Source organism: uncultured Gelidibacter sp. (assembly GCF_947500795.1).
In the GTDB taxonomy this organism is placed as follows: domain Bacteria; phylum Bacteroidota; class Bacteroidia; order Flavobacteriales; family Flavobacteriaceae; genus Gelidibacter.
In genome coordinates, this window is sequence record NZ_CANMTE010000006.1 from 57,672 (window position 1) to 115,342 (window position 57,671).

Genomic DNA, 57,671 nt, shown 5'->3' on the forward strand with positions numbered 1-57,671 from the left:
AAGATAATGACACAGCTATCTTCTTCGGATTGTCTGGAACTGGAAAAACAACTTTATCTGCAGATCCTAGCAGACGTTTAATTGGAGATGATGAGCACGGTTGGACAAAGGAAAACGCGGTATTCAACTTTGAAGGTGGATGCTATGCAAAAGTAATCAACCTTTGTGAGGAGAATGAACCAGACATCTTTAAAGCGATTAAAAAAGGAGCAATTTTGGAGAATGTCATCATGGATGCCGATGGTAACGTCGATTTTGAAGACATCTCTATCACGCAAAATACACGTGTAAGTTATCCTTTAGATCATATTGACAATACTGTAATGCCATCGATTGGCGAGAATCCTAAAAATATCTTCTTTTTAACGGCAGATGCTTTTGGTGTATTGCCTCCAATCTCTAAATTGACACCAAGTCAAGCAGCATATCATTTCATTTCTGGTTATACTGCTAAAGTTGCTGGTACTGAAGCCGGAGTTGTTGAACCAACTCCAAATTTCTCAGCTTGTTTTGGTGCACCTTTCATGCCATTACATCCTGCAAAATATGCAGAAATGTTGAGTAATAAAATACAGGAGACTGGTGTTAATGTGTGGTTAGTAAACACTGGTTGGACAGGCGGTCCTTACGGTGTAGGTACTAGAATGAAATTGAAGTACACAAGAGCAATGATCAATGCGGTCTTAAATGGTGATTTAAAAGATTACACTTATGAAGATTACCATATCCATTCTGTATTTGGAGTAGCACAACCAAGATCATGTCCTGGAGTTCCTAGTGAAGTGTTGAGCCCAAGAACAACATGGAATGATGATCAGGCTTACTATACGACAGCTTTTAAATTGGCAAACTCTTTCCGAGAAAACTTCAAGAAATTTGAAAGCATTGCGAGTGAGGAAATCAGAAGAGGTGGCCCACAGCGTTACGCGTTTTAAACCACAAATTATATAAATAGAAAAAGGCGATTCAAATATTTGAATCGCCTTTTTTAGTTGTTAGTAAAAAAAATTATTTTCCTTTGTTTACCTTTTCGATGTACTTCTCCAAAGCCATAGTCATAGACGGTGTTTCAGGTGTCGGAGCCAAAATGTCAACGCGTAATCCATGTTCTTCAACAGCTTTTGCTGTAGTATTTCCAAATACAGCAATACGGGTGTCGTTTTGCTTAAAATCTGGGAAATTATGGAACAAAGATTCAATCCCTGAAGGACTGAAGAATACTAAAATATCATAGTACACATCTGCTAAATCAGATAAGTCGCTGATAACCGTTTTGTAAAAAACACCTTCTTTCCACTTAATGTTTAATGCATTAAGGGTGGCCGGAACCTCATCTTTTAATTTATCGGTAGTTGGTAATAAGAAGTTTTCATCTTTATATTTTTTAATTAAAGGAGAAAGATCTTCAAAGTTTCGCTTACCAACATAAATTTTACGTTTTCTATAAACCACATATTTTTGAAGGTAAAACGCTACGGCTTCACTCTGACAAAAATATTTAAGGGTGTCAGGAACTTTAAAACGCATTTCGTCCGCCACTCTAAAAAAGTGATCGACAGAATTTCTGCTCGTTAAAATAATGGCAGTGTATTGCGTTAAATCTATTTTTTGTTGTCTTACGTCTTTTGCAGGAACACCTTCTACGTGAATAAATGGGCGGAAGTCAATCTTTACTTTTTGCTTTTCTTGGAGATCAAAGTAAGGCGAATTTTCGATTTTAGGTTCAGGTTGTGACACTAAAATTGTTTTCACTTTCATAGGCTTGGGATGGTTTTAAGCTTTATATTCTACAATTATTTTATACAAAATCAGATAAGGCCCAATTTCAAGTGCGCAAAGATACAAAATAAAATAGAATATGTTGTTAATCACTGTCTTTTGATGAATTTTAAAGGAGGTGATAAACCCGACTATATTTATAAGCAGTAGAATTAAAATTACGGCCATAATAATTAGTTCTGATGGCTGTAATGTGTATAATAACAGAGCGTTAATGGGCAGTAGAATAATGCCAGTTAAATTTTTATAACTGATTTTCTGAAACAGATAGGTATCAATTAATCGGTCAATCTCGAAGACACTTCCTATAAGTCGTTCGGCTAAAATTTTTATAAGCGCGAGGGTACCAATACCAAAAATAAACTTCAAAAACACAGCTAACTCAAAGGTTTTCGTAGTTCCTAAAGTTAAGAATGAAAGGTATCCAAAAATTGAAATTGAAATAATGAGATTCAAAAATAGAAGCGCATCAAAGACATCAATGAATTTTTGATCCTTTGTGTAAATTTTGAGGTATTTTGAATTTCCGAAGACGCCAAGAAAATCTATAAACCGATTTGTGTAAGATACCTTGGCAATGGTGATGAAAATCAATCCCAAAACCATAAAAATGGTAAACCATTCGTAAGATATGACGTCTCTTAGCATGGCGCTAAATTATAAAGAATATTTTATCTGTTCATTTCAATAAAATTAATCTTTTAAAAAAACTTACTTTTGCTAAAATTTTCTACCAAATGAAAGACGCTATTGTCATCATTCCAACCTACAATGAAATTGAAAACATTGAAGCTATTATTTTAGCGGTTTTTTCGCAGGATAAAGCTTTTGATGTACTGGTGGTAGATGACAGTTCACCAGACTTGACGGCTGAAAAAGTCGAGCTGCTTCAAGCGGAGTTTCCTGATCGATTATTTTTGCTGAAAAGAAAGAATAAAACAGGCTTAGGGACTGCCTATATTGAGGGATTTAAATGGTGTCTCGCAAAAGATTATGCCTATATATTTGAGATGGACGCTGATTTCTCCCATAACCCGGACGATTTAGTAAAACTCTATACGGCGTGTGCCAATGAAGGTGCTGACGTCGCCATTGGTTCTCGGTACATTACAGGCGTTAATGTGGTCAATTGGCCAATGAACAGAATATTGCTGTCTTATTTTGCGTCTAAATATGTGCGTTTTATAACACGAATGAGAATTCAAGACACTACCGCAGGTTTTGTTTGTTATAAAAAGAAGGTGTTAGAGACTATTAATTTGGATGCCATTAAGTTTGTGGGTTACGCGTTTCAGATTGAAATGAAATTCAAAGCACATTTAAAAGGCTTTAATATTGTAGAAGTCCCTGTGATATTTACGGATCGGGCAAAAGGAAAATCAAAAATGAGCAGTGGCATTATTTCTGAAGCTATTTTTGGAGTTATAAACATGAAATTTAAAAGCCTATTTGGCAAGTAATATGAGACGAGCATGCTAAAAAAATCACCACCCAAGGGAATGATTAATTGCGAACAGCATGTGTCCGTTAAAAAACAATAGAAATAAACACATGAAAGCAAGAACGGTACTAATAAAAAATGCTAAAATTGTTAATGAAGGACATATTTTTGAAGGAGATATATTAATTGAAGGCGAGTTTATTAAAGAAATAGACACCAGAATTAGTGCAAAATCACCGGATGTTGTCGTTATTGATGTTGAAGGTAATTATGTGTTTCCAGGAGTTATTGATGATCAAGTGCACTTTAGAGAGCCTGGATTAACTCATAAGGCAACCATTGAATCTGAATCTAGAGCAGCAGTTGCTGGGGGAATTACTTCTTTTATTGAAATGCCAAATACGGTGCCTCAGACTACAACTATTGAAAAACTTGAGGAAAAATTTGAAATTGCTGCAAATTCATCTTATGCCAATTACTCCTTTATGTTTGGCGGTACGAATACCAATTTAGAAGAAGTTTTAAAAGTGGATTCTAAAAATGTAGCTGGTCTTAAGTTGTTTTTAGGATCGTCTACAGGCGATATGTTGGTGGATAATACTGAGGTATTGGAAAAGATTTTCAAAAGTACGGACATGTTGATTTCTGTACATTGTGAAGATGAAGCCACCATCAAAAGAAACCTTGAAGAACATATTGAAAAATATGGTAATGATATTCCTATGGAATGCCATCCTGATATCAGAAGTGCGGAAGCTTGTTATATTTCCTCGTCTAAAGCCATTGAGTTAGCTAAGAAAACGGGAGCGCGTTTGCATATTTTTCATGTGTCGACAGCGAAGGAAACCAAATTATTCACGAATAAAATTCCTTTAAAAGATAAGAAAATTACTGCTGAAGTCTGTATTCACCACCTTTGGTTTAGTGATGAAGATTATAAGAAAAAAGGCAGTTTAATTAAGTGGAACCCTGCAGTAAAAACCGCAAATGACCGTGATGAACTGTGGAAAGCGCTTTTAGATGGTCGTATTGATGTGGTTGCAACTGACCACGCACCACATACTTTAGAGGAAAAGAAGAATATTTATACTGAAGCACCATCTGGCGGACCGTTAGTACAACATGCATTGGTTGCTATGATTGAAGCGTATCACAACGGTAAAATCAGTTTAGAAAAAATTGCTGAGAAAATGTGTCATAATCCTGCCATTTTATTTCAGGTTGAAAAACGCGGCTATGTGAAACCAGGATATTACGCTGACTTGGCTATTGTAGATATTAACAGTCCTTGGACCGTAAAAAAAGACAATATTCTCTATAAATGTGGCTGGTCTCCATTTGAGAACACGTTGTTTAAATCGAGAATTACCCACACTTTTGTAAACGGAGCATTAGTATATAAGAATTTCAAGTTTTTAGATGTTAAAGCCGGAAAACGACTAACTTTTAACCGATGAAATATTTTAGTTACATAATAATTCTGATGTTGTTATTGGGGTGTAATGGTATTGATAAACCAAAAAAGCCTAAAAATTTAATCGGGAAGGAGAAAATGTCAGAGATCATGTATGATTTGTACATTTTAAATGCGGCCAAAGGTGTCAATAGGAAAATGTTGGAGGCGAACGCAATCATGCCGTTAGAATATCTCTATAAGAAATACGATATTGACAGTTTACAATTTGCCGAAAGCAACACTTATTATGCGTATGACACGGAAGGTTATTTAGCAATCATAGAAACTGTAAAAAAGAAACTAGAAAAAAATAAGGACTTCTACGAAAAACTGAATGTAAAGGAGCAAAATGTAAAGGATTCCATCAATGCCGCCAAAAAGAAGAAGAATGATTCCCTTATAGGGTTAGATGCTCCTTTACCGCAGCAATAAGACTACTTTTCTAAATCTCGTAGAAATAAGTCGGCGGTCTCCTTTATGGAAGTAGCCATTGGCTTGAATTGAAAATCCAACGCATTTTTTAATTTTGAAGCATCATATTTTTTGATGCTTTTTGCGCTATTGGTCACTTGTTTTGAAAGTCTACGGCGTTTGCCCGTAAACAGATGTTGTAACCAATCCAATCGCCAACCTATTGCCAGAATAAAAGCTGTAGCTTGTTTTGATGGCGGCTTTACTTTAAGCGCTATGGCTGTTTGCTGTAGAAAATCCTTAAACGATAGGTTCTCGGAAATAACAATAAAGCGCTCATTTTTTATATCGCTTTGCATCAATAAAATCATGGCTTTTACGACATCATCCACATCTACATAAGCAGTAATTCCGTTGGTGTAATAAGGCATGCCTTTATAAACTTTTTTAATCAGACTGCTACTGCCACCACTGTTCCAGAATCCTGGCCCGATAATAATTCCCGGATTAACAATCACTACATCAACGCCCTCTTGAGAACCACGCCAAACTTCCGTTTCGGCACCATATTTAGTAATGGCATAAATACTGTTGTCATCCTCTTGACTCCAATACGTCTCTTCGGTAATGAGTTGCTCCGGATTTTGATGATGGCCAATGGTAGCTATAGAACTGACATAGCACAGTTTTTTGATGCGGTTTGAAATACAAAGATTCACCACATTTGCAGTGCCTTCAATATTGATTTTGCGGAGTTCTAAATATTTATTTGGTTCAAAACTCACAAAAGCGGCACAGTGATAAACATAATCTACACCGTTAAAAGCCTCCTGCAAAGCGGGTATGTCAGTAATGTCAGCTTCTATCCATTCTATTTTGTTGTAAAGGGACTCAACGTCTTCAGTGTAGTATGAAAAGACATTTTTTACCAAATCTAATTTCTGCTCCCTTCTGTAAATTGCTTTTACTTTAGTATTGGTTTCCAATATTTTATAAAGCAAGTGGGAACCCACCAATCCTGTACCTCCTGTAACTAATATCATGAGACTAAAATAAAGAATTATTAGATATTAATTCCTAATTCTCTAGTGATGTTTATCTTTGCCGAATTAGAAAAAATTAATAAAAAAACTCATGACAAACGCATTTGTAGAAGATTTAAGATGGAGAGGGATGGTCCACGATATCATGCCTGGAACGGAAGAGCAACTCAATAATGGAATGACAAGTGCATATATAGGCTTTGATCCAACTTCTGATTCTTTACATATTGGGAGCTTGGTTCCTATTATTCTTTTGGTGCATTTGGAAAAAGCGGGCCATAAACCTTATGCATTGGTTGGTGGTGCAACGGGAATGATTGGTGATCCTTCTGGTAAAAGCGATGAGCGTAACTTGCTTGATGAGGTCGCATTGGCGAAAAATGTAGCGGGAATAAAGTCGGTTTTATCACGATTTTTAGATTTCAATTCCAGCGAAAAAAACGCACCAGTTTTAGTGAATAATTATGATTGGATGAAAAATTTCTCATTCATAGATTTCGCTAGAGATGTTGGTAAACGTATTACGGTCAACTATATGATGTCTAAGGATTCCGTTAAAAAACGTTTCTCAGGAGAAGAGGGAAGTGTGGGAATGTCCTTTACGGAATTTACATACCAACTGATTCAAGGATACGATTTTTACCATTTACACAAGCACCATAATGTTGCTTTGCAAATGGGAGGAAGTGACCAATGGGGAAATATCACGACCGGAACTGAGTTGGTTAGACGTATGAATGTTGGTGAAGAAGCAAAAGCTTACGCCATGACCTGTCCGTTAATTACAAAAGCAGATGGCTCTAAATTTGGTAAGAGTGAAGGTGGGAATATTTGGTTGGATGCTGATAAAACCTCAGTTTATAAATTCTACCAATTTTGGTTGAATACAAGCGATGAAGATGCTGAGAAATACATTAAGATTTTCACTTTTTTAGATAGAGAAACTATTGAGAGCTTAATTGCTGAACATAAAGAAGCGCCACATTTACGTATTTTACAAAAACGATTGGCTGAGGAAGTGACCACCTTTGTGCACTCAAAAGAAGATTTTGAAAATGCTGAAAGAGCTTCGAACATTTTATTTAGCAGCAGTTTTAAGCAAGATATTAAAACTTTGAATGAATCCATGTTCTTAGAAGTTTTTGAAGGTGTCCCTTCGGCGGAAATTTCAAAAGCGGAATTTGATGCAGGTGTGGATATGATTGCGGCATTGGCAGCCAAAACGAACTTCCTGAATTCTAATGGTGAAGCGCGTCGTGCATTAAAAGAAAATTCAATTTCCGTGAATAAAGAAAAGGTAGGCGAAGATTATATATTGTCTTCTGATGATTTAATTAATGATACCTATATCATTCTTAACAAAGGGAAGAAAAATACCTACATTATAAAAGTGACTGCTTAAGATCAAGTTCACAGAAGGGATTTTATCCTAAAAATCTCGGTTATATAAAAAACGCCTGATGAAGAAAACTTCAATCAGGCGTTTAAAAAACCAACTAATCAACTTAAAAACTTCTCTTTTTCTTATAGAATACTTTCTTTGGTTTCCTAACCAAGAGTCAGCCTTTTAACTATTGGGTCAGTCGGTTAACGTACTTTTTCATTACAGACTTTAACACAGAATTATAATACCATGAGGTTACAACCTCTGATGTCTGAGTTATCGAAACGTCCTATGATTTCGAAGCGATTATCAGGTAGTAATTTTCCTAAATCTTGAGTGGCGATAAATGCACAAGAATTGATATTTGCCAAATCAATTACATTAATACCGCCAGTTTTATTTTTTGGAAGAATGGTGAGTGCATCTTCAGGATCCCTTGTTATGATCTGCATCCATTTAGGGCACTCAAAAACACCATGGCCTTTAGAGTAAGCTTGACTGAGAAGTTCTGTCATTCCATATTCGCTATGGATTGCTTTTACACCAAAACCTTCTTGCAAAATGGCATGAAGTTCTTCCCTGACTAATTCTTTTCGTCTGCCTTTCATACCACCAGTTTCCATAATGATGGTGTTTTTTAGCTGAAATTGATGCGTTTCTACTAAATCTAAAAGCGCGAATGAGACGCTAATAAGCAACACCTTTTTGCCTTGAGCATCTAACGAGGTTACTATATCTTTTAGTTCGTCAAGATTATGAAGATAAAAACCGCTCTCCGGATGTTGAGAGTGTTTAATCAAATCTTCAACCATATAAATCAATGAAGAGCCTTCGCGCTCCAAATAGGAAGGCAACAAAGCTAAAACCACATACTCTTCAATAGCGCCATAAAAATGGGAGAACGCACGCCTAAAGCTTTCTTCATATATAGAAACATCTGTTACTTGATGTTTGCTTGTCAGCGCTCCTGTAGTTCCTGAACTGGTAAAAATTTGTTTAACCGGCTCAGTACTGCTTAAAACATCATGCGATTTAAAAAATTGAATCGGTAAAAACGGGATGTCCTCAATTCGTTTTACATCACTCGGATGAATGTATAGCAAGTCGCAGAATGAACGGTACACGGGATTGTTTTTAAACTGAAAATTGAAAACCTCCAAACTTGCCAATTCAAATTCGGCTTGTGTTTGAATATTAAAAATAGTGCTCATCCTAATCATACCGCAAAAATATAGAAAATAAAAAAAGCGCTATTCAATTAAGAGAGCACTTTTCGATTATTTTTATAATGTAGTTATGTTATCACTGATTTCTTTGAAAGAGCAAGCCGTTTGTGGAGTCAAACTATCGTACTACCAGTTTTCGAGTGGCCGTATTATTGCCTTCTTTTATTCTTAAAATATAAATGCCTGGTGTCAATTTTGAAATGTTTAATTCTTTTCCAAAAAGATAATTGGAGAGGATTTTTTTGCCCAAAACATCATAGATTTCTACTTGTTTCGTTTGATTTTTATTTGAGGTGATAGTGATTTTCCCATTACTTACAGGGTTTGGATATATTGCTAAATCCACAATATCATTTGAAGCGCCCATTTTTGAAGGTGTACTTTGGGCAACACTACTTAAGCCAAAGCCAAGGCCAATCATCAATAAAAGAAAATAAAAGTAGTTTTTCATCAAATAAAAGCTTTTAATAAAAGTAATAAATTATTACAAAACCCGTACCATAAATTTGTTAAACAATTATTTTTTGCCTAAAAATTAATCAATTGTTTCCTTTGGGTTAACATAACGTTACCAATGTTTAAGTTTTTTCAAGTATCTGTTAATAATATTATCTTTACCTTATAATTGAATAACACACATGAAAAATAAGGACATAAAAATACTGTTGGTTGACGATGAGCCAGATATTTTAGAAATAATAGGTTATAACCTTTCCGCGGAAGGTTATCAAATCATCACTGCAGAAAATGGTGTCCAAGCCGTTAAAAGGGCGAAAAAGGAACGGCCGCAGCTTATCATTTTGGATGTTATGATGCCTGAAATGGACGGTATTGAAGCATGCGAGCAAATTCGTAAAATTCCAGAATTAAGCAATACCATCATCACCTTTTTGACCGCGAGAAGTGAGGATTACTCACAAATGGCAGGATTTGATGTTGGTGCTGACGATTATATTACCAAACCTATTAAGCCGAAAGTGTTAACGAGTAAGGTAAAGGCGTTACTTAGGCGTATAAAGGAGGAGGAAACTTCAGAAGCGATTTTGAAAATCGGGAAATTGATTATCAACCGTGAGGAGTATAAAATCTCTAATAAAGGTGAAGAGATAATTCTGCCAAGAAAGGAATTCGAATTGCTATCTTTGTTAGCAACCAAGCCTAATAAAGTATTTAAACGCGAAGAGATCTTAGAAAAAGTATGGGGCAACGAGGTTGTTGTTGGTGGAAGAACCATTGATGTGCATATCCGAAAGTTGCGCGAAAAAATTGGCGATGACTGCTTTAAGACTGTAAAAGGTGTCGGCTACAAGTTTGTTGACTAATGAAAGAACCCGTAAAGAAGTCCTATAAATTTGCCACAAAAACAGCGCTCTATATAACCATAGTGGTAACCTTACTTATGGCTGTTGCGCTTTTGGTCTCGCAAGCGTTTAACCTGTGGATTTTATTGGGTTTTTCTGCATTAGTGTATATCACCTCATTCTTCATTATCCAATATCGTGTAGAACGTTTTATTTACCGACGGGTCAAGAAAATCTATGACGATTTGACTCTGTTGGAGTCTGCTTCATTACGTAAACAGCCCATCACTACAGATATGGCGACGCTTACGCAAGAAATTGATAAGTTCGCTAAAGATAAAAAGCTCGAAATTGAGACCCTTAAAGTTAGGGAAGAGTACCGTAAAGAATTTTTAGGAAATGTATCCCACGAGTTAAAAACACCATTATTTACTGTGCAAGGTTACATCCTGACGTTGTTGGATGGCGCCATGAATAATGAAAAACTGAGAGAAAAATATCTCGAGAGAGCTAATAAGGGCGTAGAACGATTGATATATATTGTTCAGGATTTGGACATGATTACCAAGTTGGAGGTAGGTGATTTAAGTTTGAATGTCGAAACCTTTGATATAGTTGAATTGGTAGCCAGCGTTTTTGAATTATTGGAAATGAAGTCTGCCAAGAAAAAAATCACGCTTACTTTTGATATGACCTATCCTAACCCTATCATGGTAAAAGCGGACAAAGAACGTATCCGTCAGGTGTTGACCAACCTTGTGGTTAATTCCATTAAGTACGGGAGGATAAAAGGGACTACTGAAATTAGTATCGAGAATTTAATCAAAAATAAAGTGATTGTCAGAGTTACTGATAATGGCGAAGGCATCTCAAAAGCTAATATTCCACGACTTTTTGAACGGTTTTATAGAGTCGATAAAAGTGGTTCGCGTAAAGAAGGCGGTTCAGGTTTAGGATTGGCCATTGTGAAGCACATTATTGAAGCGCACGATGAAAAAATCTATATTGAAAGTGAACTTAGTGTAGGGAGCGAATTCTCATTCACGCTCGAAAAGGCGAAATAAGGTCTTATAGTTTATCTCTTCGTCCATCAGTTCAAACCCATTAAAATCATGTATACTTTTTAGTTTCTCTAGACTAAACTCCTGCTGGTTACAACTCGGAGCCCAATTGTTTTCAGTCATTGTCTTGGCTAAATATTCTTGTTCAAATTGACCTGGAGTCGGAATGAAAAAAGCTTTTTTCCCCAACTTCGCTAAATCCATAAGCGTCGTGTATCCGGATCGTGCTATAATCAAATTACTAGTGTTAAGAGATTTTTCGAGCATTTCTGTGGTCATGAAATTATAAACCGTCATATTATTAGAAGTATGGCAGGATTGTTCAGTTCCCATGACACCTCTGACGAAAAGGACTTTACCGTTATAATCCTTGAATGTTGTGAGCAATTTTTTCTCCAAAATTTCCCGCTGAGGTTCAGGGCCAGATAAAAGAACCATAATTTCATACTCAGTAGGAGCGGCCGATTTTTGAAATCTGCTTAACGGACCGATATAGGTGATATTTAACTCTGCATTTTCGATATGTCCCATGGTTCCGCTCAAATTGGGCTCGCCCGCATAGTCAGGAACCCAACACACATCAAACTTTTTGATGATTCTTTGGTGAATTGCTGTACTCAACCTAGTCGTATTTCCACTCAGCACTTTTAATTGATGCGTTATAAAAACAGACGGAATATCCTTGTGAAACACTCCAAACCTATTATCGGAGATAATTCCGTCAATGGCATGCGTTTTTACAATACGTTCAATTGCGAGTTGTTCCAATCGGATAGTTTTAATAATCCTGGGAGTGTGCATCAAAAGTTTCAACTTTAAAAAGTCGCCATTTTTGGAATACCTGATATTATAAGAGGGCAATTCAACCGATTCCAATTCGGGGAACTCTTTCTTTAAAAGTGATAATGCAGCGCCATCGCTGGCAATAATCGGCGTGAAATTATGTGTGAGAAGTGCGTTAATTATGGGAATACATCGCGCTGCATGACCCAATCCCCAATTGAGAGGCGCAATTAATATCCTTTTTTTTATCTTCAATTTAGGCGCGAATCTGTATTTTACAAATCTGTAGGTTTGTTAATTTGACACGTTTTACAAAGGAACTATTACAACCTATCACCTAAATTGAAATACCCTTGAAAACTTCTCATAACATTCAAAGATAAGAATATAATGGCTTCCATATATTTCCTTAATTTTGCCAAATCTTAAAGGAATGTACGTTTGGACGTAATCAAACTTCAATTTTAAATAAGAAATCAAACAATAAGACAGTGGGAAGTAAAAATAAACTCAAAAGATTTAGAGAAAATGAGACGTTTTCGAACGTTTATCAGCCAACACGAGATGAACTAGTTGATGGTGAATTTCAATTAAAAGGGAAGTGGAATAAGGAAGTGTTCAAAAACGAACACCCTTTAGTCCTTGAATTAGGCTGTGGAAAAGGTGAGTACACTGTGGAATTAGCGAAGCGATATCCTAACAAAAACTTTATTGGTATTGATATTAAAGGCGCTCGTTTTTGGAGAGGTGCTAAAACGGCGATTGAAGACGGCATTCCTAACGCTGCTTTTTTAAGAACGCAAATAGAGCTTATTGATCATGCATTTGGTGAAAATGAAGTGGATGAAATTTGGATCACATTCCCAGATCCGCAGATAAAATACAAACGTACCAAACATCGTATGACCAATGCTACATTTTTGGCACGTTACAAATCCATCCTTAAACCGGAAGGTGTGGTCCACTTAAAAACGGACAGCGAATTCATGCACGGCTATACGTTGGGCTTATTGCACGGAGCGGGACATGAGGTGCTTTACGCAAACCATAATGTGTACAAGCAAGAAGGTAGCCCTGCTGAGGTTACTGAGATACAGACCTACTATGAAGGTCAGTATTTAGAAAAGAATAAAGCAATTACCTATATTAGATTTAAAATTAAATAACCTTGAATATTACGGTCATATTTTTTCTCGGGATGATTATCGCCCTTGTAGGTGTTATTCCACCCGGATTGTTGAATATGACAGCTGCAAAAATAAGTCTTAAAGAAGGCCACGTAAGAGGGATTATGTTCTCCATTGGCGTTTGTGTCATTGTGTTTTTGCAAACCTATATTGCCGCTATGTTTGCGCGGTATTTAACCAATCACCCAGATGTAGTTAAGGTGTTACAACGGGTTGCATTGGTTATATTTGTGCTGATTACGGTGTATTATCTGCTGATTGCGAAGGCAACTTCCAAGACCGAAATTGACCCACAATCTAAAAGTAAACACAGCCGGTTTTTCCACGGCGTATTTCTATCTGCCATCAATGTATTTCCTATTCCTTACCAAGCCTATATGACCATTACTTTGGCGTCGTTTGGTTGGTTGGAATTCAATAAAAGCATGATCATATCTTATGTTTCCGGAGCGGTATGTGGAACGTTTGTGATGTTGTACATGTATATTTTCTTTTTTGATAAAATCAAAAACAAGAATCTGACTTCGCAGAAAAACATGAATTACATTATAGGATCCATAACGGGCATCATCGCCGTTGTGACATTAGTCAATATTTTAAGGGAATTATGAAACCGGAAACGCTCAATTTTTTTGATAAAGTGTACGCGGTGGCAAAACTGATTCCTTATGGCCGGGTCACAAATTATGGTGCCATTGCCAATTATTTAGGAGCGGCAAGAAGTGCCAGAATGGTGGGTTATGCATTAAATGGTTCGGTAGTAAAAAATGTTCCTGCCCATCGGGTGGTCAATAGAAAGGGCTTGCTTACAGGAAAGCATCATTTTGAAGGCACCAATTTAATGCAACAGTTATTGGAAAGTGAAGGGATCATTGTTAAGGACAATCAAGTTCAGGATTTCGACAAAGTGTTTTGGGATCCAAGTGAGTCTCTTGAAGATTTTCAGCACTAAGTTCAGATGAAAATCACGGGAAGTTATCTATTTGTATTCCATAGAATTCCTCAATCTTACCATAGAAATCTTCGTGCTTCCGGCTTCCTTCTTCCATCTATATTAATTATATTTGCACTTTAGAATGATTCTTAATTAATTCATTGAATGAATATTAAATCGACTTCATAAAATCGTATTTGGTATTTAATTTTTAGCATCTCAAAACACATGAAATTACATAAACAAGATATCTATAAAGCGCTCGAAAGCATATCTGCTCCTGGTGAAGGACAAAATATGGTTGAAAGTGGTGCCGTGAAAAATGTGGTAACGTTTGCAGACGAAGTTATCGTTGATATTACCATAAACAATCCTAGTCTACAGGCTAAAAAGAAAACTGAAGTTGAAATCATGAAAGCCATTCATGATAAGGTGTATGAAAAGGCAAAAATTACGGTCAATGTAAAAGTTGAGGCGCCTGCAAAATCTTTGGCAAACAGCATTAAAGGGAAAGCGATTCCTGGAATTCAAAATATTGTCGCAGTAGCATCTGGTAAAGGTGGTGTTGGTAAATCTACAGTAACAGCAAACTTGGCGGTTACCTTAGCTCAAATGGGTTTTAAAGTAGGAATTCTTGATGCTGATATTTACGGACCTTCTGTGCCGATCATGTTTGATGTAGAACAAGAGCGTCCATTGGCGGTTAACATCGACGGAAAATCTAAAATGAAACCTGTAGAAAACTATGGCGTTAAGATTTTATCCATCGGATTTTTTACACAACCAAACCAAGCCGTAGTATGGCGTGGACCAATGGCGGCAAAAGCTCTAAATCAGATGATTTTCGATGCACATTGGGGCGAGTTAGATTTTATGCTTATCGATTTACCTCCAGGAACCGGAGATATTCATTTGAGCATTATGCAATCCTTACCTATAACGGGTGCCGTTATTGTGAGTACGCCACAAAACGTTGCTTTGGCTGATGCTAGAAAAGGTGTAGCGATGTTCCAACAGGAAAGCATTAACGTACCAGTGTTAGGAATCATTGAAAATATGGCCTATTTTACACCTGAAGAATTACCGGAAAACAAGTATTATATTTTCGGAAAAGAGGGTGCTAAAAACTTAGCTGAAGATTTAAAAGTACCATTTTTAGGGCAACTACCTTTAGTACAAAGCATTCGTGAGGCTGGTGATGTTGGGCGTCCTGCAGCAATGCAAACCGCAACACCATTACAAGCGGCTTTTGAGAAAATTACTCAAAATGTAGTGCAGGAAGTTGTGAGACGTAATGACGACTTACCGCCTACAGAAGCGATAAAAATAACTACAATGGCTGGTTGTTCAGCTGTAAAGAAATAAGCGAAAACACGTTATAATAGTTTCGTTAATACCTTAAAATGATAAAGATGACATCTGAAGAATTGAGATTAAATGTTGAAAAAGCACTTGATGAAATACGTCCATTTCTTCAAAGTGATGGAGGCGATATTGCGTTGTTATCCATTGAAGATGATAAATTAGTACGTGTGCAATTGGAAGGTGCTTGTGTAGGATGTTCCGTCAATCAAATGACGTTAAAGTCTGGTGTTGAAATGACCATCAAAAAATACGCACCGCAAATTGAACACGTCATTAATGTTGAAGCTTAATTTCTGTCATTAACAAAGAAAAATTAGAGTAGGATATGCAATTCCGCAGGGTTTTAAATATGATGAATATCATAAAATTTAAGCCCTATAAATTGGATTTTTGCGTATAAAAATGAAGTTGAATTAAATGAGTCACCCGTTTTTTTGGGTCTATATATGATTAAAACAGATATACTTATTATTGGTGCCGGACCAACAGGATTATTTGCTGTTTTTGAAGCCGGATTATTAAAATTAAAATGCCATCTGATTGACGCCTTACCACAAATAGGTGGTCAGTGTTCCGAAATTTATCCTAAAAAACCGATTTACGATATTCCTGGTTTTCCTGAAGTATTGGCGGGAGATTTGACGGATAATCTCATGGAACAATGTAAGCAGTTTGAACCTGGATTTACATTAGGAGAACGCGCAGAAACTATCGAAAAACAAGAGGACGGTAGCTTTATTGTTACCACCAATAAGGGTACAAAACATCAGGCGCCTGTGGTTGCAATTGCGGGTGGATTAGGAAGTTTTGAGCCTCGTAAACCTCTCATAGATAATATCGCTTATTTTGAAGATAAAGGCGTTGAATATTTTATCAAGGATCCTGAAATGTATCGCAATAAACGTGTGGTTATTTCTGGAGGTGGCGATTCTGCTTTAGACTGGAGTATTTACCTATCCAATATCGCTTCAAAAGTGACTTTAATCCATAGACGTAATGAGTTTAGAGGTGCATTAGATTCTGTGGACAAGGTTCAAGAATTGAAGAACCAAGGTAAAATAGATCTTATTACGCCTGCTGAGGTTATTAATGTTGTAGGAGATCATAAGGTGGACGCAGTGGTTGTTGCGCAGTCTAAAAACATCGAAAGAGAGTTTGAAGTGGAGTGTGATCATTTTATTCCATTATTCGGATTGTCTCCTAAACTGGGGCCTATTGCCAATTGGGGACTTGAAATTGAAAAGAACGCGATTGTGGTGAACAACGCTTTAGATTATCAAACGAATATTCCTGGGATTTTTGCCATTGGTGACGTAAACACCTATCCAGGGAAATTGAAATTGATTTTGTGTGGGTTCCATGAGGCAACTTTAATGTGTCAGGCAGCCTATCAGATTATCAATCCAGGTAAGAAATATGTCCTAAAATATACTACAGTTAGTGGTGTTAATGGCTTTGATGGGACTCGCAAAGAAGCACCAAAGCAAGTGGTTAAAGCAATCGATTAATAATGGAACAAGATATTACCATAAAAATTACCGATAGAGAAGGTGTGTTACATACTGTGTTAGCGCCAACTGATATGGCTATGAACCTTATGGAGGTGGTTAGGAGTTATGAATTGGCTCCTGAAGGCACAATTGGTGTGTGCGGCGGAATGGCCATGTGCGCATCTTGTCAATGTTATGTAGTGAGCGATACGGAACTTCCTGAAATGCAAGACGACGAAGAAGCAATGCTCTCTGAAGCGTTTTATGTGAAGGACAATTCGAGATTGGGGTGTCAGATTCAAATAACTCCTGAAATGGAAGGTTTGGAAGTGGAATTAGCGCCTGAATCATAAGAATTCATTGAGAATTTAAAACCTTTCTGTTTTCATATTTAAATAAAAAAAATGCTTCTCTGATGAGAAGCATTTTTAGTTTTATAAAAAGTGAGTTTAATTAAATCACTTGATTTCTGAATGAACTGTCTGTTATTTAAAAGCGTTCAGACCAGTGATATCCAAGCCTGTAATCAATAGGTGGATGTCGTGAGTACCTTCATAAGTGATCACGCTTTCCAGGTTCATAGAGTGGCGCATAATGCTATATTCGCCAGTAATTCCCATTCCGCCTAACATTTGACGTGCTTCACGGGCAATGTTGATGGCCATATCCACATTATTACGTTTCGCCATAGATATTTGTGCAGAAGTTGCTGTTCCGTTTTCTCTCATTACACCTAATCTCCATGCTAATAATTGTGCTTTGGTGATTTCAGTAATCATTTCAGCCAATTTCTTTTGTTGCAATTGGAACTGCCCAATTGGCTTTCCAAATTGCATACGTTCCTTACTGTATCTTAAAGCAGTATCATAGCAGTCCATTGCAGCGCCAATTGCTCCCCAAGCAATACCATAACGCGCAGAATCTAAGCAGCCAAGTGGTGCGCCTAAACCGGATTTGTTTGGTAATAAATTTTCTTTAGGAACTTTTACATTATCAAAAATAAGCTCTCCTGTTGCAGAAGCTCTTAATGACCATTTGTTGTGTGTTTCTGGGGTTGTAAAACCTTCCATACCACGTTCTACAATTAATCCGTGGATACGCCCAGTTTCATCTTTCGCCCAAACTACAGCTACTTGACAGAAAGGCGCATTAGAAATCCACATTTTTGCACCATTTAAAAGATAATGGTCGCCCATATCTTTAAAATTGGTGGTCATTCCTGCAGGGTTACTTCCATGGTCAGGCTCGGTAAGTCCAAAACTTCCCATCCATTCACCGCTTGCAAGTTTTGGTAAATATTTTTGACGTTGTGCTTCGTTACCGTATTTCCAAATAGGATACATCACTAATGACGACTGCACTGAAGCGGTGCTTCTAACGCCAGAATCGCCACGCTCAATTTCTTGCATGATCAATCCGTAAGAAATTTGGTCAAGTCCTGCACCACCATATTCAGCAGGAATATAAGGTCCGAAGGCGCCAATTTCAGCAAGTCCGTTTATGATTTGTTTTGGGAATTCTGCTTTTTGGGCATACTCCTCAATTATTGGTGATACTTCACGTTTTACCCATTCTCTTGCGGCATCACGTACTAAACGGTGTTCGTCATTTAGCAACTCATCAATATTGTAATAATCTGGTGCTTGGAACAAATCTGGCTTCATGCTTTTGAATTTAATTTTAGTCAAACACAAAAGTAACGAAATCGTTATCAGTTCACAATTTTAAAATTACATTTTGAGATAGAAGTCTTTGGTAAGTGCAATATAAGCGTCAGTGTATTGATGTCTAGCGGTTTCGATAATCAATTCCTGCGGTTCTAATTCAGTTTCAAGAAATGAAAATTCAATTAAACTGCGTTTTATTTCTGAATCCGGAGTGCCTTTAACTCTTAAAATCCGCTTAGGATAAAGATGCTCTTTGGAAGCTAAAACGATAAAATCTTTCTCTTCTGAAAATGGAATGATCACCGAAAACACGCCTTTTTTGCAAAGTAATTTCGAAACACTTTCAATCAATTCTCGGAAAGGCAAGGCGTCAGCAAATCGCGCCAAATCGCGCTGCTCATTCTCACTTTTATAATCGTCCGTATAGAACGGCGGATTGGAGATAATTAAATCGTAGGTGTCTTCCATGCCCGATTCTTCATCATAGAATTCTTCCACAAACTCATCTAACGCCGCATGGTAACAAAAGAGTCGGTCGGCCCACGGCGATTGCTCAAAATTTTCGACGCATTGTTCGTAAGCTGCATCATCTATTTCAATGGCATCAATAAGTTCGGCATTACTGCGCTGCGCCATCATCAGGGACAAGACTCCAGTGCCGCCGCCAATATCCAATATGGAGAAGGGGTTTGCATCTACAGACGTCCAAGCGCCCAACAATACTGAATCTGTACCAATTTTCATGGCACATCGATCTTGGTTTACAGCGAAATGTTTGAATTGAAAAGGTTTCATAAGCTGCGGCGAATTATTGTAGGTACAGATCAATCAAGCCTTCAGGCGTATCCACCACAATCACTTTGTTCTTTTTGTCTACATTCTTGATAAATGCATCATTTAGCGGGATTAAAATTTCGACGCCATCACGGTCAATTTCAAAAAGTGCCTGGGCAGTAGAATCGTTAACCGATTTTACAATCCCGACGGTTCCAAAGTTGACATCCTCTACGGTAAAACCAATAATCTCGTGAAAGTAAAACTTATTGCCATCTAGCTTAGGAAGGAATTCTAAAGGAAGATAAATATCACACTTTAAAAGTGCATCCGCATCTTGTTCTGTATCGACATCTTCAAATTTTACACGTAACAATTCAGATTTATGAAATTGAGAGGATTCGATAAAAAAGGGCACCAAATTATTGCGAAGTTCTATAAATACAGAATCCAAATCTTCATAAATCTCTGGTTCATCGGTGTCCAACTTTATCAATAATTCACCTTTAAAACTGTATTTTTTTACAATTTTACCAACGTAGAAGCAGTCTTTTTTTAACATGGAATTTTTTTTTATTGCCTTTTAGCTTTTGCAAAGATAACTTTTGGTGCAACTATTTAACAAGTAATCTTGAGGATTCCTTTGTAAGAAGTATTAAGTTGAGGGATTCTTTAAATTTGATGAGGATACTATTTAAAACAAAAAACTCCGATAGGTCATATCGGAGTTTTAAAAGTATAAAAAATAAATTCTTTATTCTTCTGTTTTTGTTTCAGCATCTTCAGCTGGAGCTTCTTCAGAAGTAGCTTCAACTTCAGTAGCTTCTGCCTCAGCAGCTAACTTTGCAGCCTCAGCTTCACGCTTAGCGTTTACTTCTTTTTCAGCTTCAAGAGCTTTTGCTTTAGCTTCTGCTTGCGCTTTAGATAAACCATCTTTCTTAGCGTCAATTTTGCTTGCTTTTTCATCCAACCAAGCTGCGAATTTCGCTTCTGCTTGCTCTTCAGTTAAAGCACCTTTTCTAACACCACCTGCAAGATGATTTTTCAACATGGCACCTTTGTAAGACAAAATTGCTCTTGCCGTATCAGTAGGTTGTGCACCATTTTGAAGCCATTTAACAGCATCATCAACGTTTAATTCGATAGTTGCTGGGTTTGTGGTTGGGTTGTAAGCTCCGATTTTCTCTAAGAATTTACCATCTCTTTTTGAACGTGCATCAGCTGCAACAATCCAGAAATAAGGTTTCCCTTTTTTACCACGTCTTTGTAATCTAATTTTAACTGCCATAAAAAATTAATTAGTGAGGTTCGCGACCTCTATTATTAATAAGTGGGCAAAGATACTATAAAATTTGTATTCGTGGATATTTTATTGTAAATAAAGTAGTCTTTTTATGATTTTCTTGATTGGCCTAAATGTGATTTATTTACATTTATAGGTGTCTTTAAATTAGTGTGTTATATGAATTTGTGGGCGATTTGATATTTCTTTTTTGACGAATATATTCGTGTTAATTGAGGATAAGAATGTGTTTGAAATCAAATTATGTCTAACTTTTTGAAACTCCACTGACTATGTCGTTGTGATGTATTAAATCTTAATTAATGGATTTAAAAGCTAGGCACAAGTATTTCACACTGTTTATAACTTATGTTTCAAAAAGCGTTAATAATGTGTAATTTTAAAAACTTTTCTTTTGAAAAAAATCATATTTTAACGATTTGATAATCAGTAGTGTCGGTTTTTGGTCAATACAAGCCGAAATGCTAGCAGCTACTGAAAAGTGCGTTCCTTTGAATGCAGAGGAATAAGCACGACCCACAGAGATCAAAATTGATCTAAAGTGCAAGATTTTATAGAAAGAAACGACAATGTTATTTAATAACTCACAACTTACAGATTACAAAGCATGTATTTAATTTTCGATACTGAAACCACAGGATTACCAAAACGTTGGGATGCACCCATTAGTGATACTGACAATTGGCCAAGATGCATTCAAATTGCATGGCAATTGCATGATGCTATGGGTAATTGCATTGAGCATCAAGATTATTTGGTGAAACCTGAAGGCTTTAATATCCCTTATGATGCTGAAAAGATTCACGGTATTTCTACTGAACTTGCCCAACAACAAGGAGTTCCATTAGCGGAAGTATTAGAGAAATTTAATGCTGCCTTAGCAAAAACCAAGTTTGTGGTAGGTCAGAATGTCGGGTTCGACTTGAACATCATGGGCGCCGAATTCTATCGTGAAAATGTTGCAAATGTTTTACAGGAACTTCCTGTTTTAGATACCTGTACGGAGCATACCGCCACCTTATGTCAACTTCCTGGTGGGCGTTATGGTAAATTTAAATTGCCAACCTTAACGGAGTTGCATCAGTATCTTTTTAATCAGCCGTTCGCAGAAGCGCATAATGCTACTGCCGATGTTGAAGCCACTACGCGTTGTTTTTTAGAGTTGGTGAGACGTGAAGAATATACGGTGGAGCAGTTGGATGCGCCATCGGATTATTTTGAAAATTTCAAAAGGGAAAACCCTGCAACGATTCAGCTGATTGGCCTAAAGCATATCAATCTTAAGGCGGAAAGTGCCAAAATCAAAAAACAGATTGAAGCCCTGCAGGAAGCTGATGAGCCTTCAAAAACTGAGATTGCTCAAAATATAAAAGAATTAAAAGAGGTTGAGTTTGCGCATTTGCACAATCACTCTCAGTTTTCCGTACTCCAATCTACCATTAGTATTCCTGATTTAGTGGCGGCAGCGGCAGAACATAATATGCCAGCGGTAGCACTTACGGATCACGCTAACATGATGGGTGCTTTTCACTTTGCCAAAGCGGTAAGTAACCATAATAGAGGTGTTGAAGCCAGAAATAAAACCGCTGTAGAACGCGGTGAAACTCCAAAGGAAAAAATTATTAAACCTATTTTGGGGTGTGAGTTTTTTGTGTGTGAAGACCACAAGGATAAAAGCAGAAAAGATAACGGCTATCAAATTGTATTACTTGCAAAGAACAAGAAAGGCTACCATAATCTAGCAAAATTGTCCTCTCATGCCTTTGTGGATGGGTTTTACTATTTGCCGAGAATTGATAAAAAACTGATTCAGCAGTATAAAGAAGATCTGATTGTCCTTACGGGAAACCTCTATGGAGAGGTTCCAAGTAAGATTTTGAACGTTGGTGAAAATCAAGCGGAAGAAGCTTTGCTTTGGTGGAAAGCCGAGTTTGGCGATGATCTTTATATTGAGTTAATGCGCCATAACCAGGAAGATGAAAATCGTGTGAACCCTGTATTGGTAGACTTTGCTCGAAAACATGATATCAAGTTGGTGGCTACCAACAACACCTATTACTGTAAGAAAGAAGATGCGAATGCACATGATATTTTATTGTGTGTTAAGGATGGTGAAAAACAGTCAACGCCAATAGGGCGTGGCCGTGGCTACCGTTACGGAATGCCAAACCAAGAATATTATTTTAAGTCGTCCGAAGAGATGAAAAGGATCTTCAAGGACTTGCCGGATGCTATTTCCAATATTCAGGAGGTGGTTGACAAAATTGAGGCTTATGAGTTGGCGCGAGACGTTTTATTACCTGCCTTTGATATTCCTGACGAGTTTAAGCATGAAGAAGATTTAATTGATAAAGGGAAGCGAGGGGAAAACGCTTATTTACGTCACCTTACTTATGAAGGTGCTAAAAAACGCTATGTAGAACTTACAGATGAAATTAAAGAACGTCTCGACTTCGAGTTGAGCGTTATTGAAAACACCGGTTATCCGGGGTATTTCCTTATTGTTGAAGATTTTATCAGGGAAGCACGAAATATGGATGTTTCTGTGGGACCAGGTCGTGGTTCAGCAGCAGGGTCCGTAGTTGCGTACTGTTTGAAAATTACCAATATTGATCCCTTAAAGTACAATCTGCTTTTTGAGCGTTTCTTAAATCCTGATCGTGTCAGCATGCCTGATATCGATATCGATTTTGATGATGAAGGCCGAAGTAGAGTCATGGATTATGTCATCAAAAAGTATGGTAGTAGCCAGGTGGCACAAATCATCACCTATGGAACAATGGCGGCTAAATCGTCCATTAGAGATACCGCGAGGGTTTTAGATTTACCACTTTTTGATGCGGATAGAATTGCGAAGTTGATCCCAACCATGTCCAAATTGGGCAAAATATTTGGGTATGATGAAAAGCAACTGAGTAAAGCTTTTAGAGCTGAAGATTTAGAAAAAGTAAACGAGCTTCTCAATATTGCTGAAGGTTCAGGATTGGAATCTGAAACCGTTAATTTGGCGCGAATGCTGGAAGGTTCGGTGCGTAATACGGGGATTCATGCCTGTGGGGTGATTATCACGCCAGATGATATTACGAAGTTCGTTCCGGTGGCAACAGCTAAGGATTCTGACTTGTATGTCACCCAATTTGACAACTCTGTGGTGGAGGATGCCGGATTGCTGAAAATGGACTTCTTGGGATTAAAAACCTTGACGCTTATTAAGGACACCGTAAAAATCGTGAAAGCAAAACACGATATTTTACTCGATCCGGATACCTTTCCGTTAGATGACGAACTTACTTACGAGTTGTTCCAAAAAGGTGAAACTGTTGGAGTATTCCAATATGAATCGCCGGGGATGCAAAAACACCTTAAGGAATTAAAACCTACTGTTTTTGAGGATTTAATTGCGATGAACGCCTTGTACCGACCAGGTCCGATGGAGTATATCCCAAGTTTTACAAGACGTAAACATGGGGAGGAAGAAATAGAATATGACCTTCCTGCAATGGAGGAGTATCTTAAGGAAACCTACGGAATTACGGTTTATCAAGAGCAGGTGATGTTGCTGTCGCAAAAATTAGCTGGGTTTACCAAAGGTGAAGCCGACGTTTTGCGTAAGGCAATGGGTAAAAAGCAGATTGCGGTTTTGGACAAGATGAAACCTCAATTTATTACCCAAGCAGCTGCAAAAGGTCATGACGCTAAAAAATTAGAGAAAATCTGGAAAGACTGGGAAGCATTTGCGAGTTACGCCTTTAACAAATCGCATTCTACGTGTTATGCGTGGATTGCCTATCAAACTGCCTATTTAAAAGCGCATTATCCAGCAGAGTATATGGCTGCGGTATTGAGTAATAATATGAACGACATCAAACAGGTGACGTTCTTTATGGAGGAATGTAAACGTATGAAGCTAAATGTACTTGGGCCAGACGTTAATGAATCCTATTATAAATTCTCCGTAAATCAAGATAATGCCGTTCGGTTTGGAATGGGAGCTATTAAAGGTGTGGGACAAGGTGCTGTAATGACTATCGTGGAAAACCGTAGAAAAGATGGGCATTACAAATCGATTTTTGATTTTGCAAAGCGTGTTGATTTAAGAGCGGCCAATAAGAAGGCTTTTGAAAATCTCGCTTTGGCTGGTGGATTTGATTGTTTTACGGATACCCATAGAGCGCAGTATTTTCAGGATGAAGGTGATGGCATTACCTTTTTGGAGAAAGCGATTAAGTATGGTAGTAAACATCAAGAAAATGAAAATTCTGCTCAGGTAAGTTTATTTGGAGATGCCAGTAATGTGCAAATTGCAGAGCCATTGGTGCCACCATGTGAAGAATGGGGAACGATGGAAAAATTAGCTCAAGAACGCGAAGTGGTGGGGATTTATATTTCCGGACATCCACTGGACGATTTTAAAATTGAGATGAAAACCTTCTGTAATGCGGCATTAGCGCTCTTTTCAGATCTTGAGCCTTATGTGAATAGAGAATTGACTTTTGGCGGTGTGGTTACTGATGTGCAGCATCGTGTCAGCAAGCAGGGCAAGGGTTGGGCCATGTTTACGATAGAAGATTATACAGATAGTTTTGAATTTCGAATTTTTGGAGAAGAGTATCTGAGGTTCAGACATTTTTTGGTGAGAAGTTCTTTTGTGTATGTAAAAGTGTATGTAAAAGAAGGGTGGACCAATAAAGATACGGGCAAGAAGAGTGAGCCGAGATTGCAGTTTACAAGTTTCCAATTGCTTCATGATGTGATGGATACCTATGCGAAGAAGTTGTCCGTTCAATTAGATATTAAAGAACTGAAAGAAAGTAAGATTAAGGCGCTTGATGAAATTTTCAGAATGCATGAAGGCAACCACGCGTTGAATTTTGTGGTTTATGATAATGAGGAGAAAATGAAACTGCACATGCCAAGTAGAAGGCAAAAGGTGAAAATTTCTCAGGAATTATTAGATGAATTGAATAATCTGGATGTGTATTATAAGTTGAATTAAGGTATCTTGGTGGGGAATTTGCTTAAGGGATTGCAATGGCATTCTTTTTGTTGCATGTTTTATCAGCAAAATTACCCGAATTAGCAGACGGACAGGTTTGATGGAAAGTCTAGTAAATACGCTCAAAAAGTTGTCATAACTAGCACACATCCAACGATAACCAAAACAAATGTTAAGCGTGTAAGGATTGCTAAAATTTTTGACTAATTTTGTACATTAAACTAAAGTAAAACAAATTAAAGTATAGAAAATATGGCATTAGAAATAACAGATGCAAACTTCGAAGAATTGGTTTTAAAAAGTGATAAACCAGTAATGGTAGATTTCTGGGCTGCTTGGTGTGGACCTTGTAGAATGGTTGGACCAATCATTGACCAAATCAGTGAAGAATATGACGGCAAAGCTATTGTTGGTAAAGTTGACGTTGATGCAAATCAGGAGTTTGCTGCCAAATATGGTGTGCGTAACATTCCAACTGTATTGGTATTCCAAAACGGAGAAGTTGTAGGAAGACAAGTAGGTGTAGCACCTAAAAATGCTTACACTGACGCTATTGACGGCCTTTTATAGATCGTTTTTAACAGTATAAAGCATCTGACTTAAGCCATAATTGAATGTGCATTAGTTGACTATGATGTTTTGACTGTTAGTAAAAAATAGAATAATCAGATAAAATGATAAAAGGTTTGCTGTAATGGTAAACCTTTTTTTAATTTAGATAAAAAATCAAGAATAATGAGCGATAAAAAGAAAATACAAGATGCTATTGATAGCAAGTTGATAGAAGAGCGTAAAGTGTTCCTTTGGGGGCAAGTGGATGACAAGTCTGCAAAACATGTCATTGACCGTTTGATGTATTTGGATGCTTTAGACACTAAAGACATTCATTTATATATTAATAGTCCAGGCGGTTATGTTACTTCAGGGTTTGCTATTTATGACTGTATGAAATCTCTAAAAAGTGACGTTTCTACTATCTGTACCGGATTCGCAGCATCAATGGGATCCATTTTATTGTCGGCAGGAGAAAAAGGCAAGCGTTTTATTCAGCCGCACGCACGTGTTATGATTCACCAGCCAAGTGGTGGTGCACGTGGACCTGCGAGTGATATTGAAATTACTGCTCAGGAAATCCTAAAAACTAAAGAATTAAGTGCGCGTTTATTAGCGGAAAACTGTGGACAGGCCTTAGAAAAAGTCATGAAAGATTTTAACCGTGACCATTGGATGGGCGCTGAAGAATCTGTGGCGTACGGTATTGTGGATAAAGTTTTGAAATAATAGCTATTGGAGTGTTTGTTTTGTAATGAACCATATGAAACATATATCGAGAATCTTGAGACAACAATTAAAGGTTCTCGATATATTTTTAAATACCCTGCCAAATAGCAGGGTATTTAAAAACACTCGAACTGACATTTCTTTATAATTAGTGACGTGAAATGCTGTCCGAACACATTGGATCAGCTAATTGTGGATTAAGAACGAAACATCGATTTCTTAATCCATAATCTTAATACTTAATACTAAAAGCAAAGCGGTCTCATATCTAATTCAATGAATTTACAGGCAGAACTCAATAAAACAGGAGGTTTTAAAAACCTCGAACTTCTCGCCAAGCAGGTCGTGGAAGGTTTTATTGCGGGGATGCATAAAAGTCCGTTTCATGGGTTTTCGGCGGAATTTGCTGAGCATAAAATTTACAATCAAGGGGAAAGTACCAAGCATATCGATTGGAAATTGTATGCTAAAACTGATAAGCTTTTTACCAAACGGTATGATGAGGAAACCAATTTGCGTTGCCATTTGATTATCGATAATAGCAGTTCCATGCATTATCCGGAAATGAAGTCGTTTACGATTGATCATTTGAACAAAATTGCGTTTTCGGCCTTGGCATCCGCGAGTTTGATGCACATTCTTAAAAAGCAGCGTGATGCTGTAGGGATGAGTATTTATAGTGATGCTTATGAGTATTATGCTCCAGAGAAGGGTAGTGAGCGCCACCATCAGATGTTATTGAGCGAATTGAGTAAAACAGTAACCGTTAAACCTATAAACAGGCAGACGGAGACCTATGCGTATTTGCATCAAATTGCAGAAAAGATCCATCGCAGATCTTTGATTTTCTTTTTTACGGACATGTTCCAAACCACTACTGATGAGACTAAATTGTTTGAAGCGCTTCGGCATTTAAAGCATAAAAAGCACGAAGTGGTCTTGTTTCATGTGTTTGATAAGGAAAAAGAAGTGACGTTCGATTTTGATAACACGCCAAAGAAATTTGTAGATGTTGAAACAGGTGCGCACATAAATATGTATCCTGAAAACGTAAAAGAGGCTTATGAAAAGGCTGTGAGTTCCTATTTTGAAGCTTTGCGACTTAAATGTGGGCAATATCAGATTAAATATGTTGAGGCAGATATTAATAAAAATTTTGATAAGATCCTGACAACATACATGGTAGAGCGTGGAAAGTTTAAGTGATGAAAAATATTTGCAAAAAATCGCAAAAAATATTTGTGAAATTGAAAATGCAGTGTATATTTGCACTCGCATTAACGCAACGGTCTGGTAGTTCAGCTGGTTAGAATGCCGCCCTGTCACGGCGGAGGTCGCGGGTTCGAGTCCCGTCCAGACCGCAATAATGCTAGGAAGCTCTAAAGAAATTTGGAGCTTTTTTTGGCGCTTTAAAGAAGTTGTGTTGTTTTATCTAAATGAAAGTTTAGGTAAACGTAGTGATACCAAAGCAATTTGGTATTCCGATGAGAAGCTTTCCTTTTCTGTTTATAACAGAATCGGGATGCTTTTTTGTTTTAGGGGTGGTTTGTGAATTCTTCAGAAAAATCATCAATAAGCCATCAAAAAGGGGTATAATTCGGGGACACTCCAAAATTCAAAAGGGGACAACGTATTTGTCTCAAAATCAACAAAATAGAATATTTAAAATTTATAAAAACTAATACTTATGCAAGTAAATAGGGTGACCATTTTATATGTCATATATAAGAGCAGAAAAAGGAAAGATGGTTGTACTTCTCTTAATTGTAGAATTACCTATCAAAACAAAAGAAAAGAGTTTGCTACAGGATATTATTTAAAAGCCCAAAATTGGGATAATAAAAACCAAGTAGTTAAGCCAACAGAAACAGAACACAACTTTTTAAATACACAGTTAAGCCTGATTAAGACACAAATTAATCAGGCTTTTTTATTGCTACAGGTTAATGAAATTACTTTTGATGTAGATGATATCTTTAGGAAATATACAGGAGAGGAGGTTAAGCCTGATGTTGGGATTTATGAGGTGTACACATTATTCTTGAAGTATTTACAGAAATTAATTAATAAGGAGTTGAATGAAGACACGTATCTGAAATATGTTACATATGGTAAACATCTAAAAGAATTTATCAAATGGAAATATAACTCTAGGGATGTAAAAATATCATCTGTTAAAAGTAGTTTTATTGAGCATTACGAGTATTATCTCAAGACAGAGAAGGGTTTTGCTCAGGTAACCTTGAATAAGGTTATTCAGAGGTTCAGAAGGTCTATTAAATATGCAATTTCTGAGGATTACTTAACTAAAGACCCATTCATGTTATACAAGGCGAGAAGAGTGAAGAAAGAGGTTGTATATCTGTCACAAGCAGAACTTTTAAAGTTAGAGAATCAGACCTTTGATATTAACAGAATACAACAGATTAAAGACATGTTTGTATTTTGTTGTTATACTGGTTTAGCCTTTAAGGAAATGATTGGATTGACTAAGAAGGATGTTATATTGGAATTTGATGGTAATCTATGGATTAATGTGCATAGAGTCAAAACTTCAAGAAGTTATAAAGTGCCTTTAATGCCACAGGCAAAGAATATTATGGGGAGTTACCATAATGATGATTCAGACTTTGTTTTTCCGAGGATATCAAATCCTAAATTCAATGCCTACTTAAAGGAGATTGCAGATGTTGTTGGGATTAAAATAAACCTTACACATCATATTGCTAGAAAAACCTTTGCTACAACTGTACTTCTTTATAATGATGTTCCTATGGAAGTTGTTTCTAAGCTTCTTGGACATAGTAAAATGCAAACTACGCAAGAGCATTATGGAGAGATAGTGCAAAGGAAGATAAGTGAAGAGATGATTAAATTAAATAATAAGTTTAGGAAATAGATGTAAGAATTAACTGTGTTATAGTATTTTTATAGCACAGTTAATTTTAATCATATGGATTTACCAAACGAATATTTTAGAGATTTCCCAATTGAATTTAAACAAATAAATCCAGAAGATTTTCCTGAATTTGATGTTGCAGAAAAGGTTAAGCTTGAACATGAAAATGGATTTATTGGAGAGTCGTTTATTAACAACATTAATATTCATGAGTCTAATACAGTGGTTCTTAATTGTGGCGTTGGTAGTGGAAAGACAACTGCTATTATAAAAGCTGTTAAACAGTTCTATGACAATGATGAGTATGTTATTTTTATTGCATCACCTTTTGTTAGCTTAGTCCAACAGTATTTTTTAGATGTACAAGAAAAAGCGCATATTCCCCAGAATCAAATTTACAGGAATGAATGGATTGGAGAGCGTTCTGATATAGAATATATTGACAAAAGAGTACATATTGTCACAATCAATACTTTATTGGGTAATCCTGGAGAGGACAGCATAGTTAACTCTAGTTCTAAAAGAAAATATCTAAACGAAATGGTTGATTACTGTGAAATAAATGGTAAGAAAGTTGTATTTATTTTTGATGAAATCCATGATTCAATTCATAATTTTAAAGAGAAGTTTATCTTTAACTTATGGAAATGGCATAATGTTATTCACAAGAATTTTGTGATAAGTGCTACCTATAGCGAGGCATCGAAAGTTGTCATAGAATATTTGGCAGAGCTTACTCACAACAAAATTAGAATTCTTGAGTCAGAAAGAACGAGAATACCAGAAAGGTTGAGTGAATTGCATCTGTACTATGATAATGCTAAAAAGTATACCAATGATAATGGGAATTTAGTCGATATAGTAGAAGATGTTTTAAGTAGAGGTCTAGAAATTGATATACTGTGTTTTTCCAAGAAGTTATGTGATGGAATTGTTTCAAATAAAGAGGAAGGTGCAGGCAAATTACTATTTAATAAGTACGGGGAAGATATTAATAATTGCACTTCTGGATTGGATGATAATACTAGAGTGAATCGAGATGTCCATGAAAATAGGTATAATAAAGATAAATGTAATATTGGCACAAATTTCAAGTCAGGTGTTAGTATTGAGAATGACAATCATGCTTTTATTTTAATTTTCCCTCCTATTTCAGCTAGAGGAGATTTTAGAAATTCATATGGTATTTTTAGCGGAGGTATCAACAGTATTGTACAATCTCTAGCAAGAAAAAGGAAAAAAGGAGAAATTCATATTTTGCTACCTAAACCAACCAAGTTTAATTTTAATTCCTTCCCATTTAATGAATCTCAGAAATTGGTTTTTAAGAGATATTTTGAACCTATTGAATATCAAAAAGTCAAAGCGAGTTCAGGCAATGGAATAAGAGATAATAAAACTATTGATTATGTGCCTTTGGAACATCAAAATGAACTCATAAGTAAATTTTATTATGATGAGTTTAAAGCGAATGTTCAAAGTAGTATTTCTCATATACAAAGCATAAAGGAATCAAGGCTTAATAAAACTAGGTTAGAGTTTCCAGAATTTAAATTATTCAAACTTGAAGATGGAGAAAAGTATCTTGCAGATAATTATAAATTCTTCGGTTCAGACCTATCTGGTTATTTAAGTTATGGTGCAGTTACGAATCAATTTGTAAATTGTGATTTGGTATCAACAAATTGGAAGCCCACTCAGAGCTTCAAAATTGATAAGATGCAATATGGTTTTGAAAAGTTCTATAAAAATTACTTTAATGAAGATTGGTTTTACTCGTTAAAAAACAATGTGTCTGATTTATATATTTATCATGAAATTAGAAATGAAATTTTCAATAACTATAATATAAAGCTCTGTGACGCAGAAGGTAATAGCAAATTTGTAAAACCTTTCCAAGACAAACTGTTTGAACAACAATTGATTGCCTTCGCCCAAAGAAAATTATTTAGTAACAATACGGGTTTTGTGAACCGATTTAAAGATAATGGTTATGTAATAGATGACGAATATTCTAGAGGAGATTATTTTCTGTCATGTATAGCAACTGCGCATTCATTAAATGATAGGGTGGATTTAGATGAGGATACCAGACTTTTAGTCGAGGCATATCTCAGTCTTGATTATTTCCGACTCAAATTGATTAATAACATTTTAATTACTGAAGTAAAAAAACAGGAAATAAAATATATCCCTGTTTCAAATGAGAGTTTTTTAATGGATGAAGATATCCTAAGATTTATCTCTATGTTGACCAATTTAATTAATAAAGACATTCTGATTAAGAATGATATTTTTAATTTCAAAAGAAGCTTTTCGGAGGGAGCTTCTGGAATGACCCAGTTGAATTCATTTTATAAGTATTTGACCAATGATTTTTTCGTAACAAAAAATCGAAAAATTAATCGCGAGGGTTTGAAAGGGAATTTTAAAGTAATCATTAAAATAAAAGAGTTACCCAATGCGAATGATGTATTAGATTTTTTGACAAAGGCAACAATACTGTTGCCTGATGATTATATGCAAGCTGTAAATTGTATAGAATAACAAAGTTAGGAATAGAGGATATTACATAGACTTCCAGTTTATGTAATTTACCTTATATAGACAGCCACATAAAGTGGAATTCAGGCTATGCTCAATTTGAGTGTAGCCTTTTTTATTGGAATTGATTCAAACACATATTAACCTTAAAATTTATAAATAATGAAATTAAGACAATCAGAACGTAAAAGAGCTAAGATAAAATTAGCCTTACAAGGAAGTGCTGGAAGTGGTAAAACATATTCCAGTTTAATGTTGGCACAAGGACTTACAGGTAAGGACTTAACTAAAGTGGCTATAATAGATACTGAAAATGGTTCAGCAGATTTGTATGCTCACTTAGGGCAATACAACGTGCTCACTTTAGAGCCTCCATTTACACCAGAAAAGTACATTCAAGCAATTGATGTGTGTTTGAGGGCAAACATGGAGGTAATTATATTAGATTCTATATCTCAAGTATGGGATGAACTATTGGATTTTCACTCCAAATTGCCAGGTAATAGTTTTACCAACTGGAATAAAGTAACTCCAAGGCAAAAAGCTTTCATGGATAAGATACTTCAAGCTCCTGCCCATATTATTGCAACCATGAGAACCAAACAGGATTACGTGCTTCAACAAAAGGATGGAAAGTTTATACCTGAGAAAGTTGGACTTAAAGCCATTCAAAGAGATGGAGTAGATTATGAGTTTACTATAGTGTTTGACATAGATATCAAACATTTTGCTGTAGCAAGTAAGGACAGGACAAATCTGTTTTCTGGTAAACCTGAATTTACAATTAACACGTCAACAGGAAGAAAAATCTTGGATTGGTGTAACAGTGGTTCTAATCTGGAAGAAGCTAGAGTAAAGATTAAGGAATGCAAGGAATTGGAATCCTTAAGACAGCTTTATGCCCATTATGGAAATTGGCGTGAAGAACTTGAATATGATTTCAAGATTCAAAAAGATACCATTGTATCAAAACAAACATTGTTAAACCCTAAAACCTTTAGTACAAATGGAACTACAAGTCATAATGCCTAGGCAAGAATTACAATTAAGTCAAGTATCTCTAGATGTGAGAAAGGATAGTGCTTTTAACCTGTCTCAGAAGCCTTTATTCAAGCTTAAACCATTTATAGAAGCTAATACTATTGATATAGAGATACAGCATCTAAAACAGGATTGTGTCATTCCAGTTTTCTCAAAAGATAATGAGAGGACTATAGCCCACCAAGAATTTATAGAATTAGCACAAGAATGTGCATATGAGGTATTTCCTAATCACATTTTTGATGCTCCAGAGATTAGGGTAAGTCATCAGATTAAAGGTAGGACTCCTTCTGCCATTAATAAATCTGTAAAAGAGCTTTTGGACCATGAGAAGACCATCTATTACGAAAGGATGGCTTTTATTATGCGTATTCCAAGTATTACAGAAACAATAAATGGCAATGAGATAGCTTTGACCATTGGGGGAGTAAGGGCTTATAATCAAGAGAACTTATACTCAAAAAAGTCCTTTGAAAAGTTCAAGTTCTTTATAGGTTTTCAAAATTTGGTATGTTGTAATATGTGTGTTTCAAGTGATGGGTATGTGGAGGACTTGCGTGCTGATAGTTATATTGGGATGAGGGCAAAACTATTAGAGGTTCTATATGCTTATCAAGCTGAAAACCATTTCAATAGTTTAAAGCAATTATCTTATGAAAATCTAACAGAACATCAATTTGCTCAGCTTATTGGAAAGTCAAGACTTTATAATTACTTACCTAAGAAGGATAAACTTGAAATTCCAGAATTGTTACTTAATGATGGGCAGATTACCACTGTTGCCAAGGACTATTACCATGATGAAAGCTTTTGTAGAAATGATAATGGAGATATTAATCTATGGAGTGTTTTTAACCTGTTTACACAAGCCAATAAGAGTTCTTATATAGATACCTTCTTGGATAGAAATGTCAACGCATTTGAGTTCTCAAGTGGGTTGGCTAAAACTCTCAATGGTGGTGGAGACTATCATTGGTTTTTGAGTTGAGTGAAGCCCAATCTCTATTTAATTAGAGGTTGGTTTTTTTTTATTATCAATAATTATAGAAATTAAGGCAATCCCTACAAGTCCTCCTACTAAATAGTACCAGTTGCTCTTTAACCATGAAATTATGATGTCTCCAAATAGGTAGTCAATAATGATGCATATTATCAGGGATACTGCTAATAGGATTAGAGATTTTTTTATGGTTAAGTCAATGGTTTTAAGTGCTTTTTCAAAAAACGCAATGAGGATTCCATAAAGTATAAAAGTGCCAACAATAATTCTTAGTAGGGCTAAGGAAACAGATTCAATTTCGTCACTATAGAGAGACATGAAATAATAGAGAGCATAAATTATTGAACCATAAACTATAATTGCTAAAATTGTTACTGCCCCATCTTTCTCACTCTCATCTAATCCGATAGTTAGCCATTTTTTTGTCATTAGAAAAAGATAGTAAGATACGAGCGAGGCAATAAATAGGAAGAATAGAAAAGATAGGATGCTAAATATTGAACTAACTACAATTTCAAAATAATCACTAAAAAAGATAAGCCAAATTATAGAACCTACAACTATAATTGACGTTAGAGATGCGAATATTTTATTTTTCATTTTATTTCTTCACGTTTAAGTCCTGGGTGTTTAAGTGCCAAGAAATTATGGCTTTCATTTTTATGAGTTTGGTGAAGCAAAAGTTTTTAAATTAAAAGAGATACTGGATTTTTTTGTTCTTATCTCTCACAATAAATAAGGTAGTTTTTATGTCTATTCAAAACATATTGTATTGACCCTCATCTGCCTCTTTTTGTTGTCTAATTTTCTTTCCTTCACCTGTTTCTATTGATTTATCATGTTCAAAATAACTGTTGACCCTTAAAACACTGTATGATTCTATTCTTTCATTTCCTTCATTGTCTATGACTTTAATAATATCAAGAAGACAATTAATTGAAGAACCATTTTTAAATTCAACTTTACCTGTTTGAACTAAAGTTTTAAACTCATTTGACTTCATGAAAAATGAAATGGGTTTAGAATTGTATAGACCTTTCCATTTGTATTTTCCTTTTTTTAAAACTGGTGAAATTATTTCAATAACTGCATCATCAATGGGTTCAGTGTCAATTTTGTCAGTCTCTAAAACATGCTTGTTGAAATCTTGTCTGATTACTATTAATTCTTTTGAAATAGGTTTCTTATTTATGTCCTCTAATAAAAAAGAAACACTGTGTACTTGATTATCTTTTCTTAATTCTTCATAGAAATTGGATTTTCTTTTTTTTATTTTATAGTTGTCTTCAACTTCCTGTATTTTAACAGTTAACTCTATTTTTTTTAATTTAATGTTTAGAGCTTTTTCTTCGTTACTTAGCTTTACCCCTTCAAGTTCTAACTGTTCTATCTGCTTCTTAATATCATCCTCAAATATTTTTTCAATTAAGATTTCAGTTGACTTAGTTAATAATACTGTAAGTGGAGTTGTTACTACCGCTGTAATTAGTGAAATACAAATCGCAGTTGAGTAAGTTAAATTCTTTCTTTCGTCTTTTCTGGTAAGCTTAAACCACCTTCTAATGCCTCCTTCTGCTAAAGCTTCTGTTTCAATTATAATATTTATATTTAAAACATCACATATTTCTTTTATGAGGTAAAGAATCTCTGCTTCACTTTTGTTTTGTACTAGTGCATTCATTGAATGCGAATTATCATCTAAATAATAGTGTAACTCCAAAAAGTTAGTTTCTCTCATAATTAATTATTTTCTATAATAGTAATTTCTTCTTTAGAGAGGTTATATAGCCCATAAACCATTTGGTCTATTTCTGAATCTGTTTGGTTTATTTGAGTTTGTAATGCAACAGCTTTTTGTTGCTCTACCAAAAAGTAATCTTCCCATTCTGCTTTTTGAGATAGAGAAAGGACTATTTTCTTCTTTTTGAGTTCTTTAAGGAAATCAGCATAGGTTAGTTCATACCAGTTTTCCAATTTTTTACTTAGCTTATCAAGTTGTTCAAATTCTCTTTGAAGTGTTCTTTGGAATTTTTGTATTATAGAGAATAAAATCTTAGTTTGATGCTGTTGTTTTTTTGAAATATTTTCAAAATTATAGCTACCCATTTTTTCAACAGGAATCCCAAAAGGTTCTAAATATTTTGTTTTAAAATAAAAATAACCCCCGCCATATTCTGAACTTGTATTTTTAATAAAATACCATAATAGTTTACTATTAAGTATTGGCAAAATAGAATTTGAAGTAAATCCTTCTTTTAATAACACTAAATACCCACCAGCATCAGCATATACATCTGTTTCTTTTTTTGTAAAACTTGGTAAGTTTTGTAATTGAGGTGTAATTATATAATCTTTTTCAAATAAATTTATTTCCCTTGCTCGATGTAAGGAATACCAAAAAGTAGGATTTGTTTTATACCTAACTTTTTTCTCCACTAAACTTTCTTTAAAATTTAAAAGATAATCATTAGTTAAAGGAAATTTATCTCTAAATTCATCTGGTTCTAGTGGTACTGTTTTGTTTTTGCTATTTATTTTATGTGGATAGATTACATATTTATTAGATTTTAACGGTAGGTATCTTTTTATATCTTGCCCTTTTAATACTTCTTTTAAAATTGAAGATTCTAAAATTACATTTTCATTTAATTCTTTTGAAAATCCATAAAACAAATTATCTTTTATTTCTCCCTCCAGCATAAAAATGTCATCTCCTGTAGTAATAAGTCCCTGATAAATGCCCTCACAAATTTCTTTTAACTTTGTGCTATTGCTTATTTTGTCCATAATAGATTTACCTTCTACATTTTTTAAAATCCAAGGTTCTTTTGATAAGCTTTTATAATCTATTGTTTTAAATAAAATCTCCTCTAAAATTTGTGTAGGGTCTATTTCAATAAATTTTATATTTTCATTTTCCTTTTTAAGATTTATAATACAAGTATATGTCGATGCATCATTAAATACTATTTTTGAACCGAAATGTACTATTGAATCTACTGATTTATTTTTAACAAAGAACTCTCTAATTCCTACTCCAAACTCTGCAATTAAGAATTTATGAGGAAGAATGTATGAGACAACTCCATCTTCATTTATTAAATCATATGATTTTTCCATAAACAAAGCGTACAAATCATATTTTCCTGTAGCCGAGAGATATTTTTTTTCTAAAAATATAGTCTGTTCAAAGTAAAACTCCTTTAAACTCTGAACCCTTACATAAGGCGGATTCCCAATAATCACATCAAAACCACCTTTAGCAAATATTTGAGGAAATTCTTGTTCCCAATTGAAAGCACTATCTCCTGCTACACTTACATCATCAATTAAGGAGTTTCCACATTTTATATTATCACTCAAATCATTTAGCTTCCTATTGGGCTGGGCTGTTCTTAACCACAGGGATAATTTTGCTATCTGCACAGACTCTTCATTTAGGTCAACCCCAAAAAGGTTGTTTTCTAAGATGCTATTTTCAACATCACTTAATACAAAGGCATCTTTGTTATACTTGGCAGAGAGTTCATCAATGTATCTGTGTTCATTGATTAGAAAGTCAAGTGCTTGGTTTAAGAATGCTCCAGAACCACATGCAGGGTCACATATAGTTAGTTGTAACAGCCAATCTTTATAAAGGCTGAGATTATCCAATCTTTTTCTACTTCTTTGCTTTGCTGGTTGGTATACTTCATCTGTAATGTCAAGTTCTACTTTCTTTTCCTCACAAAGTTTTCCAATTGTGTTTTCAACTATGTATTTGGTGATGTATTTAGGAGTATAAAACACACCATCTTTCTTTCTTTTAGTGTCTGCTTTATTAATAGTTTTTCCTTCTAATTGGGCTGTGATTTCATCCAATTCATTTAAGGAATTCTCAAAAATATGACCAAGGATATTTACATCTACTTCACTTTCAAAATCATACTCTGAAAGCTGATAGGAATGTTTGTAGAGTAGGTCATCATCTATTTGAATGGTATCTAAAATTTCATCTGGTTTAAAGAGCCCGCCATTGTATGGAAAAACATTATATTGCTTTCCTTTAAACCCAGTGTTCAGATACCCAAAGTATTTTTTAAACCTGTCATACAATGGAGTATAAGCATCAAGTTCTTTTAACTGTTTCCATTGTTTAAGAATTACTCTGACAGAATTGGGAGGTAACAGACTTCTATCTTCTGCAAAGAATAAAAACAAAAATCTATCTAAAAGCTTTTGAGATTTTTTGAAAAGCTCCAATGGCTCGAACTGAGGGTTTAGGACACAGAGATTTTGGAATAATTCTCTTTTAAATAGGGAATAGTCTTTATAGAGTTGTTTAGTGATTAATTCTTCCTGACTTAATGATTCTTCTTTGAGCTTTTTAGGAATGTTATTCTTTATGTTCTCATAGCCTAAACACAAATAGAGCAATTTGAAATCTTGCTCAGAAATTGTAAATAAGTTGAACTCTATATGTTCAATGGCATTATCAATATAAAATCTCAGCTTTTCAAAGTTAGAAGTAATAACATAAATGCATCCAGCTTGATTGTTCTTATATCCAAAAGCTTGTTCCTCTATTTTGCCTAAATCTGTTGTTCTAGTTCCTTTGAGTTCAATAACCCCAATAACCTTGTTCTTAACAATTATTCCTCCATCAGCTTTTTTGCTGTCTTTTACATTTTTGAGTTCCGTGGTAAGATTAAAGTTAGGCTGTGGATTCAAAGTATAACCCAATATTTTCACAAAGAGCTCTCTTAAAAAGCCTTCTTGAAACTGCTCTTCTTTACTATTTCTTATGTTTTCCTGTATCTCTAGGTTATGGAAATATGCTTTAAATAATTCCCATTTTGACTCTATTTCTACTTTATCCTGAGATTGGAGATACTTTGTTACAACTGTGTTTTGGAATAATGGCATTAATGATTGTTTAGTTTGGACTCTAAATATACAAATGCCAAATGATTAAAGCTAAACATAATAAACTATGAAAAATTTCTTTCAAAAAATTTCTAACATTGCAATATCACCCCCACGCACCCCTCCTCAAAGATATACCCCCACTTATTCTTGGTGGAAAGATTCCCCCGAGCCTATTTTAAAGAAATTTATTTTTTTGCGCACAGATTAGATTCAAGTTGATAGCTGTAGTCTTTTCCTGCGTAGAGATTGATTTCTTAAGTGGGTTCTTATCTCAACTCAAAAATTATATTTTATGGTACGTATTATTAACTACAAAGAAAGAAAAGTAGAAGATGGTAGAATCTTCTTTGTCTTAGAACTACAAGGTGGTGTTGAAATGGTAAAAAGCCAACAGACCAACCAGTTTTATGCAACAGCTAAGAAAGCATTCATTACTTCAACATTTGATGAAGAAACTTGTAAGGCTTTAATGGGAACTTCAATGCCTGGAAAGATTGAAAAAGAAGAATGCGAGGCATTTGAATACACAGTTAAAGAGACTGGGGAGGTTATAGTCCTTAATCACAGATATGTGTATATGCCAGAAACTCAAACTTCTTCTGATGAGGACAGAGCTATTCAGAACCTTTTTGCGGGAGAACATAGCTTTTCTCAAAATGGAGTTCATAAAGGAGAGCTTGTTGATTAATTAAAAACACGTCCTGAATTGTATTGTTACTTATATAGTATATCTGCAAAACGGGACGTGTTTAAAATAAGACTATTATGAAAGTATCAGAAATTAGAGTTTCCTATTCCAATGAGAATTCTGACAAAGTGAAAATACATGACAGTAATAGTGTTTATGACTTAGTAAAGTATCATTGGGATTACAATTTAATTGAACTTCAGGAGGAAGTGAAAGTTGTCCTACTTAACAGAGCTAATGTTGTCATTGGGATTTACGAACTTTCAAGAGGTGGACTTACAGCTAGTGTAGTGGATATAAAACTTATTTTAAGTGTAGCACTAAAAGCCCTTGCTTCAAGTATCGTGTTAATTCATAATCACCCTAGTGGGAACTTAAAAGCAAGTGAAGCTGATAAGAGTATTACTTCAAGGTTGAAGAAGGCTTGTGATATAGTAGATATAAGTTTACTTGACCATTTAATTATTTCAAAAGATGGCTATTTAAGCTTTAAGGATGAGGGATTGATTTGACCTTGCATTTTGGTGTTGTTACTATAGAGTAATCATGCCAATCTGTAAGGTTAGTCCCTTACTTCTTTTCCTAATATGGTAGAAATTTTTAAAATGCATCTACATGTGAGTGAGACCTTATTTCACATTTCAAAGGCTCTAGGTGTTTAGAAATTATTATGGAGATATAATATTATAGCTAAATTGTGATGTTTTGGGTGCTTAAATTAAGGTTATATAAAGAGTTGCCTTTGATATATTCTTAAACCTAGAGATATAGCAGGTTTCAAACTCTAACTCATTAATAGCTAAATGTTACTCTTCTGAAATGTCTAAAAGTTCAGATAGTGAAATTTCAAGGGCTTCAGCTATTCTGTGTAAATTGTATAATGTGGGGTTGGTTCTGCCAGATTCAAGTCTTGATACATTGGTAGTATCAAAAACACCCTCAATTTTACCAGCTAAGTCAACTTGTGTAAAGCCTCTTTCTTCACGTAATTTCTGAATTCGTGCTCCCACAATTTTTTGTAAATCTGACTTTTCCAAACTTGGCATATTTGACAAGTCAAGGAAAGGTTTATATTTACGTTTTTTAATGCCATATATGGCAAGTGTTAAAATATAAATTTTGAATGGTTTTTCAAATGGAAAAAGTTATAATAATTCTAATTTTTTTAGTGACAGCTACAAGTTGTGTAAACAAGGATGGCATAAATGATTTAAAAGAATTGAATCTAAAAGGGAGAGTAAAATCAGTAGTGGAGATTCCCTACAATGTGAAAGATAGTTTTGGGGAAATCACTAAAGGAAAAATAGCCCAAGGTTTTTTAGACCATAATATTGGCAGGACATTTAATCACAATGGCTATTTAATAGAACATAATAAATATAATGATTTAGGAGGAATTTACTACAGGACTATTTATTTGTATGATAAAAATTCGAATATAAATGAGTTAAATAGATATGATTCAGATGGGAAACTTATTTTTAAATACAAATATATATATGATAATTATGGAAATGAAATAGAAGAAGCCCGTTATAATAATGAGGGTATTTTGATAAGTAAGTATAAGCATGAATATGTTTATGATAAGAAAGGTAATAAAACAGAAATGCTTTTTTATGATAAAAAAGGAGTGTTTAAGAGTAAAGATGTCTTCTCGTATGATGATAATGGGAATTTAATTGAATTTATTGAAGATTTTGAAGAAGGAAGTTTTAAGACTAAAAACTCATATAAATATAACGATAAAGGAAATCAGATAGAGTGGGTTAGCTATAAAGATGGAGGAGTTTTTGATTTTAAGTACATCAATAAATATGATTCGCATAGTAATATAATTAAGTCTACCTTATCAGAATATGATACAATTCAAAAAACAGATTTTTCATATAAATATATCTTTGATGAAAAAAATAATTGGATTAGAGAAACTCAATACACAAATGGTTTTCCAAAAAAAATAACAGAAAGGACCATTGAATACTATGATTAAAGAAATTATAGGGAAATCTACAAGTTAGATTGAACTAAAATACTAGGAAGAAATAGTTTTAAAAAATGAAAAGTTTATAAGGAAGAATTTTAATGTCAAACAAGGAATATTATAAAGAACTAGCTTCTGAAGACTGCAAACCAATGAGTATCCACCATATCAATTGGTGGCTATTGAAATATGAGGATTATTTTTATAAGGCTATATCAGAGTCTGAATGTGGTAAATGGAGCAAATGGATAAAGGACAATTCCATTCATGTATTTCCATGTGCCTGTGCTATTAGAGAACAAGACTGTATTTTCATTGAGCTATATCATCAGCTGTTAGAGGTTTCAGAATTAAATAAGAGAGAAGAGTTTTATTCAGAACAGTTGATTAGGTTCTCCAGTCATAAATTAAAGAAGGAATCTGTAATTGAATGGGTAAGAGACAATAGGTCTTATTATCAAGAAATCAGATATAAGCTAGAGTTTGATTCTGTTGGTATCGTAATAGATGTGAGAGTAAGTAATCATGATGACACATATAAAGTTATGCTAGTCAAGATAGATAAACATGATTTTATGCATGCAATAGAGTTCAAGAGGATTTTTGAGGAGATGGAATATTTGGACTTTATATAAAGTTTATTATTCCAATTACAATGCATAGAGATATAATAGATGCGTTACTAAGGTTTAACAGTTTGAACCACCTTTATCAAGGTGGTTTTTTAATACCCAATAGTTATGAAAAAAGATGAAATACCTTTTAAGATTGGGATGCAATATGAGAATTGGGAATTTTCCCTAGACATACTTCCAGACAGAATAAAGGGACTTGATAGTTATTTGAATGTTGATGAAACCTTAAATAGATTTCTTAATTTTAATACAGATAGAACTGAACTAATATTTAGTTTAGATATTCTTGAAGGAGTAATACTCACTTTTGAAAATTGCAATACATCATTTTACAATAATTTAAAACATAAGATTTTTTTATATGTAGAGTTATTTGAAGGTCTCAGTGAGGTGTTTTCTTCTGTATGTGAAGATTATTCAAATAGACTTGCACATTGTATCTTATATATGAATAAAACTGTTTGTATATTGTATTGTAATAGGCTGATATTTCAAGCTTTGTTAGGTTCTCTAATTGGAAATAATAATATAAAAAGTGAGAAATAAGGGGGTGCAATAAAACAATTTTCATCTAAATGCCTGATAGATAATGGAGTGTAGAGTTTAAGATTAAACCCGTCCAGACCGCGGAAGAGGTAATCAAAAGCCTTCAAGACCCTGTAAATCTTATGATTTACAGGGTTTTATGTTTTTAAGACTATCATAGAATTTGGTTCTATTTGATTCTGAAAGGTCACAAATCGTCAACATCTTTGATTATCGTAAACTATGTTGACAGAATGGTGTATCTTAACACCATATTCTAGTTGATTTGACTTTCGTCTATACAATGTTTAACCATTAAAGACGACAACTATGAGATCTTCTTCAACATTTTCAGTACTGTTTTGGGCATACGGTAAACGCGCCGTAAATGACAAAGCAAACATTTACGTACGTATTACTTCAAATGGCCAACGTGTCAACATAAGTCTTAAAAAGAAAATCAATATTGCTACATGGGATGAAAAATCTCAAAGAGCAAAAGGGAAAGATAAGGATTCGCGAATTTTAAATTTATATTTGAATGAAGTGCAATCAAAAATCTATCGGATTTATGAAGAACTAAAAACATCAGACAAACCATTTACCTCACAAATGATTAAGGCTAAATTTCTGGGAGAGGATAAAACGCACTTTACCTTTCGAGGTCTTATTGATTATTATAATAATAAGATGCAGCACAAACTGCACATAAATACGAGAGGCCAATATAAAACTAGCCAACAGTATATGTTACTGTATATTTCTGATGAATATAAGTTAACTGACTTGCCTCTTTCAGATTTGGATTATGGTTTTATAATTGGTTTTGAAAATTTCCTTCGTTCCTATACTCCAAAGATTGGCCAACCCAGAATCGGAAACAATACAGCAATGAAGCATATTAAGCGTTTACGAAGGATGGTCACGCTTGCCTACCGCATGGAATGGATTGATAGAGATCCGTTTGTCAATTTTAAAATGAAGATTGAAAAGAAAGAACGAAGCTTCCTTACAAAAGCAGAACTACAAGCTGTTGAAGATTTACATTCCTCAATTGAACGTTTGGTTATTGTTCGAGATTTATTTGTTTTCAGTTGTTACACGGGCATATCCTATAGCGATATCATAGAGTTGACAAGCAAAAACATTGTGGGTGGAATAGATGGTAATCCTTGGATAATGGCTACGAGAATAAAAACTGGCACTCCGTTTAAAATCCCGTTATTAGCAAAGGCTGGATGTTTAATTGATAAATACAGTGAGCACGTAAGGACATGTGAAAGTGATAACCTTTTACCCAAATTGTCGAATCAAAAATTGAACAGCTATCTGAAGGAGATAGCAGATCTCTGTGGCATCAAAAAGAATCTTACCTTTCACATGGCTCGACACACTTTTGCCACGACCGTGACCTTAAGTAATGGAGTTCCGATTGAAACAGTGTCTAAATTATTAGGCCACACAAAATTGGCAACAACCCAAATTTATGCACAAGTAGTGGAAAAAAAGGTAAGTCAGGATATGGAGAAATTGAAATTGATACTGGGGTGAACATTAAAATTAAATTGATTCATGAACTGAATGGGGTGTTAATGTTCGGCAGGTGAATAAAGTTCTTTTTTCCCTCGCTTCATCATCACACCTAAGGCATCTCCAGGTTTTGAATTTGCGGCCCAAGCAGATGCTGGTCCTTCATCGCCGTGAACCACAAAATCAATCCAGATTTCCTTTTTTTCCAAGTCAATTCCGCGGTGGGTATATGTACGTATGATGGGTTTTGAATACGTACGGGGATATTCCCAAGATCGAGTTTCAGAATTCATTTTTGGCATTGTGAAATTTTATGTCCCAGCCGGAGGAATGATTATTTTATTGTTAATCCCTACCGTGGTATCCGCGATTTCAGTCACACTTTCACCTGTTAAGAAAATTCTCAGGTAGTGCGGTGTAATATATTCTTTGCGCACTACAGTAAAGGGAGCGGCAATAAAGGGATTTGCCGAAGGGATGGTGCTGTCTTTCATATTTTCTTCTATAATATTTATGCGTGAAGTATTTGAAAATGAACCGAGGACTACAACTTTAGACCAATCTATTTCATCATTCATTTTGCTTATTCTGCAGTTTTCAAACGTATCATTTGGTTCCTGAAAAAAAGTAGCATTCGCCCAAGTGCCACTTACACGTACATGAGCAGGTGCAAGTCCTTTTGCCAAATTCATCAACCTTTTATCGGTAAGATTAATGGGCGACAGTTTTCGGTACAGCGCCTCGTCCTTTTGAGAAATGTCATACGATGAAACGTCTGCCAATTGAGGCAAGCTGTCCATCAGATCATATGGTTCCGTCAGCCCCACTATTGTAAATACGATATTGGCGGTTCGGCTTTTTAATATTTTATTCCTTGTTGTGGCAGTTAGTTTATTGTCAATTTGAAGTGTTTATTAGATCTAATATAAAAACAAAGTCCTTAAAAGTAATGACGTTTGCCTTTGAGGACTATTTAAATTGATTTGTGATTAAATCAAGTAGTCGACCAATAAAAATGCAAAATATTATGCTGGAAACGCAACGTTGCTACTTGCTGTTTTGTCCGCGAATACCTTTCACGTTCTCATGTTTTTGTTTGCCGCTGATTTTTATACTCGTATTATAAACGGATACACTAATAATTTCATGTATATAAATCTGTAAATAAATCCTTTATCTTTTAAAAATTTAAAGAATAACCTATGTTAAAACTGGCTGAAATATTATTATTTATATCATTATACATAAAAATAGCTTCTAGTGGCCCGATAAAGGATCTATAACCTGCAGCCAATGCAATACCCCAAACTGTACTGTCCGTCTGATTCTCGTCATTGATAAAATTAGATGTGATAAAATCGTATTTCAAAAAGCTTGACGCTCCGGTTAGAACAAGTTTTTTGGTCACAGAATAATGAAATCCTACCTGTGGAGCAATCACGCTGGAGCTGAAAATGGAATTGGCACGAAAACCCGGAAATAAAATCTGATTCCGTATGACCAAAGCGTTGCCTCCAACAATAAAATCGTTGAGAAAAGGTTGCTTATTTCCAAAATGCATGCCTGAATGTAATTTAAAAAATAGGGAATGTTTATGAATAGGCAAATAGTGAGCTGAATAATAATGTATCGAATAATATGCTTTTTTACTGAATAAGGGAGAAGGTTGTGGCGATCCTGAACTTCCATCATCATAAGTAAAATCGGGATGTTGATTGAAGTTTACGCCAGCTTCAAAATCAATAATATTACCGCTGTTTGGATAGGAAGGACTGTTTAAGTTGTTAAAATGTAAATCAACAAATCCGGTAAGGAAATTGGTTTTCCCATAAGCCCTTGGGAATGTTTCAATCTCGGGTGAGTATTTTAGATGTTCATACCGTGAACCTATTCCTATAGTAAAATTTCCCGTAATAAGATTGTTGGCGTTTACCTCAAATGCAAAATGTTTATGATTATATAAACCTGATTTTTTGAGGTTCTCATTATATACGGATATGTCGGTATATTCTGCTTTTACAGTAGATTCCAGATACCAGTTTCTTTTGTTATTAAAGAAATACAGATTCCGTATATTAAACTGTGGATTCTCACCGATCGCAATTTCGGCAGAGGTTTCAGAAAATGGATTAGAATACCCCAATACCGTATAACCAAGTATCAAGGCAATCCCCCGCTCTGAATTATAGTTCAACCCCGTTTTAATAAGATGCTGCGGTTCTTTTTCAAAATTAATAGTTACCGTTACACTGTCACTTTCATTGTTTGGTACAGCCTCATAATTTATTTTTCTGAAATTTCCCGAACCAAAAACTTCCCTGATCCTATCGGAGAATACATCCGAAGAATAACTTTTATTATCTTGAAAATCCATCATATTCATAAAAAAATCGGCTTCTCTTTTACTGAGTCCGTTGGCATGAACTTTTGAAACAAACAATTCATTTGTCATTTTACGCTTCTCATTGTGTACGGGTTCTTTGCCATAAATTGCATCAAGCGAATCCTTGAACCGCTTCAACTGAGGATATGTTTCTTTTCCTCTCTTGATCCCTAGGCTAATGATTTCATTTGAGGACGAAAAACTTGATGCATTGAATTTTTCAATGGGATAATCAACAAAGATATCTGTAGATTTTACTTGTTGCTGAAAATCCTTATTCTCCTTATAGAATGCAAGTTGAGAAATCAATTGAAATGGATTATCGATATCCTTTCTTTGCAATAAAATACCCGAAACGGAACTTCCAATAACAAAATCCGCGCCCATATCCTTGACTTCTGACACTGGAAAATTCATGGCGATACCGCCGTCAATAAGGGTTTTTTCATCAATTTCGACGGGAGTAAAGGCGACTGGAATTGCCATACTTGCACGAATAGCTTTAACGATATTACCGTTTTTAAGAACTACGGCATCTCCATTTTCAATGTCTGCTGCAACACAGCGAAATCCTTTTTGGAATTTACTAAAATCCGCGGTTGTCAGGTAGGGAAAAAACAATTCATTGAGCGTCAACCAAAGTTCATTGGATTCCAAAGCTCCTTTTCGGAAAGAAATTTTACCATCTATCAGAGGAATTTCAAGATATTTTCCCATGTTATTTTTCTTTGGGAGTATCAGTAAATCATAGGGTGATCTATTTGTGAGTATCTTATCCCAATCTATTCTGCGCGCCATATCTACTATTTCTTGGCCGCTGTAACCCACAGCATAAAGTCCGCCAACAATAGCGCCCATACTCGTTCCTGTGACATAATCCACTTTAACTCCGGCCGAATCAATAGCCTGTAACAATCCTATGTGAGCAAGCCCTTTAGCACCACCGCCACTCAGGGTAAGCCCAATTTTGGGACGTTCGCTTTCTTGGGAAAAAGCAATTGAACACATTAAACAAAAAAGGATCAGGAAATATTTTTTCATAGTAAAAGTTTAGTCAATCGCTTCTTTGTGCGTGTTTCTACTTATTACAGGTGCCACATATTTTTTATATAAATCTTTATACAGGATTTTTAATCGTTTGAAAACCTGATATTTTTTTCTTTGATATAATTGTTTGTGAGCAAATGAGAAAACATCGAACTCAGCCATCTCTGCATATTTTGAGATAAGGATTGAATATTGTTCAAAGGGCAGAAAGAGTCGATTCAAATTCTTGACCCTTCTCTGTTGAGTCGGCTTTTTGAACTTTAATCGATTAATGTCAACCAAGGAGAAATCAAAATTCCCTTTATGATCCTTTGTCGTTAATATATTAGATGTGTGTAAATCAAAATGAAATACTTCTTTTTTATGAAGATTATATAAAAACGCTCCCATAGCTTCTAAAAAAGGTGCATCAGGACGCTCCGTTAGATATCTATCGGCTGTTTCATGTTCCATAAAACAACTTATAAAATAAGAGTTCTTTAAGAATAATCCAGAGCTCTCTTCCACATAAGCAACGGGAAAAGGTGTACCTATTTTGAGATCCAATAATCTAAGGGCATTTTCATACGAGCGTCTGGCTTTAGATTTTCTAAGAAATTTGTAAATAATCCTATTGGCTATGGTAATCTTTTTAAAAGATTTTACAACAAACTTATTCGTTTGGTATTCAAAAATCTTAATTTCATTTCTATGGTTTTGAATAATATGTCCTTGTGTAGCAAAATTGTCAATAGTGTCTGCTATAAATCCATTTAGATGTAAGTAATCTAAATGGATTTTCATCTTTCTCTTCATTTCTCATCAATTTTTCCATTATTAAATTTCGTAACTAATCAGTTCTAACAAGAAATTCTATCCCTTTAGGGTTAAGGTTAAAACAAGTGCATTTCGAAATAGATTGATTAAATTTCTTTTTTCTGCTAACATCTGACCGTGTTTCGCTAGTCAGTTCCAGGGTTATTAGAGCTTGCTCTATTTTTCTATTTTCCAAGAACTCATAATATTCTTCACGTAGATCTTCGATTTTTTCCTTTAGTTCTTTAGTGATTTTAAAAAAGGTAGCCATAGTCTTAGATTTCATGTTAATTGATTACTGAATTTATAACCCTTAATGCTATTGCCTCTGATTACTTTTCTGAATAAAATCAGTCTTCTGTAATTGAACTGTCCGTAATGGTGGGTTAGTACGAAAACAAGTATGGGTATAATAAACCAGCACAAAGCGCCTAAGACTATTTTTAAAGAAGCCAGCATCGCATTGATCTGCGTTGTTCCATAGATGCTCATACCGTTGGCAAAATATCCCGCATCCAGATGCATAGAAATATTGTTCAGGCTCTGCCATTGACCTTGATAAGTCGCCCAACCGATGATAACTCCGCCAAAAGCGGTTGCAAGAAAGGTCCGTACCATCAGCAGAATACCGATAATACCGAGCATATCGTTCATTTCTAAATCCAGCGAGGCGTAAAACCAAATGCCTATAAAGAGAATACCCATTCCCGCACCTTTGAAGATCATGGGAATGTAGAAATATTCGATATTCATCTGTGGTTGTATAAGCAGGTAGAGCATCAGGGTATGCAGAAAGAATGCTATAAAGCCCGAAGCTATATAGTATTTCAGGTTCCACTTGTTTTTAAAGCTATAAAAAGCAAAAACTCCTCCGATAACGATACCCGGGATCATCCATAAATTCAGTTTAGCGTTAATCAGGTTATTGTAACCTAAAACACCTACGGTATATTGAACAAAAATGCTTGTACTTGCAAGATAAACACCCAAATACATCAGTAAGATAAGGCTATGCGAAATGTTTACTTTTTTGAGTATAAAATCAAACTTTATCAGTTTCCGCTTACGTGTTTTTTGTATTAATATAGTCGCCAATAACAATACTATACCTAATAACAGCGTCCATATAATTAAAGGCGAACTGAACCAACCCTGCTGGCGCATAAAGGTAAGGCCTACGTTAAAGCACATGGCAGAAACAGCCAACAATCCCAAGGATAACCAGTCAATCTGGTACAGGGGCATTTTGAAAGAGAATCGTTGGTTGTGCTGAAATATTAAAGATAAAGCAGCAATAACAAGCATCAATGCAGACATAATGAAATAAGGAGCTTGCCAGCTGCTGGTAAAGACCAGATTCGACATTAGATAAGCAGATAATTGCCCGATGCCTATTGTCAAAGGATAGAATATTGCGTAGAATTTTCCTCTGTCTCCCGAAGGAGATAAAATAAACATAACGGGCAATATCATCTCAATCATTGGAAACATTTTAAAGAAGCCAATAAAAAAACTTGCTGTAACTACCACCAACGGATTGTCTGTTGTTCCGATCACAAAAGAAAGTATGGCCAATATAATAGCACTGCCGGTAATTATTTCTTTTGAACGGAAACGCATTTTTACACGTAAGACGATCATAACAGCGATAGCCATACCGATTGTGGTGGCGTTGTTTGCCAGCGAAATATATTCCGAATAGGTTGCCAGTGCTCCCGCAATATCTGTCGTATTGCTGGTATAAACCCCCATCACCGCTAACATCGGAAACAGGAATATAATAATTAGCAGCAACATGAGCGGTTTAGGAACCCAATCGGCAAACGGACCTTTATTGTACATAATGTTGTTACTTTAGGGTTACTTCTACATTCATTCCTGTTCGTAGCAATTTCACTTCCTCTGGCTTATTGTTTACTGTAAATTCAATCCGAACCGGGATACGCTGTTGTACTTTTACAAAATTTCCCGTCGAATTGTCCACAGGCACAGCCGCATATCTAGCTCCTGTAGCTCCTGAAATAGCCGTTACCTTTCCTTCAAATTCTTTCCCGCCCAAAGCATCTACTTTTATTTTTGCCAATCCATCGATAGTTACTTTTTCCATCTGTTTTTCACGGTAATTAGCTGTAATCCAAACATTGTTATCATCTACAATCGTAGCCACCTGTTGGCCTGGACTTAACAACTGCCCGATATTTATGGTTCTTCTTCCCATAATTCCATCATGCGGGGCAGTAATTACCGTGTAGGAAAGATTGAGCTTTGCCATTTCAAGTGCATTTTCGGCACGTTTTATTTCGGCATCGTTCATTCCCAATCTGGATTGTACCTCGTTTACAGACAATTCACTGGTTGTTTTGGAATTGATAACAGATTGATATTGCGAAACCTGAGCTTCCAACTGGGCCTTTTGAGCATCATAGTCCGTTTTTACCTGGTCGAATTGCTGGCGTGTTACCGCTTCATCTTTTAGCAGGTTTTGATAACGGTTAAAATTTTGTTCCGCATTCCACAGCCGCGCTTTTGCCACTTCAATGTTTGCTTTCGCTGCGGCAACATTTGCGCCTACGGTATTCACATTATTGCTTGCTGTTATTACGGAGGTAGCTGTGGCATTTCTGGAAGCCAGTGCAGCCATATAAGCAGCTTCCGCCTGTCCCAGCTGAGTCTGTATTTCCCTGTCGTCCAAAATAACGAGCGTATCTCCTTTTTTGACATACTGATGGTCTACAAACCTTATTTCGTTTATATAAGCCGAAACACGCGTGTTGATAGGGTTGATGAACGATTCGACCTGAGCGGAATTGGTATAACGTTCATTTCCTACGTTAAAATAGGATTTTACGACCCAATACAGACCAATGAGGACAAATACCAGAATCACCATATTGATGACCTTTCCCTTAACATTATTATGGTTTGATTTTCTTGGATTTTCGGCATCTTTCTGTGCAGGTTGCTGCGCTGTACTTTCTTGTGTTTTATCTTGTGACATTACTTTATTTATTTGAATTTGAAAAAATGGATAAGGGAGGTAATTATAGCTTTCCGCTTTCTTTTAAAAGTTTGTAATAAGCGAAAATGATGTTTATATCAGAGTTTGTGTATTGTAATTCCGCATCTAATTTTGCATTACTTGCATCTATCATATCAAGCAAAATTGCCAACTGATTATTGTATTTACTTTCCATGATCCGGTAATTTTCATCCGCTAATTCTTGGTTTTTCTCTAGGGTTTTATTTTGGGTGATGGTCTCTTTGTATTTAATATAAGCGGCATTTACGGCAACGCCGATCATTTGTTCGGTTTCATAAGCTTGGGCTTCGGCTCTTTCCACTTCATATTTATTTAGCCGGATTTCTTTTGAAGTTTTATAGAGAGAACCGATATCATAACTAAGTGATAATCCCACATTCCAGCCGTTGGAATACATATCCAGAACCGGAGATGAAGTCGTGATCGGACGTTGAAGACTGTTTCCTGCAAAAGCGACCAAAGCGGGCATACGCGCTGATTTGGTTATTTTTTCAGAAGTTTCATAGATTTCTACTGATTTTCGAGCCATTAATAGAGAAGGATGACTTTGTATATCGTTCTGGTTTATCTCTAAAAGGGACATTTCCCGATGCTCTCTTAAAGCCGAATCATCGGCTACAATCTGGGTTTCTGGGGGCAAGCCCATCGCTACCGTAAGCTGTTTATTTAAGATCTGTATGTTGTTCTCAATAACCTGTAAAGTGAGATTTAGATTGGAAATCTGTAGCTCACCCCGAATAACATCATTCCGAGTCACCATTCCTTGCTCATAGAAACGGTTGATATTCTCTATACGTTGCTGAGCAAGTGCTATATTCTGGCGGTAAACATCGGCCTGATTTTGCAGTTTATATAAGTCCAAATAGTATCCTAAAGCAAGTAGTTTGATATTTTGCTCATTAGAGAGATGACTAAGAGATGCTAAATCTTCCTGAAGCGATTTTACCTGAATCGTATTTCGCACGATATTTCCCTTCCAAATCAATTGTGTTGCTTCTAAGGATAGGGTGTTTCCGAAGTGTGGCATATCGATTTTTGTTGCGTTGGAAAAGTCTTTGTCTAAAATAGTTGCATCTCCAATATATAAGGCGTTAGCACTAATATTAAGATCAGGAAGCTGCATATTCCTAGCGACTTTGACATCTTGTTCGGCGATTTTGAAATTTGCTTTAGAGACGGATAAAGACGGATTGTTTTCTAAAGTCAGCGAGAAAAGCTCCGCAATAGTAATCTTTTTCTCCAAGTTTTTTTGGGCAAATAAAGAACCCGAAAAAGACACACAGATTATCAAAAACAGATAACTGATTGGTTTTGTTTTCATTGTATTCTACGTTTATAAATTCTACGGTGCAAAATTCGAAATAATCGTAGTTTTTAAAAAGGTTGAGAAAACAGGGAAAGAGGTTCAAATGGTATTTGCTGAAGCGATATTTTTTCTATAGTTGCGAGGACTTAATCCAGTATGTTTCTTAAAAAATTTTCCAAAGGCATATTGATCCGAAAAATTAAGCTGGTCTGCTATAATGGAAATATTCAGCTCGGTATTGATCAGCTTCAGTTTTGCCTCATCCAAAAGTGTGTTTGCAATTAAGACTCGAGGTGCAATTCCAGTGACCTCTTTAACACAAACCGACAGGTATTTAATGGATATAAAAAGCTTGTCTGCATAAAACTTCAATTCTCTTTCTCTAGTGAAATGACTGGAGAGCAGATCTAAAAAATTTATTACAATAGCTTCTTTTCTAGTGTTCTGAGCTACATTCAGAGGAGTAGTTTTCATTATGGCATCCACAACCATATAAACAATAACAGTAAAATTATGAATAACAACTTGCTCGTTAAACTTTGAATATTCAGGATTTTTCAAGTAAAAATCCAACTGCTTAGCGATATTCCAAAAATGGTTAAATGCCTCTTTAGATAGTGAATATGAAACCTTACTTTGCTCCATATTCATAAGTTGAATCACGGAAAATTTATTGAAGCTTACATTGATTCGCTCTTTTAAAGCTTCCTTCTTATATAAAATAAAATATGCTTTGAGGTGTTCTGAACAATGAATGAGTTTATACATTTTCATCGGGGAGAACAAGATCAATTCTGATCTTTGATAAGTCGTTTGCACACTATTCACTTCAAGCTCAATAGTGCCTTTTTGAATTAAAAGAAAACAAGACTGTGAAGGCCGAACGAGTTCTCCTTCAACTACTTTATCATTTATGATTCTTTCATCAAATATTTTAAGCATTTATTATATTGAAGTGTTTACAGTTTTTTTCAAATATAAAGATTTATAAGCGACCTTAAGAACACCATAGACAATCTTACAAATCGACATTTCTGTCAAAATAAATAAAGGTACTTTATAGCGCAATTGTAGCGTATTATACAGCGGATTATCCAGAATTGCTATTTCAATAAAAATTCCTATGGTTAGATTCAGCACATAAGCAAATTTGGTTGGGTTTGATCAGTTGGCAGTATGACTTCACGGTAAACGGGAAGATTTCCTTTTCACAAAATAACTAAAAACACAAGTTGGCTTGGGAAAATAAAGAGTGTAAACTGACTCTGTCTGATTAGAAATTTTATTTACTTTTAATCAGGGCATCAATGCCATTTCTTGAATAATTGGCTTTATTGTGATTGCCATTGGCATTGAGCTTATTATTTCTTCGGTAGTAAATGTTTTTTTACGGTGTAAAGGAAAGAGACCACAAAGGTTTATATTAAACGATTTTTCAAGTTAATTTCCAGACCGAGCGAGCCAAACTCTGTCGAGGGTCTTCGTTAAACGCATTATCAAATTAACCCTCTCCAACCATTTCCGATCTTCTATCAGTAACCGATCGATCTTCGGCCACACCGGATTTCCAATAGGAATAGGCATAAAGTTCCTCCCGCTCCCAATTCTGCTCTTTGCGTAAATAGTTCCGGATTTCCTTTACGGTCGAAAATTCGGCCTGCCGTCAGAATTTGTAAGCACTGATGGCACCGAAAAGGAATATTTGGCCCAGATAGATTATGTGCTGCCTATTGGAGAAAATGCCCAATTTGAGGCTGGGTATCGCGGCAATTTTGAGGAAACAGTGACCGATTATGAGCTTACCGAACAAATGACACCCAATGGAAATTTTGTGCGAAATGACAGCCTTTCCAATAGTTTTACCTACAATGAAAATGTCAATGCCGTATATACGCAATACGGAAACAAGATTGGTAAATTCTCTTTCCTGGTGGGATTACGATTTGAAAACACCCAGTTAAAAGGACAGGTAGATGCAAAAGAAGTTGAAAATACCGGAAACGGACAGCTGAACATCAATTTTGACAAATCGTATGCAGGTCTATTTCCAACGCTCAATTTGACCTATCAATTAAATGACCGGGAAGATGTTACATTGGGCTATAACAGACGTATCAACAGACCTCGTGGCTATTACATCAATCCATTCCCGTCGCGTTCAAGTGAAGCCAATATATTTCAAGGTAACCCTAATTTAAATCCGGCGTACGCCAGTGCATTTGATCTTGGCTATTTAAAACGATGGGAAAAAGTGACCCTATCTACTTCGGTTTATTACCAACATGAAACGGATGCCTTTGAACGGGTACAGGAAGATACAGGCGAAGTGACACCCAATGACATTCCGATTATCCGGACCATTCCCATTAATCTAAGCACAAATGACCGTATTGGTTTTGAGGCCGGATTGCTCTATAATCCTCAAAAATGGTTACGTCTTAATGGAAGTTTCAACCTGTTCAGATTTCAAACCGAAGGTGTATTTAACGGTGTGGACTATGGCGCAAAAAACCTTAGTTATTTTGCCCGTGGCAGTGCAAAGGTTACCCTTCCTTCCAATATTGACTGGCAGACAAATATGTTTTATCAGGGGCCGTCCAATAATTCCCAAACAGAAACAGAAGGGATGTTGTCGGTAGATTTAGCTTTGAGCAAAGATGTTTTTAACACGAACGGAACGATAGGACTTAGAATAAGTGATCTGTTCAATTCCCGCAAAAGAGCGTCCTTAACTTCAACGGATACCTTTGTTAGCGAAAATGAATTTCAGTGGCGCAAACGTTCCATAAATGTCTCGTTTACCTACCGTTTTAACCAGAAAAAACCAGAACGTGAACAAAGAAACCGAAATACTAATGAAGAAGATGAGAATGGGGGATTTTAATGGACATTGTACCAAATCCATGTGGTAGTTGAAAATGAGTGGGTAGGATTCACTCAAGTTTTTTTTTAATGCGTGGTATTGAAAAGTTGCTCAAAGGAGAACTTGCTTATTTAGACTACAACGAACTATAACAGATGCAGTGAAGGGCTCGATCGCAATGGCTACTTAGCAAAAAATCAAAATAAGTTACGGTATAAAATTGTAATAATAATGGCGAAGGATGGTGAGATCTGATATATTACATTGATCATCCTAAAGGAAAGAGTAATTACGGAAGAACTCCCTAAACAGACTTTCCGCAACAAGACTCAACGTGATATACAGGATTAGCAAATTTGCTGAACCCATTAATTCGTGGTTGGAATTAATTTTACAGATAAGTCGCAGGAGTTTAAAACCAATCTTGTATTATCTGCACAATCGTGTATAATCCGATGGATATTGAATAAGTACAAAAGCTTCAAGGAAAGCAAGATCAAAGCTAAAATAGCATCCATTCGTCACAAAGTTATATCTAAATCTGTTCTGTCATTGTAAATTGAGATAGAGACTAGTTTAATTACTATTTAAATCTTTACCGATTGTATAACAAGATCACTATAAGTCGGATGGTTCACGTAAGTTTCTGTGAGAGCTTTAGAGGTGAAATTCTTCTTTGCCTACTTGACTGGTTGTAGTTTTTGTTATTCAATGTCTTTAATTTTTTTCGCTGGGTTTCCTGCAAAAATGGAGTTTTTGGGAACGTCTTTTGTTACAACGGAACCCGAAGCTATAATAGAATTATCTCCAATCTTTATTCCGCCAATTATAACACAATGTCCGCCAATCCGAACATTATTTCCAATTGATATCGGTTTGGCAAATCCCTTTTTGTGTCGGTCAATCGGGTTAATATCGTGCCCTGCTGTATAAATTCCAACATTTGGTGCGATTAGGCAATTGTCACCAATCCTTATTTCCGCCATATCCAGAATAGTGCAATTATATCCTGCGTAAAAATTCACGCCAACATGTATGTTGTATCCTAAATCGCAATGGAAATTATGCTCTACCAAAATTCCGTTTCCTACTGTTCCAAAAAGTTCCGTCAGTATTTCAGTTTTCAATTGTTCATTTTCGTAGTTAGCCAAATTGAATATTTGTAGAAGTTTTCCCGCTCGAACAAAGTCCTTTTTTAGGTTTTCGTCATTTCTTTTGTATTTGATTCTATTCAAATTCTATTAATTTATGGGTTATTTTTTAAAATACAATCCACGGTCGTGGCTATGCGCAGTTGCATGCTCTAAGTTTGTTTCTTCCAAATATACACAAACCGCAGAAAATCCCGAGAGGAATCTACGGATGAGCGATGACCTAGCAATCGCATATTGCTCCTGTGTGTGCCTTGAATGGAAAATACATTACAAAAAGGTATAGTGCAAGTCTACGATGAAGCCATTGCAATCATTCCTTAGGACACCAGTACTAATAAAATAATAAGCTGCACAAACAAAAAATTGACGTTCCGCAAGGCTCTCCCTTAAGTCCGCTACTTTCAACTATCCTTCTCAATGAGCTGGATAAAGAACACGAAGAAATTG

General features: G+C 35.4%; 53 protein-coding genes, 1 tRNA gene and 1 pseudogene (2 of these 55 cut by a window edge). 31 read left to right on the forward strand and 24 right to left on the reverse strand.

From position 1 onward, the window contains the following. On the forward strand, positions 1 to 935 hold the 3' portion of the coding sequence (pckA, locus tag Q0947_RS13255; RefSeq protein ID WP_299398549.1) for a phosphoenolpyruvate carboxykinase (ATP). The gene continues 682 nt to the left of window position 1, outside the view; the window shows 935 of its 1,617 coding nt (coding positions 683-1,617); the start codon falls outside the window, past its left edge; its stop codon occupies positions 933 to 935. A gap of 73 nt (positions 936 to 1,008) precedes the next feature. Here pckA and Q0947_RS13260 read toward each other — a convergent pair whose 3' ends face one another. Continuing rightward, a complete protein-coding gene (locus Q0947_RS13260; protein WP_299398555.1) occupies positions 1,009 to 1,758 on the reverse strand; it encodes a uroporphyrinogen-III synthase in 750 nt (249 codons plus the stop codon). Between the two features lie 15 nt (positions 1,759 to 1,773). Continuing rightward, the gene (locus tag Q0947_RS13265) at positions 1,774 to 2,427 is read right to left on the reverse strand and encodes a DUF4271 domain-containing protein (protein ID WP_299398558.1); all 654 of its coding nucleotides are present in this window, start codon (positions 2,425 to 2,427) and stop codon (positions 1,774 to 1,776) included. An 89-nt stretch (positions 2,428 to 2,516) separates the two neighbouring features. Between Q0947_RS13265 and Q0947_RS13270 the strand changes: the two genes are divergently transcribed. The 3 genes from Q0947_RS13270 to Q0947_RS13280 all read left to right on the forward strand — a co-directional run bounded on the left by Q0947_RS13270 (position 2,517) and on the right by Q0947_RS13280 (position 5,108). Beyond that, positions 2,517 to 3,239 carry a polyprenol monophosphomannose synthase gene (locus Q0947_RS13270; protein WP_299398563.1) on the forward strand — a complete coding sequence of 241 codons (723 nt, stop codon included), beginning with the start codon at positions 2,517 to 2,519 and terminating at the stop codon, positions 3,237 to 3,239. Between the two features lie 91 nt (positions 3,240 to 3,330). Beyond that, the gene (locus Q0947_RS13275) at positions 3,331 to 4,677 is read left to right on the forward strand and encodes a dihydroorotase (RefSeq protein WP_299398566.1); all 1,347 of its coding nucleotides are present in this window, start codon (positions 3,331 to 3,333) and stop codon (positions 4,675 to 4,677) included. Next, on the forward strand, positions 4,674 to 5,108 hold the full coding sequence (locus tag Q0947_RS13280; protein WP_299398570.1) for a DUF4296 domain-containing protein: 435 nt from the start codon (positions 4,674 to 4,676) through the stop codon (positions 5,106 to 5,108). The genes Q0947_RS13275 and Q0947_RS13280 overlap by 4 nt, the downstream gene beginning before the upstream one ends. 2 nt (positions 5,109 to 5,110) lie before the next feature. On the opposite strand, the gene Q0947_RS13285 is transcribed toward Q0947_RS13280, so the two are convergent. Further along, a complete protein-coding gene (locus Q0947_RS13285) occupies positions 5,111 to 6,130 on the reverse strand; it encodes an NAD-dependent epimerase/dehydratase family protein (protein WP_299398574.1) in 1,020 nt (339 codons plus the stop codon). Positions 6,131 to 6,221: 91 nt separating this feature from the next. Here Q0947_RS13285 and tyrS point away from each other — a divergent pair, with 91 nt between their 5' ends. Next, positions 6,222 to 7,532 carry a tyrosine--tRNA ligase gene (tyrS, locus tag Q0947_RS13290; protein ID WP_299398578.1) on the forward strand — a complete coding sequence of 437 codons (1,311 nt, stop codon included), beginning with the start codon at positions 6,222 to 6,224 and terminating at the stop codon, positions 7,530 to 7,532. 221 nt (positions 7,533 to 7,753) lie between these two features. On the opposite strand, the gene Q0947_RS13295 is transcribed toward tyrS, so the two are convergent. Then, entirely contained in the window at positions 7,754 to 8,734 is a 981-nt protein-coding gene (locus tag Q0947_RS13295) for an acyl transferase (protein WP_299398582.1), read from the reverse strand. Positions 8,735 to 8,858: 124 nt separating this feature from the next. Further along, complete coding sequence (locus Q0947_RS13300; protein ID WP_299398586.1) at positions 8,859 to 9,191, reverse strand: T9SS type A sorting domain-containing protein; 333 nt, start codon at positions 9,189 to 9,191, stop codon at positions 8,859 to 8,861. A 187-nt stretch (positions 9,192 to 9,378) separates the two neighbouring features. Here Q0947_RS13300 and Q0947_RS13305 point away from each other — a divergent pair, with 187 nt between their 5' ends. Together Q0947_RS13305 and Q0947_RS13310 are read left to right on the forward strand one after the other, a co-directional pair. Then, the gene (locus tag Q0947_RS13305) at positions 9,379 to 10,062 is read left to right on the forward strand and encodes a response regulator transcription factor (RefSeq protein WP_299398591.1); all 684 of its coding nucleotides are present in this window, start codon (positions 9,379 to 9,381) and stop codon (positions 10,060 to 10,062) included. Then, positions 10,062 to 11,105 carry an ATP-binding protein gene (locus tag Q0947_RS13310; RefSeq protein WP_299398595.1) on the forward strand — a complete coding sequence of 348 codons (1,044 nt, stop codon included), beginning with the start codon at positions 10,062 to 10,064 and terminating at the stop codon, positions 11,103 to 11,105. Before Q0947_RS13305 ends, Q0947_RS13310 begins: the two co-directional genes overlap by 1 nt. Here Q0947_RS13310 and Q0947_RS13315 read toward each other — a convergent pair. After that, positions 11,079 to 12,140, reverse strand: a complete 1,062-nt coding sequence (locus Q0947_RS13315) for a glycosyltransferase (protein WP_299398599.1) — start codon at positions 12,138 to 12,140, stop codon at positions 11,079 to 11,081. The two genes, Q0947_RS13310 and Q0947_RS13315, sit on opposite strands and share 27 nt — an antisense overlap. Before the next feature lie 236 nt (positions 12,141 to 12,376). Between Q0947_RS13315 and trmB the strand changes: the two genes are divergently transcribed. The 7 genes from trmB to Q0947_RS13350 all read left to right on the forward strand — a co-directional run bounded on the left by trmB (position 12,377) and on the right by Q0947_RS13350 (position 17,214). Continuing rightward, complete coding sequence (trmB, locus tag Q0947_RS13320; RefSeq protein WP_299398603.1) at positions 12,377 to 13,051, forward strand: tRNA (guanosine(46)-N7)-methyltransferase TrmB; 675 nt, start codon at positions 12,377 to 12,379, stop codon at positions 13,049 to 13,051. A 2-nt stretch (positions 13,052 to 13,053) separates the two neighbouring features. After that, complete coding sequence (locus Q0947_RS13325) at positions 13,054 to 13,683, forward strand: LysE family transporter (RefSeq protein ID WP_299398607.1); 630 nt, start codon at positions 13,054 to 13,056, stop codon at positions 13,681 to 13,683. Further along, positions 13,680 to 14,024 carry an MGMT family protein gene (locus Q0947_RS13330; protein ID WP_299398612.1) on the forward strand — a complete coding sequence of 115 codons (345 nt, stop codon included), beginning with the start codon at positions 13,680 to 13,682 and terminating at the stop codon, positions 14,022 to 14,024. The genes Q0947_RS13325 and Q0947_RS13330 overlap by 4 nt, the downstream gene beginning before the upstream one ends. 210 nt (positions 14,025 to 14,234) lie before the next feature. Then, the gene (locus Q0947_RS13335) at positions 14,235 to 15,371 is read left to right on the forward strand and encodes an Mrp/NBP35 family ATP-binding protein (protein ID WP_299398616.1); all 1,137 of its coding nucleotides are present in this window, start codon (positions 14,235 to 14,237) and stop codon (positions 15,369 to 15,371) included. Positions 15,372 to 15,418: 47 nt separating this feature from the next. Further along, positions 15,419 to 15,661 carry a NifU family protein gene (locus Q0947_RS13340; RefSeq protein ID WP_299398619.1) on the forward strand — a complete coding sequence of 81 codons (243 nt, stop codon included), beginning with the start codon at positions 15,419 to 15,421 and terminating at the stop codon, positions 15,659 to 15,661. A gap of 156 nt (positions 15,662 to 15,817) precedes the next feature. Continuing rightward, positions 15,818 to 16,879, forward strand: coding sequence for an NAD(P)/FAD-dependent oxidoreductase (locus Q0947_RS13345; protein ID WP_299398623.1), 1,062 nt, complete (start codon positions 15,818 to 15,820; stop codon positions 16,877 to 16,879). A gap of 2 nt (positions 16,880 to 16,881) precedes the next feature. Continuing rightward, positions 16,882 to 17,214, forward strand: a complete 333-nt coding sequence (locus Q0947_RS13350) for a 2Fe-2S iron-sulfur cluster-binding protein (protein WP_299398627.1) — start codon at positions 16,882 to 16,884, stop codon at positions 17,212 to 17,214. A 132-nt stretch (positions 17,215 to 17,346) separates the two neighbouring features. Here the strand turns inward: Q0947_RS13350 and Q0947_RS13355 are convergent, their stop codons facing one another. The 4 genes from Q0947_RS13355 to Q0947_RS13370 form a co-directional block, all read right to left on the reverse strand. Then, positions 17,347 to 18,525 (reverse strand): acyl-CoA dehydrogenase family protein, encoded by a 1,179-nt coding sequence (locus tag Q0947_RS13355; protein ID WP_299398631.1) that lies wholly within the window; start codon positions 18,523 to 18,525, stop codon positions 17,347 to 17,349. 66 nt (positions 18,526 to 18,591) lie between these two features. Continuing rightward, on the reverse strand, positions 18,592 to 19,323 hold the full coding sequence (locus Q0947_RS13360) for a methyltransferase (RefSeq protein WP_299398633.1): 732 nt from the start codon (positions 19,321 to 19,323) through the stop codon (positions 18,592 to 18,594). A 13-nt stretch (positions 19,324 to 19,336) separates the two neighbouring features. Beyond that, the gene (gene rimM, locus Q0947_RS13365) at positions 19,337 to 19,864 is read right to left on the reverse strand and encodes a ribosome maturation factor RimM (protein ID WP_299398636.1); all 528 of its coding nucleotides are present in this window, start codon (positions 19,862 to 19,864) and stop codon (positions 19,337 to 19,339) included. A 192-nt stretch (positions 19,865 to 20,056) separates the two neighbouring features. After that, a complete protein-coding gene (locus Q0947_RS13370) occupies positions 20,057 to 20,590 on the reverse strand; it encodes a 30S ribosomal protein S16 (RefSeq protein ID WP_299398641.1) in 534 nt (177 codons plus the stop codon). Positions 20,591 to 21,212: 622 nt separating this feature from the next. On the opposite strand from Q0947_RS13370, the gene dnaE reads away from it, so the two are divergent. From dnaE to Q0947_RS13415, 9 genes are all read left to right on the forward strand, one after another. Continuing rightward, on the forward strand, positions 21,213 to 25,601 hold the full coding sequence (dnaE, locus tag Q0947_RS13375) for a DNA polymerase III subunit alpha (protein WP_299398644.1): 4,389 nt from the start codon (positions 21,213 to 21,215) through the stop codon (positions 25,599 to 25,601). A gap of 252 nt (positions 25,602 to 25,853) precedes the next feature. Then, a complete protein-coding gene (gene trxA, locus Q0947_RS13380) occupies positions 25,854 to 26,171 on the forward strand; it encodes a thioredoxin (protein ID WP_299398646.1) in 318 nt (105 codons plus the stop codon). A 165-nt stretch (positions 26,172 to 26,336) separates the two neighbouring features. Further along, the gene (locus Q0947_RS13385) at positions 26,337 to 26,882 is read left to right on the forward strand and encodes an ATP-dependent Clp protease proteolytic subunit (protein WP_299398649.1); all 546 of its coding nucleotides are present in this window, start codon (positions 26,337 to 26,339) and stop codon (positions 26,880 to 26,882) included. A gap of 276 nt (positions 26,883 to 27,158) precedes the next feature. After that, on the forward strand, positions 27,159 to 28,088 hold the full coding sequence (locus Q0947_RS13390) for a DUF58 domain-containing protein (protein ID WP_299398651.1): 930 nt from the start codon (positions 27,159 to 27,161) through the stop codon (positions 28,086 to 28,088). 81 nt (positions 28,089 to 28,169) lie between these two features. Then, positions 28,170 to 28,243: transfer RNA gene (locus tag Q0947_RS13395), tRNA-Asp, on the forward strand. Between the two features lie 326 nt (positions 28,244 to 28,569). Next, entirely contained in the window at positions 28,570 to 29,781 is a 1,212-nt protein-coding gene (locus tag Q0947_RS13400) for a site-specific integrase (RefSeq protein ID WP_299398653.1), read from the forward strand. A gap of 54 nt (positions 29,782 to 29,835) precedes the next feature. Next, positions 29,836 to 32,328, forward strand: a complete 2,493-nt coding sequence (locus Q0947_RS13405) for a DEAD/DEAH box helicase family protein (protein WP_299398656.1) — start codon at positions 29,836 to 29,838, stop codon at positions 32,326 to 32,328. Positions 32,329 to 32,487: 159 nt separating this feature from the next. Continuing rightward, positions 32,488 to 33,357, forward strand: coding sequence for an AAA family ATPase (locus tag Q0947_RS13410; RefSeq protein WP_299398658.1), 870 nt, complete (start codon positions 32,488 to 32,490; stop codon positions 33,355 to 33,357). After that, complete coding sequence (locus Q0947_RS13415) at positions 33,332 to 34,354, forward strand: DUF3871 family protein (RefSeq protein ID WP_299398660.1); 1,023 nt, start codon at positions 33,332 to 33,334, stop codon at positions 34,352 to 34,354. Before Q0947_RS13410 ends, Q0947_RS13415 begins: the two co-directional genes overlap by 26 nt. An 18-nt stretch (positions 34,355 to 34,372) precedes the next feature. Here Q0947_RS13415 and Q0947_RS13420 read toward each other — a convergent pair whose 3' ends face one another. From Q0947_RS13420 to Q0947_RS13430, 3 genes are all read right to left on the reverse strand, one after another. Beyond that, on the reverse strand, positions 34,373 to 34,966 hold the full coding sequence (locus tag Q0947_RS13420) for a hypothetical protein (protein WP_299398663.1): 594 nt from the start codon (positions 34,964 to 34,966) through the stop codon (positions 34,373 to 34,375). A 157-nt stretch (positions 34,967 to 35,123) separates the two neighbouring features. Further along, positions 35,124 to 36,104 (reverse strand): hypothetical protein, encoded by a 981-nt coding sequence (locus Q0947_RS13425; RefSeq protein WP_299398665.1) that lies wholly within the window; start codon positions 36,102 to 36,104, stop codon positions 35,124 to 35,126. Between the two features lie 2 nt (positions 36,105 to 36,106). Then, a complete protein-coding gene (locus Q0947_RS13430; protein ID WP_299398668.1) occupies positions 36,107 to 39,271 on the reverse strand; it encodes an N-6 DNA methylase in 3,165 nt (1,054 codons plus the stop codon). 295 nt (positions 39,272 to 39,566) lie between these two features. Between Q0947_RS13430 and Q0947_RS13435 the strand changes: the two genes are divergently transcribed. Next, on the forward strand, positions 39,567 to 39,962 hold the full coding sequence (locus tag Q0947_RS13435) for a hypothetical protein (RefSeq protein ID WP_299398671.1): 396 nt from the start codon (positions 39,567 to 39,569) through the stop codon (positions 39,960 to 39,962). 77 nt (positions 39,963 to 40,039) lie between these two features. Next, entirely contained in the window at positions 40,040 to 40,474 is a 435-nt protein-coding gene (locus tag Q0947_RS13440) for a RadC family protein (RefSeq protein WP_299398674.1), read from the forward strand. Between the two features lie 294 nt (positions 40,475 to 40,768). Here Q0947_RS13440 and Q0947_RS13445 read toward each other — a convergent pair whose 3' ends face one another. Beyond that, positions 40,769 to 40,999: a helix-turn-helix transcriptional regulator gene (locus Q0947_RS13445; RefSeq protein WP_129015770.1), complete on the reverse strand. Its 231-nt coding sequence runs from the start codon at positions 40,997 to 40,999 to the stop codon at positions 40,769 to 40,771. A gap of 98 nt (positions 41,000 to 41,097) precedes the next feature. Here Q0947_RS13445 and Q0947_RS13450 point away from each other — a divergent pair, with 98 nt between their 5' ends. The 4 genes from Q0947_RS13450 (at position 41,098) to Q0947_RS13465 (ending at position 44,657) form a co-directional block, all read left to right on the forward strand. Then, the gene (locus Q0947_RS13450; RefSeq protein ID WP_299398679.1) at positions 41,098 to 41,955 is read left to right on the forward strand and encodes a hypothetical protein; all 858 of its coding nucleotides are present in this window, start codon (positions 41,098 to 41,100) and stop codon (positions 41,953 to 41,955) included. Between the two features lie 92 nt (positions 41,956 to 42,047). Further along, positions 42,048 to 42,581 (forward strand): hypothetical protein, encoded by a 534-nt coding sequence (locus tag Q0947_RS13455; RefSeq protein ID WP_299398682.1) that lies wholly within the window; start codon positions 42,048 to 42,050, stop codon positions 42,579 to 42,581. Positions 42,582 to 42,686: 105 nt separating this feature from the next. After that, complete coding sequence (locus tag Q0947_RS13460) at positions 42,687 to 43,127, forward strand: hypothetical protein (RefSeq protein ID WP_299398684.1); 441 nt, start codon at positions 42,687 to 42,689, stop codon at positions 43,125 to 43,127. 309 nt (positions 43,128 to 43,436) lie between these two features. Continuing rightward, entirely contained in the window at positions 43,437 to 44,657 is a 1,221-nt protein-coding gene (locus tag Q0947_RS13465; RefSeq protein WP_299398687.1) for a site-specific integrase, read from the forward strand. A gap of 38 nt (positions 44,658 to 44,695) precedes the next feature. On the opposite strand, the gene Q0947_RS13470 is transcribed toward Q0947_RS13465, so the two are convergent. The 9 genes and pseudogenes from Q0947_RS13470 to Q0947_RS13510 all read right to left on the reverse strand — a co-directional run. Next, positions 44,696 to 44,929, reverse strand: coding sequence for a siderophore-interacting protein (locus Q0947_RS13470; RefSeq protein ID WP_246925252.1), 234 nt, complete (start codon positions 44,927 to 44,929; stop codon positions 44,696 to 44,698). 18 nt (positions 44,930 to 44,947) lie between these two features. After that, positions 44,948 to 45,463 (reverse strand): hypothetical protein, encoded by a 516-nt coding sequence (locus Q0947_RS13475; protein ID WP_246925250.1) that lies wholly within the window; start codon positions 45,461 to 45,463, stop codon positions 44,948 to 44,950. A 353-nt stretch (positions 45,464 to 45,816) separates the two neighbouring features. Next, the gene (locus Q0947_RS13480) at positions 45,817 to 48,060 is read right to left on the reverse strand and encodes a patatin-like phospholipase family protein (protein ID WP_246925248.1); all 2,244 of its coding nucleotides are present in this window, start codon (positions 48,058 to 48,060) and stop codon (positions 45,817 to 45,819) included. A 9-nt stretch (positions 48,061 to 48,069) separates the two neighbouring features. After that, complete coding sequence (locus Q0947_RS13485; protein WP_299398695.1) at positions 48,070 to 48,849, reverse strand: lipopolysaccharide kinase InaA family protein; 780 nt, start codon at positions 48,847 to 48,849, stop codon at positions 48,070 to 48,072. Positions 48,850 to 49,143: 294 nt separating this feature from the next. After that, a complete protein-coding gene (locus Q0947_RS13490; RefSeq protein WP_246925242.1) occupies positions 49,144 to 50,703 on the reverse strand; it encodes a hypothetical protein in 1,560 nt (519 codons plus the stop codon). A 7-nt stretch (positions 50,704 to 50,710) separates the two neighbouring features. Continuing rightward, positions 50,711 to 51,859 (reverse strand): HlyD family secretion protein, encoded by a 1,149-nt coding sequence (locus Q0947_RS13495; RefSeq protein ID WP_246925239.1) that lies wholly within the window; start codon positions 51,857 to 51,859, stop codon positions 50,711 to 50,713. Positions 51,860 to 51,902: 43 nt separating this feature from the next. Next, a complete protein-coding gene (locus Q0947_RS13500) occupies positions 51,903 to 53,222 on the reverse strand; it encodes a TolC family protein (RefSeq protein ID WP_246925237.1) in 1,320 nt (439 codons plus the stop codon). An 84-nt stretch (positions 53,223 to 53,306) separates the two neighbouring features. Further along, on the reverse strand, positions 53,307 to 54,149 hold the full coding sequence (locus Q0947_RS13505) for an AraC family transcriptional regulator (RefSeq protein WP_246925235.1): 843 nt from the start codon (positions 54,147 to 54,149) through the stop codon (positions 53,307 to 53,309). 559 nt (positions 54,150 to 54,708) lie between these two features. Then, a pseudogene (locus Q0947_RS13510) lies at positions 54,709 to 54,864 on the reverse strand (SIP domain-containing protein); the annotation flags it as partial. Here Q0947_RS13510 and Q0947_RS13515 point away from each other — a divergent pair. After that, a complete protein-coding gene (locus Q0947_RS13515; protein WP_366915507.1) occupies positions 54,865 to 56,091 on the forward strand; it encodes an outer membrane beta-barrel family protein in 1,227 nt (408 codons plus the stop codon). A 683-nt stretch (positions 56,092 to 56,774) separates the two neighbouring features. Here the strand turns inward: Q0947_RS13515 and Q0947_RS13520 are convergent. Beyond that, positions 56,775 to 57,305: a sugar O-acetyltransferase gene (locus Q0947_RS13520; RefSeq protein WP_246925234.1), complete on the reverse strand. Its 531-nt coding sequence runs from the start codon at positions 57,303 to 57,305 to the stop codon at positions 56,775 to 56,777. Between the two features lie 326 nt (positions 57,306 to 57,631). Between Q0947_RS13520 and Q0947_RS13525 the strand changes: the two genes are divergently transcribed. Continuing rightward, a protein-coding gene (locus Q0947_RS13525; RefSeq protein ID WP_299398744.1) for a hypothetical protein crosses the window boundary here: on the forward strand, positions 57,632 to 57,671 show its 5' end (the start). Its footprint extends 239 nt past the window's final position; the window shows 40 of its 279 coding nt (coding positions 1-40); its start codon is at positions 57,632 to 57,634; its stop codon lies off the right edge, out of view.

Bases quoted from the DNA above. Each gene is read 5' to 3' on its own strand.
- Q0947_RS13505 (WP_246925235.1), bottom strand. From the start codon at position 54,149: ATGCTTAAAATATTTGATGAAAGAATCATAAATGATAAAGTAGTTGAA.
- Q0947_RS13480 (WP_246925248.1), bottom strand. From the start codon at position 48,060: ATGAAAAAATATTTCCTGATCCTTTTTTGTTTAATGTGTTCAATTGCT.
- Q0947_RS13340 (WP_299398619.1), top strand. From the start codon at position 15,419: ATGACATCTGAAGAATTGAGATTAAATGTTGAAAAAGCACTTGATGAA.
- Q0947_RS13425 (WP_299398665.1), bottom strand. From the start codon at position 36,104: ATGAGAGAAACTAACTTTTTGGAGTTACACTATTATTTAGATGATAAT.
- Q0947_RS13300 (WP_299398586.1), bottom strand. From the start codon at position 9,191: ATGAAAAACTACTTTTATTTTCTTTTATTGATGATTGGCCTTGGCTTT.
- Q0947_RS13345 (WP_299398623.1), top strand. From the start codon at position 15,818: ATGATTAAAACAGATATACTTATTATTGGTGCCGGACCAACAGGATTA.
- Q0947_RS13400 (WP_299398653.1), top strand. From the start codon at position 28,570: ATGCAAGTAAATAGGGTGACCATTTTATATGTCATATATAAGAGCAGA.
- rimM (WP_299398636.1), bottom strand. From the start codon at position 19,864: ATGTTAAAAAAAGACTGCTTCTACGTTGGTAAAATTGTAAAAAAATAC.
- dnaE (WP_299398644.1), top strand. From the start codon at position 21,213: ATGTATTTAATTTTCGATACTGAAACCACAGGATTACCAAAACGTTGG.
- Q0947_RS13500 (WP_246925237.1), bottom strand. From the start codon at position 53,222: ATGAAAACAAAACCAATCAGTTATCTGTTTTTGATAATCTGTGTGTCT.
- Q0947_RS13390 (WP_299398651.1), top strand. From the start codon at position 27,159: ATGAATTTACAGGCAGAACTCAATAAAACAGGAGGTTTTAAAAACCTC.
- Q0947_RS13295 (WP_299398582.1), bottom strand. From the start codon at position 8,734: ATGATTAGGATGAGCACTATTTTTAATATTCAAACACAAGCCGAATTT.
- Q0947_RS13490 (WP_246925242.1), bottom strand. From the start codon at position 50,703: ATGTACAATAAAGGTCCGTTTGCCGATTGGGTTCCTAAACCGCTCATG.
- Q0947_RS13485 (WP_299398695.1), bottom strand. From the start codon at position 48,849: ATGAAAATCCATTTAGATTACTTACATCTAAATGGATTTATAGCAGAC.
- Q0947_RS13270 (WP_299398563.1), top strand. From the start codon at position 2,517: ATGAAAGACGCTATTGTCATCATTCCAACCTACAATGAAATTGAAAAC.
- Q0947_RS13440 (WP_299398674.1), top strand. From the start codon at position 40,040: ATGAAAGTATCAGAAATTAGAGTTTCCTATTCCAATGAGAATTCTGAC.
- Q0947_RS13265 (WP_299398558.1), bottom strand. From the start codon at position 2,427: ATGCTAAGAGACGTCATATCTTACGAATGGTTTACCATTTTTATGGTT.
- Q0947_RS13495 (WP_246925239.1), bottom strand. From the start codon at position 51,859: ATGTCACAAGATAAAACACAAGAAAGTACAGCGCAGCAACCTGCACAG.
- tyrS (WP_299398578.1), top strand. From the start codon at position 6,222: ATGACAAACGCATTTGTAGAAGATTTAAGATGGAGAGGGATGGTCCAC.
- Q0947_RS13335 (WP_299398616.1), top strand. From the start codon at position 14,235: ATGAAATTACATAAACAAGATATCTATAAAGCGCTCGAAAGCATATCT.
- Q0947_RS13430 (WP_299398668.1), bottom strand. From the start codon at position 39,271: ATGCCATTATTCCAAAACACAGTTGTAACAAAGTATCTCCAATCTCAG.
- Q0947_RS13330 (WP_299398612.1), top strand. From the start codon at position 13,680: ATGAAACCGGAAACGCTCAATTTTTTTGATAAAGTGTACGCGGTGGCA.
- Q0947_RS13370 (WP_299398641.1), bottom strand. From the start codon at position 20,590: ATGGCAGTTAAAATTAGATTACAAAGACGTGGTAAAAAAGGGAAACCT.
- Q0947_RS13455 (WP_299398682.1), top strand. From the start codon at position 42,048: ATGTCAAACAAGGAATATTATAAAGAACTAGCTTCTGAAGACTGCAAA.
- Q0947_RS13275 (WP_299398566.1), top strand. From the start codon at position 3,331: ATGAAAGCAAGAACGGTACTAATAAAAAATGCTAAAATTGTTAATGAA.
- Q0947_RS13260 (WP_299398555.1), bottom strand. From the start codon at position 1,758: ATGAAAGTGAAAACAATTTTAGTGTCACAACCTGAACCTAAAATCGAA.
- Q0947_RS13465 (WP_299398687.1), top strand. From the start codon at position 43,437: ATGAGATCTTCTTCAACATTTTCAGTACTGTTTTGGGCATACGGTAAA.
- Q0947_RS13385 (WP_299398649.1), top strand. From the start codon at position 26,337: ATGAGCGATAAAAAGAAAATACAAGATGCTATTGATAGCAAGTTGATA.
- Q0947_RS13405 (WP_299398656.1), top strand. From the start codon at position 29,836: ATGGATTTACCAAACGAATATTTTAGAGATTTCCCAATTGAATTTAAA.
- Q0947_RS13450 (WP_299398679.1), top strand. From the start codon at position 41,098: ATGGAAAAAGTTATAATAATTCTAATTTTTTTAGTGACAGCTACAAGT.
- Q0947_RS13280 (WP_299398570.1), top strand. From the start codon at position 4,674: ATGAAATATTTTAGTTACATAATAATTCTGATGTTGTTATTGGGGTGT.
- Q0947_RS13460 (WP_299398684.1), top strand. From the start codon at position 42,687: ATGAAAAAAGATGAAATACCTTTTAAGATTGGGATGCAATATGAGAAT.
- Q0947_RS13420 (WP_299398663.1), bottom strand. From the start codon at position 34,966: ATGAAAAATAAAATATTCGCATCTCTAACGTCAATTATAGTTGTAGGT.
- trxA (WP_299398646.1), top strand. From the start codon at position 25,854: ATGGCATTAGAAATAACAGATGCAAACTTCGAAGAATTGGTTTTAAAA.
- Q0947_RS13435 (WP_299398671.1), top strand. From the start codon at position 39,567: ATGGTACGTATTATTAACTACAAAGAAAGAAAAGTAGAAGATGGTAGA.
- Q0947_RS13350 (WP_299398627.1), top strand. From the start codon at position 16,882: ATGGAACAAGATATTACCATAAAAATTACCGATAGAGAAGGTGTGTTA.
- Q0947_RS13310 (WP_299398595.1), top strand. From the start codon at position 10,062: ATGAAAGAACCCGTAAAGAAGTCCTATAAATTTGCCACAAAAACAGCG.
- Q0947_RS13470 (WP_246925252.1), bottom strand. From the start codon at position 44,929: ATGAATTCTGAAACTCGATCTTGGGAATATCCCCGTACGTATTCAAAA.
- Q0947_RS13360 (WP_299398633.1), bottom strand. From the start codon at position 19,323: ATGAAACCTTTTCAATTCAAACATTTCGCTGTAAACCAAGATCGATGT.
- Q0947_RS13285 (WP_299398574.1), bottom strand. From the start codon at position 6,130: ATGATATTAGTTACAGGAGGTACAGGATTGGTGGGTTCCCACTTGCTT.
- Q0947_RS13355 (WP_299398631.1), bottom strand. From the start codon at position 18,525: ATGAAGCCAGATTTGTTCCAAGCACCAGATTATTACAATATTGATGAG.
- Q0947_RS13410 (WP_299398658.1), top strand. From the start codon at position 32,488: ATGAAATTAAGACAATCAGAACGTAAAAGAGCTAAGATAAAATTAGCC.
- Q0947_RS13415 (WP_299398660.1), top strand. From the start codon at position 33,332: ATGGAACTACAAGTCATAATGCCTAGGCAAGAATTACAATTAAGTCAA.
- Q0947_RS13305 (WP_299398591.1), top strand. From the start codon at position 9,379: ATGAAAAATAAGGACATAAAAATACTGTTGGTTGACGATGAGCCAGAT.